Below are 51,661 nucleotides of genomic sequence, written 5' to 3' on the forward strand. Positions count from 1 at the left end.
ATCGGTCGCCGTTGTTGTGGGGATCCTCCTACCGGAGTGTCCCTGGCCTAATCCGATCGTTTGAGCGACAGTCGCGCCGACGAGGCGACACGCCGGGGGAGTGGCGTCCGGAACTCGTGTCCGAAACCTTGGTGTCGCGGAACCACTGTCCAACCGTTTCCGTACGCTCTGGGGCATGGGACACGCCCTCGGCTACGCCCGCGTCTCGACGACCGCCCAAGATCCCTCGCTGCAGACCGACGCCCTGGCCGCGGCGGGGTGCGCGCAGGTCTGGACCGACGTCGCCTCCGGCGGCCGCGACGACCGCCCCGAGCTCGCTCGGCTCCTGGAGCGGCTGCTGCCCGGCGACACCCTCGTGGTCTGGCGCCTGGACCGCCTCGGTCGGTCCCTGCCGCACCTCCTGGCCACGATTACCGAGCTCGAGGGCAGGGGAGTGGGCTTTCGTTCCCTGACCGAGTCCATCGACACGACCACCGCCGGCGGCCGGCTCGTCTTCTCGATCTTCGGTGCCCTGGCCGACTTCGAGCGCCAGCTCATCCGCGACCGCACGATGGCCGGCCTCGAAGCAGCTCGAGCCCGAGGCCGCCGCGGCGGGCGCCCGACGGTGATGACGCCAGCGCGGATCGAGGCCGCGCGGTCCCTGCTCGCCCGGCCCGGTGCCACGGTGACGTCGGTGGCCAAGGACCTCGGCGTGAGCCGGGCCACGCTCTATCGCACTGTGCTCGTGCACACGGGAGAGTCGTCGCGACCGCCAGCTGATGGCGCCGGCGGGTGAGCAGATCTGCCCGGCGGAGCGGCCAGCAGTCGACGGGCTCGAACCTAGAGCGCGTCGTGGTCGTGAGGCACAAGCAGGTGAGCAGCTTCGATCAGCGGCCATGAGTAGGTAGAGTTTCGAGATGCCGTTCGGTCGCTCCCCCCTGAAAGTCAACGAGGTTTTCGGCGTCTCAAACTCTGTCTTGAAGGACTCGTACGTCGACCGAGGCGCCCTAGACGGAAAGCTCAAGCGCTTGCTCAAAAGGCGTTCGCATCTAGCCTTGAAGGGGGCAAGTAAATCGGGCAAGTCCTGGCTTAGGCAGACGCTGATGCCCGATGCGATCGTTGTTCAGTGCCGGCTGAACAAGACCGTTTTGGACATCTACAGGGAAGCGCTTGGCGAACTCGGCATCCGCCTAGAAGTTAACTCCGTTGCCTCGTCCAGCTTCACGGGGACGGTTGAAGCGACGGCGGAGGTGGGTGTCACCCTTTTGGCAAAGGTGATGGGCAAACTCGGGTACCAGGCCACCACTGGGGATGTAACGACCACTGAGCCTGTCAGTCGGGACGTCAACGACCTTCGATTCATCGCAGACCTCATCCTTGAATCGGGCAGGCGACTAGTTATCGAGGACTTTCATTATCTCTCGCGGGACGAGAGGCAGAAGTTCGCCTTCGACTTGAAGGCGCTTTGGGACTTCGGCGTCTTTGTCGTGGTCATCGGTGTGTGGAGTGACAGCAACTACTTGCTACACCTCAACCCAGACCTGACGGCACGTATTCGCGAGGAGTCGATCGTTTGGTCGAAAGCCGACCTTGAGAAAATTTTCACCAGCGGAGGCGCTGCGCTTGGGCTCGACTTTAGCGAAGAAGTACGGGCGCGCGCTGTAGAAGATGCGTACGGTAACGCCGGTATCCTCCAACGCCTAATTGCTGACCTCCTCGACGAGGTGGGTGTCGAGGAACAAGCCCCAGGAACGATACGGGTCGACGACCTGAGCGCGCTTGAACATGCTGAACTATTCTACGCCGATGAGCTGAATAGCGTCTATCAAACCTTTGCTAATAGAGTCTCGGCCGGCATTCGAAACAGACAGAACGCCACGGGCATTTATGCCCATGCCCTAGCGGTAGCGCTCGATGCGTCTGACGATGACCTAATCCAGGGCGTGTCAATCGACAGGATCTTCGCGCAGGCGCGTGCCCGGGAGCCGCGAATTATTAAGGGGAATCTGCGGACGGCCCTGGGGCGAATCGAATCTATGCAGGTTGACGAGGCCGGCAGGGGGCTCGTACTTTCTTACGCCGAAGAGCGGGTTCGCGTCGTGGATCGGCAGGTGCTGTTGTATCGCAAGTACAGAACGGTAAAGTGGCCGTGGGAGGAGATGATTCAGGAGGCGGAGCAGTTGGGAGAGGCCTTTACGGACGCCTAGGCGCTAATCTCTTGAGGATGAAGGCAGGGTCACCGTGAGGGCAGGTAGGCCTCAATTGACTGGCTTGACCAGTGCAGACTTTTCACCGCCCTGACTTGGCGGATCTGGCGGATGGCGCGTACCGGCCGCACCTGTCTAATTGGCCGTATTGGTGCGGCCTGCTTAACAGGCTTGACTGGGCCGCCTCGTGCGCCGGTGACCCACGCGACGACGTCCCCTCGCTGATCGCGAAACAGGCCATCATTGAAGTAGCCGACATGCTGGCCTCCGAGGCCATGTACGGCATCCCCGTGCAGCCACCCGATCACAGCTCCATCGAGGCTGCGAACACAGTCGGGCCGTTCCAACCATGCAGCTACATGTCCATTCGGGCCGTAGATGGGATCCATGGCGGAAGGTTAGCCGTAATCACTCGGCTGCGGGCGAGTCTAGCCTGGTCAAGGACCTCCAGTGCTAATCGATAACCCGAGTTATTACCCCACCTTGGGGGAGCCTCGTGCTGTCCTTGGTTGGCCCCCTCAGAGCGGAGGAGGGGTTGAGGTGCGTCGAGCTCGACGGTGCTGAACATGCAGCCAGGCAGCCGCGTAGCCGGTGCGGTTCGCCACGGACTCCACGGAGTAGCCCTGCTCGAGGAGGGAGACGGCGTCCGCCTCGGTCCAGCCGTCGCGGGGGGAGTGCATGGAACGGACCGTCACCGGTGGCGAGCTTGTCCTTCGGGTGTGGATGGCCCGGCGGGGTGGGACAGCAGCACTCATGTGATCAGTGTGTCCGCTGCTGGCACCTGTGAGGCGGCGTCGATGGGTCGGTGGCCGTCACGGCCAGCCTCTGGAGGGCTAGGGCTGGCATTGGCCAGTCGACGAGGTGTGCGAGCAGTCGAGGGTCAGCCATGGCTTCGTGCCGGTCACCCGAGCGCCGACGCCGGTGACCTCGAGGGGTCCAGGAGTGTCGGGGCGTCGGCGGCGGTAGTGGTCGCTGCGCACAGCCGAGGCGATGGTCAGCGGCGCCTCGTAGGGGGGTGAAGTCTAGGCGGGCGCCTCATGGATGGTGCTAGCCGCGCTTTCCACGAGCCACGGAGGCCGATGAGCCAAGCTGAGTAATGTACATATTCGAGGGGCTAGGCGTCGAGTGGCGGCGAGGCTGCCGCGCAGACTTAGTGAGAGGTTGACGTCTTGGATACTTCTGGTTCGCACAGAATAAAGGGGTGGTGGTTCCTCCCTGATTTGCCGGAGTCGCGCATTCCTGGCGTGCTGACGTGGAGCGCGGCTAAGGGAGCGGAGTTGGAGCTCTTCGGTGGCTTGCATGGAGTTGGCCAGACGATGACGCCCGGAGAGGCGGACACGTTGAAGCCCGAGGTGGACATGGGCACGATTTACGGCGAGACTGACGCCGGTAAGCGGGTCACACTTTGGGACGCCGAGCGACGCAACTATAAGTCAGACCTTGGTGGCGCCACGCAGGAGGAGTTTTGGCACTCCCCCTGGCTATGTATCGGGTCTCACATGCTATCCGCGGACGACCGGTCTCTTCAGAACCTGCAGGTTGCCGTGGACAACCTCTACTACCTCACCGGCGACGGCCGCTTCTCTGCGCCTGTATGGGTCCAGATGGAAGGCGTGGATCATCCCGTTGAAGAGCAGTCCAACGGGACCTTCCTTACGCCATACGCTATTCCAGTGGTTGGCGGCTTAAAGGCTGACGTTGCGACTGGAAGTACACCAAGGGCGAATTACAGCATCTGCACCGATGCGTCGCGACCTTGGATTAGCCCGGCAACCGAAGCCATGCCGGAACTAAAACTCCAGTTCATGACTAAGCGCACGCGTTCAGGGCCGAGCATCACCTTAAGGGTGAACGCGTGGGCGCGCATAAGTCCCGTGGCGTCGCCAATCAGTGCTCGAGACTTTTTGTACGACATGCACCCCCTTCTGGCGCTGCTGAGCCTGGCCACCTTCGCGCGTAGCGGCGTCGAATGGATGACTGCAGTGAACGTCGACGGCGAGGAGGTGTCACTGCTATGTCACTTCGCACACCCTGGCAGCCCAGGGTCGCCCGCGGAAACGAACATCATCTTTGACTTCTCCGACGTAAGTCTTGACTCCTTCCTGCAGGCGTGGGAGAGGCTCGGTGACGGTCCCCAGGCGCGTTATGCAAGGAATATGGCGGTCGGTCAGGTTGGTCACACCCCAGTGACGGTCGAGGAGCACGTCGGGCAAGTGCTCGCCGTGGCCGAGGGATTCCATCGCTGGTGTCTTAAAGGGGGGAAGAGTGTGACGTTGAAGGATCGTTTGCTTAATCTCCACGACCGTCTTCCTGACGGCATCAGAAGGCAGCTGAACTTGGAGAAGGAGAAGCAGAAATGGGTCGACTGGGCGGTCTGGGCACGTAATAACGTCGACCACGGCGGCGCTGAAAAGCACCGGGAGGTTGCTGACTTCTACCACTTGAAGGTAATCGCTGACTCCGTGTGGATTGTCACCTATCTCGCCGCCCTACAAGATATCGGCGTCCCCACGTCGTCGGTCGAGGAGGCCCTCCGCAATCATCCCAGGTTGCGTGTTCTGGCAGAACGGTGTGCCGACCTCGCCAAGTTGCCAGAATCGTAGGCGGCTAGTGCTCGCCGAGCCCGTCGGACGTCGGTGGCCTGATGCGCCACTTGGGGCAGTTCCGTCGCATGCTCGACACCAGCGTGACTGACCTGACCTACGGGTTTTTCTTAAAGCCGCCCGGTCCCTCTATCGGAGGGGCCGAGCGGCTCTGCGTGTCGGGGTCGCCCCGACGGAGTACCTTCGCGCCCACGAGCAGCGGGTGGCCGCTGTCTGACGAAGGCGGAACGATGCCAGAAGAGGCTAATTGGGGGGATCTTCTCGGTGGTCTGAGTTCTGCAGCCGCCATCGCGACGGTAATTGCTACCGTCTTCAGTAGAAGATCGCGGGCGGGGGCGAGAGCATCCTTGCATCTAGGTATGCTGGCTCAGGCGACCAATGACGAGATGCGAGAGCGCCTCGCTCTTCACGCCGAGGTGAGCGTGGACAGGTACTTACGCATTTGCGAGTCGCGTTGGCCTTTCATCGGTAAGGTAGGAGTTCTCACCGCCTTGTCGATGATTAGCGCGAGCCAGGGAAGCACCCTGGGTGACTGGGCATTCTTCTTCCTGAGTCCAGTTCTCGTGGCCAGCTTCTTCGTTCCGAAGCATTGGATCTCGGATCGACCCAAGCCTCCTGAGCCTTCCCCTGATGAGTAGGTTCCTGCTATGAGCGGTCGCGATTTCCGCCTGGACCAGGCCCCGGTCGAGCCTGCGCCGGATGAGAAGCGTGTCGGAGTCCACTGCGGCGCCGGCCAGGCTGGCTCTCGCGGGGTCTAGTGCTTGCCGATAAGTTATATTATGACATAAGGCCTGCTCAGAGGCGGTCTCCCCAGCCCACGGCGCTTGCGCGGGGGCATGTCAGTCATCGCCCCATGCGCTTGAGCGTTCGCTCGAGGTCGTTGAGAGCTTGCGTGGCCTTCCGGGCGGGATGGACGTCGTACCGGTCCTGGTCCTCGCTGGTCCGGGCGCGCCGGAGGTCGCCGGTGGCCAGGACGTCGAGGGTGTGCGGGTGCTGGCCTTCCGGGACAGCGACACCTGGCGCCCACAGCTGGCAGCCCTGGACCGCCCGGTGGTCTGCGACGAGGCCACCGCCCGGCAGGTCGCGGACGTCCTTCTCGAGCACGTCAGCCGACGCACCGAGTACGAGGAGAAGGCTTCGGCTGGGCCTGCTGCCCCCGCTGGTGCAGTGCCCGGACAGCGCCAGCGGCCGGCGCCCTGGGAGGCTCGGCGGGTCGAAGCCGCGCTCGGGCCTGAGCGCGGTCACGGGGTCACGGGGGTCCCGGAGGCGCGGTGAGGGCAAGTGAGGTGGCTTGCTCCCGGTCGACAAGATGCCCGCTCACCACCACCGGAGGACTTCATGACCCGCACGGCCGCTCTCGCCGCTGCAGCTGTCCTGGCCTTGGCCGGGTGCGGTAGCGCCGCGGACAGCGCACCCGCGCCCGCGCCCGCTCAGACCACCCGCAGCACCGCCGCCGCGGAGGGCGACTGGAACGCCGCATGCACCCGCTTCGCCGAGTACGTGCAGGCCGGGCAGCCCGGCGAGGGGGTGCCCCGTGACGAGCGCTTCACCGCCGTCCAGGACGTGTCTGGCCTCCTGGGCGACCACCCCGACGACGCCCTGCAGAGCGGCCGCGACGGGCTCGTGTCCGCGCTCAACACCACCGACGAGGAGTGGGTGGCGGCCGCGGACACGTTCGCGCAGGCGTGTTTCGACGCTGGCTGGGACGGCTGACCCCCCGCCTCGTCGAGGTTGCTCAGCCCTCGTGAGGGCCGGGGGTGCTCACTGACGCGGTCCCCCCGGGGCGCGCCCCAGCTCCCCCGGCCGCTTCCGATAGATGCCGCTCGTCGGCGGTCGTGGTGGGGTCAGGGGTGGCCCGCAGGGTCATCGCGCAGCGACGCGTAGCGCCCTTGACGCCACCGGCGGCGCTGACACGATCCGGCGTCGGGAGAGGACGACCTGAGCCTTCCCCCCGTTGCTGCTTGGGAGGGTGCGTGGTCGTGGAGGCGGGGCGCGGGTCGTCGTGGCCGTCGTCACCGGCGCCGGGCCCGGTTGAGGCGGCGGTGGGCCTGGTCCTGGCCCAGGCCCTGCCTGCGCGGCCGCAGGCGTGGGCGGTGCTGATGGCGCACCTGCTGGGCGTCGACGGTGGCCCGCCGGTGCCCGCCGCGCAGGCGGCCGAGGCGGTGGGGCGGCCGGGGGGGTGGGTGCGGGGGTTGCTGCCGCGGGTGCGGATGGTGGCCCGGCACGCCGGGCCACCCACGTCTCTGGTCGCAGCGGTGCAGGTCCTCGAGGACGGCCCTGCGCGGACCGTCGAGGAGGTCGCTGCCGCGCTCGTCGAGGCGGGAGTGTGCACCGGCCTGGTGCATCCCGGCGGGGTGCTGCGGGCCGCGGAAGTCCTCGGCGCCGCGTGCTCCGCCCAGCTCCTCGACGGTGGCCCGGGCGGCCCGGGCGGCCCGGGCGGGCCGGGCGGCCCGGGCGGGCCGGGCGGGCCGGGTGGGTCGGGCCCGGTCGTGGTGGCGCCGGCGGGGCGGGCCGTGCTCGAGCGGTCGGTGATGGGCGCTGTGGTCGCTGCGGACCGCCGCGGCGACGTCGTCGACCTGGCAGAGGTCGCCGGACACGCCGGTGTGCCGGTGGTCGCGGTGCGCCTGGTCCTGGAGCGCCAGGCGGGTTGGCAGGCCCACGAGGCCGACGACGGGTCGTGGTGGGCGTGGCGCCGGCCGCTGGTCCGCAAGCGGGGCCTGGTGACCTCCGCGGCGGTGCGGCTGCTGGCCGTCCGGGGCTACGACTTGGTCGGTCTGCACGCGGCGGTCGTCGACGTCGTCGACCGGCTCCCGCCGGCCACCAGGCGGGACGCAGTGGTGCCGCCGGCCGGGGTGCTGGCTGCGTGGCTGGACGATCAGGATTTGCTCGAGCCCGTTGTCGGCGGGGTGCTGCGGTGCGCCCCGGGCTTGGCCTTGGCCAGTGATGTCGTGCTGCTTGAGGCGGTGACGGCGGCCGGTGGGGCGGCCGAAGCGGCGGGGCTCGCGGCGGCGCTGCGGGTAGCGGGGTACTCGGCGTCGACGTCGACGCAGCTGGCGCGGACGTGCCCGGTGCTTGTGCGCGTCGGCAGGGGGCTCTACGCGCCCCGGTAGGCGCGCACAGCAGCGCCTGTGGGTGGTGGTCGGCGCTGCTCCTGGTCAGTAGGGGTGCCCGCGCTGGGTCCAGGCCGTGCACGGCCGGCGCACGCGGTGGTGACGTGCGCGCGGTGGTTGAGGGCGCCGGTTGTGCGCGGGTGGTCAGGTGGGTCCCGTCGTCCCCCTGTGGGCGAGCCGAGCCGCGGTTAGCTCGGGTCGTCCACAGGGGGGCGAGGGGCTTAGCGCGCCTGGGTCGTGGCCACGCTGGCGGACCAGTCCGGCAGGTTGGTGCGTGGGAGCCCGAGGTCGTCCTGCACGGCGTGGCGGTACTGCGTCATGGCAGCGGTGCTGCGCGTGAGCGAGCCGGGGCTGCCCTCTTCGGCGACGGCGAGGATGGCGGCGTGGAGGTCTTGCGCGGCGGCGGCGGCCTCCGTTGAGGCGAAGAGACTGACGTCCACGTGAAGCTGGACGAGCTGCCAGGTCCAGTCGTCAGCGAGGTCGTTGCCGTAGTCCCCGCGGCTGTGGGCTGCGGCCAGCCTGTCCAGTCGTCCCGCCTCGGCGATGTAGGCGGCGTGGGCTTCGCGCTTGCGCTCGCGCGCCCAGTCTTGGTGCCGCCAAGCGCGGTCGTCGGTTCTGTGTTGTCGCTCCTTACGGTCCGCTCGGCGCTGTGTCACGACGACCCCGACGAGCGTGATGAGCGAGGCCGCGACGACAGCGCCTGCACCGATCACAGCGGTGAGCCAGGCGGGCGTCCCGCTACCGGTGACGAGGACAACCGGCAGGAGTGCGTTCACGGTGCCTCTGTGGCACCCGGTGCGGGCTGGTCGTCGGTGGACGTGCTCCGACGGCGGCGGGTCCGGCGGGGCGTCGTCGTGGTCGGCTCGGCCAGTCCGACCTTCTTGAGCTCGGCGGCGGACCAGCCAGCGGACAGGGCGGCGGCGTGCTCGGTGGCGTACTTGGCGTCGGCGGCAGCGAGGGCCTCGCGGATCGCGTCGCGTTCGGCGGCGACGCGAGCGAGGGAGCGTCCGGCGTCCATGCGTGCGTCGACGAGGGCGCGCAGCCCGGACTCGATGGCTTCAGGGTCGGTGGTGGTCGTCATGGGCCGAGGCTACCGAGGCCAGGCGCGTCACGGCAGGGGCGCGTTGGAAGCCCAGCGGAGCGAAGGGCGCGCGCTGCTACGTGAGGTGAGAAGCGGAGCAAGCTAAGGACTTAGGTTCCCTAAGTGGGCCGTCCCCTCGACAGGCTCGGTGGGCGGCGGCACACTGGCGTGTGCGTGGCCCACCGGTTGGTGGGGCGCTGCGCTGGGCAGGTGTAAGGGCGAGAGCGGACAGGGGCGACACCTCGGGAGGTGGTCGGTGATGGCAGATGACGCGTCACTGGCGCCGCACGCGGGTGCGTCCGGGGAGGGCTCGTCGCCGCCGTGGCGGTCGCTGGGGCGACGTCGCCGGGCGAACGTGGCGGGGGGCCGGCTGCACCACCACAAGGTGTCGGTGACGCCGGAGGAGGAGGCCGTGCTGGTGCGCTTGGCCGAAAGTCAGGGCGTGACGGTGGTGCGCCTTCTGGTGGAGTCGGCGATGGCGCCGCAGGGGGAGACGTCCGCGCAGCGGCGCGCGGCGATGGCCGAGCTGTTCGCCATCCGCCGGCAGCTCGCTGGCATCGCCAACAACGTCAACCAACTCGCGCGGCACGCCAACGCTGGTGACGAGTTCCCGCCGGAAGCGCGCGCGGTCCTGGCGCGGGTGAAGACGTTGGCGTTCCGCATCGATGACGTCCTGGACGGGATCGCCAAGCCGTGATGCCCAATGTCACGCGCGGCGACCGGATGGGTGGGCTGCTGTCCTACCTCGTGGGCCCGGGACGCTCCAACGAGCACACCGAGCCTCACCTGGTGGCAGGCGACGAGGCGGTGATGACGTGGCACGACGACGCCGAGCTGGACCGTGTCAGCGCGCTCGAGGTCGCGCGTCACGTCGACCGGCCCCGCTCGGTGTACGGGACCGAGGTCGCGGGCGGTTCGGTGTGGCACTGCTCGCTGTCGCTGCGTGCCGAGGAGGGCCAGCTCGACGACGGCAGGTGGGCGGACATCAGCCGCGACTTCGTCGCGCGCATGGGCTTTACCGACTCAGCGGGTGAGGAGTCCGGCAAGGCGCCGTGCCGGTGGGTCGCGATGCGCCACGGGTTGTCCACGGCGGGCAACGACCACGTGCACCTGGTGGTGTCGTTGGTGCGTGAGGACGGCACCAAGGCGTCCACCTGGAAGGACTTCCCGCGCGCGCAGACTGTCGCTGGCGAGCTCGAGCGCAAGTACGGGCTGGAAGTGCTGGAGTCCCGCGACAACGACCGCGGCACGCGCGGTGTCTCCCCCGCCGAGCAGGCGCGTGCGGAGCGCTCCGGTGCGGTAGAGCCCGAGCGTCTGACTCTGGCGCGGTCGGTGCGCGCGGTCGCGGTTGCGGCACCGGATGAGGCCGCGTTCGTCACGGCTCTGCTGGAGAAGGGCATGTGGGTGCGGGCGCGCTACGCGGCCGGCCGGGACGACGTCGTGACGGGGTACTCGGTAGCCGCCAAGCCAGCCCGTGGTGAGCGTCCGGTGTGGTTCGGCGGTGGTCACCTGGGGCGTGACCTGACGATCGTGCGGCTGCGCCAGGCGTGGCCGGACTCGCCGGAGGCGTCGCAGGCAGCGGTGACGCAGTGGCAGGCCGCCCGGCGTGGCCAGCCCGCTCAGCGGACGGCACGACCGCGGGTGAGCGTCGGGGACGAGCAGCTGGTCGCGTGCACGCGTGAGGTCGAGGCGCTGCGGGCGCACCTGGCCTCGCTCGACCCGGGCGACCGCGCCGGATGGGCGCACGCCGCGCGTGAGACGTCCGGCGCGCTGGCGGCGTGGTCGCGGCGGGTGGAGGCCACGCCGGGGCGGCTCGCTCGGTCCTCGGACGCCCTCGCCCGGTACGCCCAGACCCGGGCATACGTCGAGCACCCAGCGGCGGCACGCGCTGCGCAGCGACCGTCGCTGCGGGGCACGACGCTGCTGCTGATGACGGCCACCGACGGCGGCCGCGGCCGCGCCGCCGAGGCGGTGCTGGTGCGTCAGCTGTCGCGGACGGCCAAGGCCATCCACGACGCGCAGGTGGCCACCGGGCAGTCCCGGTCCGCGGCGCACCTGGCGGCCACGGTCAAGGCTGAGCTGCCGCCCGTCATGCGCGAGCGTCCGGTCCCGCAGTGGGCCAGCACCCTCGTCGAGGAGCGGCCGTCTACGGCTGCCGACCCCGCCGAGCCGCGACGCGTCGAGGCGGAGGCGAGGGAGCCGCAGGAGGACAAGGCGCGCGAGACGGTGGAGTGGCTGCGCACGGTCAACGGGCCCGCTGGGCCGGGGCGCCGGCCCCTCGGAGCACCCCTGCCGGAGCCGCTGCCGGAGCGTTCGCGGATACCGACCGTGCCGGGCAGGGCGAGACCAGAGCGGGGCGTGGAGCGGTGAGCGAGGGGACGCATGCGATGACCACCAGGGCAGGCGCAGGAGCACGACTGACGACGCGAGGAGGGGGAGCAGCGTGAGCGAATCCGATGGCATCGAGGAGTCCTTCGAGGGGCAGGTCCGGATCGGCCTGCTCGTCGCCGGACGGGTGGCCGAGGAGCTGGCGCGTCAGCGCGAGCGGGCAGCACGCCAGGCCGAGCAGCAGTCGATCCAGGCCGCGCGCGACCTCCAGGAGCGGATGGCGGCGGAGCGGACAACCGCACGCGCGTCGCTGGCTCCGATCGAGCGCGACGCCTGGTGGGAGCGGGCGACCCCGCGTGACATCGAAGCCGCGTGGCAGACCGCCCGGCAGTGGCAGGACGTCGAACCGGACGCCCGCCGCGCCAGCGAGACGATCCGCGAGCAGGTCCGCACCCGGTACGGCATCGACGTCGACGCCCTCGACCCCGACCGTCAGAGCGCGGTCAGCCGGGTCATGAGCGACCGCGCTCGGCAGGAACAGGAGACCGCCGAGCGGGCAGCCCAGCAGAGCGCGCAGGAACGCTCAGAGGCCGACCAGGAGCGGGTCGTGGCCACGCTGCTCGTCAACGAGGCCGCCGACGGGCGAGTGGAGGCCAACGCCACCGCGGGCAGTCAGGACGTCGCTCCGGCCCGTGGCCAGGTTGCCGGCCTAGAGCAGGAGGCCGACCGTCTCGGCCAGGAGGCCGCGGCCGCCGACAGCCGCGCCGTCGACGCCGACGCCGACGCCGACGCCGAGCGGGGAGCCGCGCTGGGCGCGGCTGCCCGGGCGGAGGGTCGCTCCGACGCCGCGCGCAAGACGGCGCCGGCCTACGACAGTGCGGAGCGGCGCGTACACACGCGTGCCGACCTGGAGTCGAAGCTCGGCTCCGGGTACGAGGAGGTGGTCGAGGCGCGGATGCTGGCCGACATGGCCAACGCGCGTCCGCCAGGTGATGTCGCCCACGAGCGTGAGCCGGTGGCGCAGGCCGCCGGTGGCCGCCGCCTGCTGTTCGGCAGAGGCCGAGGGCAGGCCTATGGCGTCGAGCGCTGAGGTTCCGGGTCGTCCGGCTCTCGGACCCTTCGTCGTGTTTTTCTAAGCCGAACTCGAGCGTTCTGTGGTCGGGCTGGTCCTCCTGTGACACCGTGAGCGCTCCTGGCGCGGTGCCCATTGGGCGTACACATGAGGTATTGATGATGGGGCGAGTGAGAGGTCCGAGAGTGCGGTGGCGACCCTCCCGTGAGCATTCGTGGCCTCTCTTCGGCGGATCCGTCGTCCTAGTCGTCGGTGGGGTGGTGCTGGCTCAACGGCAAGGCCCCTGGTGGTTTCTCCTGGTCCTTGCGATCGCCGGTGCGGTCGGCGGCGCCTTGCTGCAGCGGGCACGAGCCACCGCGAAGCTCCAAGATGATCGCTCTGCCACTCTTGCAGGCGCTACCCGTACTCTCAACGACGACGACCGGCATGAGAAAACTTGTGACATCGAGTTGCACCGTTTCGGCGTGCACCGGGCGCACGTCACTGTGAAGTACGTTCACCGTGACGTATATGAGCACCCGCTACTCGCCCTACTTCAGAGCGGTGAGCCAACGTTGGTCGTTGGGCACTCGATGGCCGGCAAGACCCGCATGGCCGCCGAGGTGCTTCGCGAACACTTTGGCGACCGTCCCATCCTGCTGCCATCCCCTCCTGATGGGCTGTCGCAACTCGCGGCCCACGGAGCTCAGCCTGAGGGCACTATCGTGTGGCTCGATGACCTCGACCGCTTTCTGGCCAGTGACGGTATCAAGGTCGAATGGCTCGACCGATTGCGCCAGCGAGACAATCTCATCGTGGCGACTATGCGCGCCAGTGAGCACGCTCGCTACCAGCCCGATGGTCAGGTCCGGCCTCCGCAGGCCGAGTTGCTCGAGCGCTTCACTGTCCTGCGCCTCGATCCTGAAGATGACCAAGAGCGCTTGTCCCTCTCGCAGCAAGTCGACGATCCACGGCTGCGCGAGGGCGTCGCTCGGTACGGGCTCGCTGAGTATGTCGGTGGCGGATACCTAGCGGTTCAGCGCTTTGAGAATGCCCGCGCGGCACCGCATCCCCAAGGGCACCCGCTTGGGGTGGCGATGGTGCAAGCAGCGGTGGACTGGCGCCGCGTCGGGCTCGACGTCATACCGGCGAACTCGTTGGCAGCGCTGGCCCCGATGTACCTTCCGGACCGATACCGCTACGACCCGGGTGAGGACACGGCCACCGCGAAGGCTTGGGCCACAGAATTCGTCGACGCCACTATGCGACTGCTAGAACCCGCGGACGACCACGGTGGAACTCGCGCTTTCGACTACATCCTCGACTACCTCGGCGCCAGTAGTTCGAGTGGCATGGTTGAGGTTCCTGAGCACACCTGGCGCGAAGCGGTCGCCACGGCGCCGGCAGACAGGCGGATGAGCCTAGCTTTCAACGCCTACGAGAGTTCCCAATTCACGTACGCCGAGAAGGCGTGGCGGCAGGTGGCCGACGACCAGGACAGGTCGACTGAGGCGCCTCAAGCCGCCTTTAATCTTGGTCTCTTTTTTACGGAGCGGGGTGAACTGGGGCGAGCAGAGGCGGCCTACCGGGAGGCGATGCATTCCGGGCACGTTGATGTGGCGCCGACGGCGGCGGTCAACCTCGGAGTGCTGCTCAAAGATCAAGCTGAACTCAAGCGGGCGGAGGCGGCCTTCCAGGAGGCTATGGACTCTGGGCACGCTAACGCGGCTGCCATGGCGGCGTTCAACCTCGGGGTGCTGTTCGAAGAGCAGGACGAGTTGGAGCGGGCGGAGGCGGCCTTTCGGGAGGCGGTGGACTCCGAGGATTCCAAGGCGGCGCCCCCGGCGGCATTTAACCTCGGGGTGCTGCTCCAGGCGCAGGGTGATCTCCAAGGGGCGGAAGCGGCCTACCGGGAGGTAATGAAATCCGGGCACGCTGATATGGGGCCTACGGCAGCAGTCAACCTCGGGGTGCTGCTTAAGAATCGGGGTGATTTGGACGAGGCGGAGGCGGCCTACCGGGAGGCGATGGAATCCGGGCACGCCGAGCAGGCCCCTACGGCGGCGTTCAACCTCGGGGTGCTGCTTAAGAATCGGGGTGATTTGGACGAGGCGGAGAGGGTCTACCGGATGGCGGCGGACTCTGGGGACGGTGACGTGGCGCCGGCAGCGGCGTTCAACCTCGGGGCGCTACTCAAGGAGCAGGGTGATCTTAAGCGGGCGGAGGCGGCCTACCGGGAGGCGATGGAGTGCGGGCACGCCGAGCAGGCGCCTCATGCGGCGGTCGCCGTCGGGATGTTGCTTGAAGAGCGGGGTGAGGTGGAGGAGGCGGAGGCCGTCTACCGGGAGGTGATGGAATCCGGGCATGCGGGCGCGGCGCCCGCGGCGGCGTTCAATCTAGGTCTGCTGCTTGAAGAGCGGGGTGAGGTGGAGGAGGCGGCGGCCGTCTACCGGGAGGCGATGGAATCCGGGCACGCTGACGCGGCGCCCCCGGCAGCATTCAACCTAGGTCTGCTGCGTGAAGAGCGGGGTGAGTTGGAGCAGGCGGAGGCGGCTTATCGGGAGGCGACGAAATCCGGGCACGCCGACGCTGCGAACAGGGCGGCGGTTCAGCTGCGGGTGCTGCGAGGCGAGTCGCCTGTGTAAGCCCCGGTGACGTTCGGAGGAGCTGGCTGTCCTCAACGACTGAAGTCGTATAGCTCCGTTGGGGGCGGCTCGAGCGGCAGGCGGCGCCAGTCCCGGTCGCTGTGGCCCTTGGCGGGGCTGCAGCCCTTGAAGGGCCCGTCGCTGGCCATCAGGACGGTCATGTGGTGGTCGCCGTGGTCGCGCAGCCACGAGGACATCCCAACGGTGGGGTCCTTGCGCAGGTGCTCCCACGCACGCCACATGGCATCGAGACGGACGACGGCCTCGGGGTGTTTCCACCAGGCCGGGCACCAAGTGCGCTCTCGGCCCTCGAAGCTGCGGGCGTAGAGCGGGGCGACCATCTCCTCCACGAAGTCCGGCAGCGAGAAGTAGTACAGCTCGGCCGGCTCGTCGGGTGAGACCACCTCGCTCGCGCCGGCCCTGGCGGCCTCGGCCAGGTCGGCCAGGACGTCGTCGGTCAGGGCCTCGTCGACGGCGTCGGCAGCTAGGTCGTCCAGGCGCCGCTGGACGGCGCGGTCGACCGCTGCGCTCATCGCGGCGCGCAGCGCCGGCAACGACAGCCCCCCGGCGCTGTCCTGCGGCGGGATCGCCGGGTCGTCGTCCTCGCCCCACCCGGACTCGCCGCTCATGCGCCCACCTGGGCCTGCGCCGGCGCCTGGGTGGCATCGGTGCTCGCCTGCGCGATCTTCCTGGCCGCGGCTGGGTCGTGCGCCTTGATCGAGGCGGTGACGGCCTCGGCGTGCGGGCCAGTCATCCAGGGCAGGGTCCGCACCAGCGTCGGGCGCGAGCCCGAGGCCAGAACGACCGCGCGCCCGCGGGAGAGTGCGGCGAGGTCGGCGACGTCCAGGACCTTCTCCCGAGTCGCCGACCGGGAGGTCGAGCGCCCGTGCCGGGAGGAAGAGGTGGAGGTGGCGGTGCGCTCGTACTCCCCGATCAGGGCGGACAGCTCGGTGAGGAACTCGACCTCGGAGACACCGCCGCCGTAGACCTTGATGTTGGCGGCCGACCACAGCTTGCGCATGCCTTCGCGGCCCCAGACGTCGACGCCCTGGGACCAGGACTGCAGGATCGTCATGATCACGATGCCCCGGGAGCCGTAGTGGCTGTAGAGGTTGGGCAGCTCGCGCCAGCGGCAGACGTTCGCGGCCTCGTCCAGGACGGCGACCATCGGGGTCGCCAGGCGCCCGCCGGGCAGGGTCTTGGCCAGGTCCTCGGCGGCCTCGGTGACCGCGACGGTCAGCGCCGTGACCAGAGGACCGGCGGAGCCGCGGCCCTCCTTGGACAGGGAGTACAGCGTCCCGGCGGTGCGCACGAACGCGGCCGGGTCGAACTGCTCGCCCCGCTCTCCCACCCAGCCGGCTGCGCTGGTGCCGCCATTGGTGCCAACACTTCTGTTAGCACCAATGGTGGTGTTGGTGGGTGGGGTGACCCAGGCCATCGCGGCGCGGTTGGTCATGAAGGAGGCGATCTGCTGGGCCGTGCCGTAGACGCCGGCGCGCTGCTTGTCGGCGGAGTTGATGACCCCGGAGACCGCGGCCGCGGACAGCGGGTAGCCCGCGGCGCGCAGCAGGCTCACGGGCTCGTCGTCTTCGGTGTCTGAGAGCCACAGGTAGACGTCGGTCAGGGGGCGGCCGGCGACGGCGGCCGCGAGCAGGAGGTTGGCGAGCAGGTCGCGGCCGGCGCCGTCGAAGTAGGCGTCGGTGCGGGCTCCGGGGTCGCGGGAGGCGGCGGCGAAGATGTCGGCCAGCTGGGAGGCCTTGACCTCGTCGGTGACGTAGGACAGAGGGTTCCACCACCACGACGGCGCCTCGTCGACGATGCCCTGGGGGTCGAAGACCCACACCCGTCCCCCGGCCAGGTCGCCGGTGGCGGCCGCGGCGAAGGCGGCGCGGGGGTCGCGGGTGGCGTCGACGAGGTCGCGCTTGTTCGAGGTGGCGATCACCGCGCCGGGGGCGTCGAGGATCGCGGGGATGGCGCGGGAGGTCGTCTTGCCGGTGCGAGGGCCCCAGATGTCGACGGCGACGTCCTCCCAGCCGGTGTAGAGCAGTGCCCCGCCGGCGACGGTGCGCGCCAGGGGCAGGCCGGGGGCGTCGGTGGCCACCCCGAGTCGCTTGGACGTCGCCGTCGCGGCGGGTGCACGCAGCCCGTCGATGTCGCGGCCACGGCCCATGTGCGCGGCTGCGGCGTCGACCCGCGCCCGCTGGGCGCGCCGCCGAGCGACCAGCAGGGCGCCCGCGGTGGCCAGGAGCAGCAGGACGACCCCGGCGGCGACGGCCAGCACCGTCGCGGTGGTGGTCCAGGCCACCTCCCCGCCGATCAGCCCGAAGACGAGGTCGAAGGGGTTGGCCGGCGGTGCCGGGGCGCCCTCAACGATCGCCGCCAGGTGCAGCACGGCCCACAGCGCCCCGAGGAGGGCGATGACGGCCGAGACGGCGCCCAGGAGCAGGACGCCGGAGTCGTCGGTGGTGCCGCTCGCGCGGCGGGAGGGGGCGCTCACGGCGTCGACCCGGTCAGGGCGTCGCTGGTGGGGACGTCCTGCGGCGGGGGTGGGCCGTCGTCGTCGGCGGCGACGTTGACGGGGGCGTCGGCGACGCCTTCGTCGACGAGGTCGCGCACGCCCTCGGCGTCGATGAGGTCGTCGACGCGCCCGGAGCGGGACACCTCGTGCCAGAGCTTGTTGGTGTCGTTGAGGGCGAGCTCGGCGGCGGTGAGGTCGACGTGGACGGGGATTCCGGTGCGGCCGCCGACCTTGACCAGGAAGTTGCCTTGCCCGGGTGGGGCGGACTCGGTCTGGGCGATGGCGTCCCAGGCGGGCGGGTCGGTCCAGGACACGAGCTTGGCCTGCTCGGTCCGCGACAGGCGCACGACCTGGTTGAGCTTGGTCATCTCCGCCTCGGGCAGCCCGGCGGCCACGACCATCCCGGCGCGCTCGACGAACCCGCGGGCTTTCATCCGGTCGTCGGCGTCCGGGAGGGCGTCCAGGTCGGACATGGTGTGGGTGATCATCGCCAGGCCGACGCCGCGCTGACGGTTCAGGCGGGTGAGGGCGTCGACCCGCTCGACCAGGCCGCGGGAGGCGCGCAACGCCCGCCAGAGCTCGTCGAGGACGACGAAGTAGTGCCGGCGGGGCTCCAGGCCCGCATCGGCCAGGACGTTGGCGTTGTTCACGGCCCCGAAGCCGTAGGACCAGCAGGCCAGCAGCGCGGCGGCGGACAGGTCGGTGTCGGCCTCGTCGATGGAGGAGACGTCGAAGACCACGGGGGCGTCGCGGCGCATCGGGGTGGTGGTGGGGGCGGAGAACATCTCCCCGAGGCGACCGCCGCCGGTCAGCCCGATCAGGGTGGACTCCAGGTGCTCGGTGATGTCCCTGTACCGGTCGATGCTGCCGCGGTCCAGCGCGACGGCGCGCACGTCCTCGGGGGCCTCGCGCAGGACCTGCAGCAGGTCCGCGAGCACGGGTACCCGGTTGTGGTCGGTGCGTTCGTCCAGGACCCGCAGGGCCCGGTCGAGGATGGTCTCCTCCCGGTCGGTGGGTGGGGCCTTGCGGGCGATGGAGACCAGGGAGGCGACCATCTGGTGGCGGCGGCCGTGGGCTTCGGCGGAGACCCGCTGGGCGGCGGTGCCGGTCAGGCGGGCGGCGGTGGCGCGGGCCTCGCCGGGGTCCAGGACGTTGAGGTAGCCGCGGCCGCGGCCGAGCTCGATGACCTGCCCGCCCAGGGCCCGGATCAGGTCGACGTAGTCGGGCTTGAGGTCGCCTAGGACCAGCGGCAGGGTCCCGTAGCCGGTCAGGCCGGCGCACCAGCGCCGCACCATCGTCGACTTGCCCAGTCCGGGCTTGCCGAGCACGAACGCGCTCGGGTTGGAGATGAGGTTGGCCCGCTGGAACCAGGAGATCGGGTCCGCGCAGACGGGGGCGTTGGTATCGATGTTGCGCCCGATCGGGACCCCGACCATCGGGGAGCCGGTGCCGGCCGACCACGGCCACAGCCCGCAGGCCTGCACCGTCGTCGAGCGCCACGTCGAGGCGGCCTGGACGTAGCCGGCCTGACCGCCGCCGCGCCCGGCCCACCCGCGCGCGGGCGGGCGGGGGGCCACCAACGGCCGCGGCGGCGCCAGCTCGGGCGGGCCCTCCGCGGCGCGGGTGGACGTCGGGGTGCTGTCGCGGGCGCGGCGGGTCAGCAGGGGCAGGGCCATCAGCGGGCCTCTCGGGTGCCGGCCATCACAGGGCCTCACGGATGGAGTCGGGGACCTTCAGGTGCGCCGGCAGGTGCAGCCCCAGCGGCAGGGCGGCGGCGAACGCGGAGTCCTGGGAGCCGTAGACCGGGCGCAGGCTCAGGCGGGCGGTCGCGGCGAGGTTGTCGACGGTGGCCTTGGCGTCCTCGAGCCGGGCGGGGTCGGTGACGGTGGCCGTCACGAGCATCCCGAAGGACAGCAGCCCGGCGCCGGCGGCCTCCTCGTCGGCGGTCGCGGTCGCGGCGCGCTGCTCGACCAGCACCCGTGAGGACGGGCGGCGGGTGCTGGTCGCGCGGACGTCGGCGTTGCGCTTGTCCTGCTCGACGATCCGCGCGGCGCGGGCGGAGTCGACCGGGCGGTACAGCAGCGTGACCCGCTTGCGGTCGATCCGGGCGTGCGGGGCGAGCAGGTGCTCGAGCACCGAGGAGCGGACCGTCCCCCGCGGGGCCACGGTCATCGACCAGGTGCACGAGACCCCGGAGTCGTGCCGGTAGGTGTCCCAGGTGCTCTGCGTGGCGGTCGGGCCGACGTCGGTCCAGGACAGCTCCGGGGTCGCCCCGACGGCGTGGGCCTCCTCGATCAGGCGCCCGGCGTGGGGGTCGAACGCCCCGCGCACGACCTCGCACAGGCCCTGGGCTGACAGCGGCCGGGCCACGCCCCCGCCGGTGGCCTCCAGGCCGCCGCTGATGCCGGGCAGGCGGGCGGCGAGGTCGTGGCCGACCTCGGCGGCCTTGCGCCGGCGCCCACCGGCGGGACCCGCGGCGGCGGTGAAGGTCAGCGCGACCCAGGCGCGCACGGTCGCGGCCCCTTCGGGGGCGGTGCGGGCGGTCTCGGCGAGGATCGCCTGGGCGACCGCGGGTGCGTCGGGATCGGCGTGCAGGGCGATCTCGCGGCGCAGCCGGGTACCGGTGTCCGGGGCGGTCTCGATGGTCACCGAGACCGCGACCAGCCCGGGCTCGTCGCCCAGGGACGCCAGCCACGCGCCCCAGTTCGCGACCCAGGAGTCGACCTGGTCGGCGTCGACACCGGCCGAGCCCTCGGGCTCGGTCGCCAGCACCAGCGAGTAGTGCCCGGTGGCCGGCACGTGCAGCAGCGCGAAGGACCGCCCGTAGGAGTCCTCGTGCTCGGACAGGGCGGAGGCGGCCAGCAGCCCGGGCAGCTGGTGGGTCCCCCACCGGGTGCGCCCCAACGGCCCGGAGCGGTAGAGGTGTCCGCCCAGACGCTGGGCGTTGGCCCAGGCCACGCGGCCGACGACGCGCTGGCCGATGCTGTGGCCGTGGCGGTCGCGGACGACGACCACGCCCAGGGCGGCCAGGGCCACCAGCGCGGTGACCACGGCAGGGACGAGCCCGCCGACGGCGTTGGCCACGATCATCGCGATGAACCCGGCGAAGACGATGGTGGTGCCGATCAGCCCGAACGAGCCGATGCCCGCGCTCAGCGGGCGCCGCCAGTTGCCGTAGGTCCGCGCGCTGCGCTCAGCGACTGCCACTGGGTCCTCCGTTGCTGCCTGCCTCGCCCGTCGCGGAGCCCGCGGCGTCGCGTCCTGCCTGCGCTGCCGCGCGGCGGCCCTTGTCGGCGACCTCCACGGCCTTGCCAGCGGCGACCAGGCCGACGCCGACCGGCCCGGCCGCGGCAGCAGCACCACTGGCAGCTGCACCACCTGCAGCGCCCGCGCCACCACCGGCCGCGCCGGCGGAGGCACCGGCGCCCGCGCCACCGGAGGCACCAGCCCCGGCACCGACCGGCACCTTCGCGCCCGCGCCAGCACCGGCCCCCGAGCCGGCTCCTGAGCTGGCCGGGGAGGGGCTCGAGCCGGCGGGGCCCTTGGTCCCGTTCGCGCCGGACCGGCCGCCGCCGCCGGTGGGACCGGCGCCGGAGGGTCCGCTGCTCTCCGAGCTCCCACCACCACCAGGCGAAGCCGATGCGCCGCCACCGCTGCTGGTGGAGCGGTTGGCGACGGCCCTGCCGGCGGCGATGGCGCCGGTCGGCAGCGCCGCGGCGGCCAGCGCGCCGGCGCCCGCGGCGCCGCCGCCAGCAGCCATCGCCCCGACCATGGGGGTCACGAAGCGCATCAGCGCGGGCAGGGCGACCAGGGCGAGGGCCATCAGCGTCAGGCCGGTGATCACGTCGATGATCCCGGTGCCGTCGTCGGCCCAGACGTCGGTGCCGGTGAGGCGGAACGCGGCCGCGTAGACGATCGCGGCGGCCGGCTTGTAGAGGATGAAGGCGATCAGCCAGGCCACGCACTTGGTGAACCACTGCCGGCCCATCGCGGTGTTCGTGAAGGCCGCTGCGGTCGGGAAGATCCCGGCGAGGATGACGAGCATCCCGCCGCGGGCAACCATCAGCACGATCTGGACCACCGACATCAGCAGTGCCGCACCGCCCAGGACGACCACGAGCAGGGAGCTGAGCACCGGGGAGACCTTCGTGGTGCCGACCAGCATCGCCGTCAGGTTGTCCCCGAAGCCCCCGGACGCCGACCGGGCGATCAGCGCCTGGGCCAGGGCGTCCGAGGCGGTCACGAGCAGCGCGATCACCGCCAGACCGGCCCCGGAGACCACCACCAGGGTGATCAGCGCCTGCGCCAGCGCCAGCAGCGGCTCACCGCGTCGCTCCCACGCCATCCGGCCCGCGCCGACCAGCACCGCCAGCACCGCCAGCGACAACGTCAGCACGTAGAGGTTGTCCTGCAGGAAGGCCACCGAGTCCGACGGAGCCGCGCCCCCCGGGGAGGTCGCTAGCTGCGGCGTGCCGACGTTGACCCACAGCGTCCCCAGCGCTGCCACAACCTGCCCGACCGCCTCGGTCACCGCATCAGCCATCTGCGAGAACACGTCCGCGGCCACGTTGCCGATCGCGTCGCTGGCCTTATCACGAACGAGGCAGCCGAGGTCGCCAGGCGTACAGGTGGTCGCGCCGCTCATCCGACTCCGGACCAGGGAGTGAAGCCGGTCAGGTCCGGCAGCGCCCCGACGCTGGGGTCACCGGTCGAGGGGATGACGAGCTTCCAGTCGCCGTCCTCCCACCGCATCGGCGTCGTCACCGAGACGAGGTCGCCCTGGGGGGTGCGGAAGGCCAGCTCGTACAGCGCACGGTCGGCGTCGACGTCGACGAAGCGGTAGCCGGCGATCTGTCCGATGCCACCAGCGCTCTCGTCGAGGCCCTGCTCGAGTGCGGCGTCCCGCTCGGGGGTGTCGGCGGTGAGCTCCTCGTAGACCTGAACCGCGCGGCCGTTGAGGGTTTGTGCCCACCAGTTGATCCCGGCGTACAGGGCGCCGGTGGGGTCGTGGGAGAAGCAGGAGCGGAACCCGTCGTCGGTGGCCACGCCCGGTCCGGCGCCGTCGGGGTCTTCAGGCACGGCGGTGGTGCCGACGAGCTCCCACTGCGCTTGCGGGGCGCTGGTCGGGATGGCCTGGTCCCCGGGCTCGAGCCCGCACACGCTCTCCCCGGCGGCCGGGACGGCCTCGGCGTCCGCGGTGGGCGGCGAGGACGGCTGCGGCGCGGGCTCCGTGGCCGAGGGCTGCGGCGCGGTTGCGGTGCTGCCCTCACCTGCCGGGGGCAGGAGCAGCAGCACCAGCGCCAGGACGACCAGGGCCGCCAGCAGCACCCCGGAGACCACGAAGCCGGGGCGCCGCCAGGGGCTGCGCCCCGGTGCGTCGGTGTCGTGGTCGGCGGCGCTGCGGTTCAGGCGGCCGAGGGAGGTGGAGGCCACGGGCTCAGGCCAGGGCCCCGACCAGGCCGCCGGCGGCGCCGACGAGCACGGTGGCGACCAGGACGAACCCGAGGCGGCCGGCGTGCTCGCCGCCCTCGCCGCGGCGGTTGGCCACGGCCATCATCCCGGCCGTGATCAGCACGCCCAAGACGCACAGCACCAGCACGATCCACCCGGCCCAGGACAGGACGATGGTCAGTCCTTCCATCCCCGGGGGTGCGGCGGGGGTGGGGTTGGGGACGACGACCAGGGCGGCGCTCAGCAGGGTCAACGGGAGTCCTCTCGGGCAGGAGCCGAGGCGGACGCCCCGGTGGTCACGGTGGGGGCGGGCACGGTGGGGGCGGTGTCGGCGGGGAGGGGGTCGGTGAGCTGGGCGATGGAGCGCAGGACCCGCCGCGCGGGAGCGGGAGGCGGGGTGGTGCCGTCAGAGGGTGCGTAGCGGGCCGCCTCGATCCAGGGCAGGTGCCACACGCGCGGGGCACCGCCGCCGACGACCCGTGTCAGGTCGCGCAGTGGCTTCGGGAGCCGCTGGGGTGCGTCGGCGACGATGACCAGGCCGAGCAGGTCGACCCCGGGAACGGCCCCGGAGGCCCAGTCGGTCAGCGCCCGCTGCGCTGCGCGAAGGCCCCGGGCGTGAGAGCGGGCGACCAGCACCACCCGCGAAGGCGTGGTCGCGTCGGCACTGGTGGGCCAGGCGTGGTCGGCGGCCCTCGAGCCGGGCAGGTATTCGGCCAGGGTGGTCTCCCCCGCGCCGCCGTGGGCGCCGAGCCACCACGCCAGCGCCGGCGCTGCTGGGGTGCGCCGCGGGAGCCGGTCGACGGCGTCGAGCTCGTCGACGCCCTGCTGTGGCCGCACCGGACCCGTGGTCGCCGTCGCCACATCGAGAGACGGGTCTTGAGTTGCGGCCAGCCACGGGTTGTGATGCGCCATCGAGAACCCCCCTCGTCGCTCTGCCGGAGTGTGCTTGGCTGCGCGCCGCAACCCCGGTCCCCCAAACGGAGCAGAGCATGACGTCCCAATTGCACCCGAGTCAAGTGCTTTACTCCTGGTTGTGTCGGAGTATGCTGCTGTGAGTCGTCTTGACGAGGCGTTCGCGGACCTGCCGGACCGGCTGTCCGTCGAGCAGCTGGCCAAGGTCCTCGGCATCGACGTCCAGACCGCCTACGGGTGGCTGCAGAAGGGACGCGTGCCGGGCTACAAGATCGGTCGGTCGTGGGTGATCCTCCGCGACGAGATCCGAGACTTCCTGGCCGCCAACAGCAACCAGCGACAGCCCGAGACCGACGGGCCCAGCTGACACACGTAGGCCGCCCACACCGGGGCCCGCGCCGACGGGGGCAGGTGAGCGGGCAGGTGGCCAGGACCAGGGCAGGCGCGCTCCTGGCCGCGGGAGTCCTGGTCCTGGGGGCCGGGTGCAGCAGCGGCCCCTCCGCTACGCCGACGATCAGCCCTGGCGGCGCGCCGCCGACGGCGGCGGCCTCGGGGCCGGGCCCGGCTGACGACGTCGTCGCGGACGACCCCGCCCCGGCGCCGTCACCGACGTGGGACGCCGCCGCCCGCGCGGCCGCGCTCGAGCACGCGGGCGCGGTGATGACCGCCTTCGCCCGCCCCGACCTGGACGAGCAGGCCTGGTGGGCCGAGCTCGCGCCGCTGCTGACCCTGTCCGCCCAGGACGCCTACTCCGCGGTCGACCCCGCCCAGGTCCCGCCCCGCCAGGTCACCGGCGAGGCGGTGCTCGTCGACGAGACGTCCGCGTGGCTGGCCCGGGTCGAGGTGCCCACCGACGTCGGCACCTACCGGCTGCTGCTGGTGCGCGAGGACGGCACCTCACCGTGGCTGGCCGAGCAAATCACGCCCCCCGCTGCGCTCTCCAAGCCCGCCGGGCAGCCCCCCACCGCGGCCACCACCGCACAGGCCGCCACCGCACAGGCCGCCACCGCACAGGCCGCCACCGCACAGGCCGCCACCGCAGAGGGCCAGGGGCCATGAAGGCCTCCGGAGTCCTCGCGCTCGTCGCCATCCCCGCGGTGCTGCTCGGTGGGTGCATGAGCGGCACCGCCGTCCTCGGCGGTGCGGCGCTCGCCCGCCAGCAGGCCGAGCAGGCCCGCTGCGCCGGGACCTCCCCCGGCGCCCTCGTCGACGTCGCCGGCGTCCCGACCAGCGCGGTCGCCGGTTACAGCGGCGAGCAGCTGGTCAACGCGGCGCACATCATGAACGCCGGCGCCCAGGCCGGGCTCTCGGTCCGTGACCAGACCATCGGCGTGATGACTGCCATGGGCGAGTCCTCCCTACGCAACATCGACTATGGCGACTGGGAGACACGCGGAGTCAGAAACGCCGACGGCTCACGCACCACCTCGCTCGGGCTGTTCCAGCAGCAAGGCAACGGCGCCTGGGGCTCCTACGCCGACCGGATGGACCCCTCCCGCTCGGCCACGAGCTTCTTCCGTGTCCTGGCCGAGGTCGAGGGCCGCGAGCAGATGGCCCCCACCCGGGTCGCCAACCGGGTCCAGCGCAACGACGACCCCGAGCACTACACCCGTTGGTGGGACCCCGCCGTCGCCGTCGTCGACGCGCTGACCACCTCCGGCGCTCTCGCTAGCAGCGGGGCCGCCGTGCTGCCGGCCGCCGACGTCACGACTCCGGCGACCGCGCCCGAGGTGCCGGCCGCGCCCGCCTCGACCAGCCGAGCCCTGTGCGAGGCCGACGCCGCGAGCATCGTCCCGGTCGCCGCCGGAGGCTGGACCCGCCCCGCCGAGGGACGCCTGTCCTCTTCCTACGGGATGCGCTTCCACCCCACCAAACACGTCTGGCGCCTGCACGGAGGCATCGACCTGGCTCCCGGCTGCGCCGAGCCCGTCCGCGCCGCCGCCAGCGGCGTCGTCGCCCGCTCCGGCCCCGCCGCCAGCTACGGCACCCTCATCGTCCTCGACCACGGTGGCGGGGTCTCCACCTACTACGCCCATGCCTACTCCCGTGACCTCCTGGTCGGCGTCGGCGAACAGGTCGCCGCCGGCCAGCAGATCGCCCGCGTCGGCTCCGCAGGTGACTCCTCGGGCTGCCACCTGCACTTCGAGGTCCGCCTCGACGGAGAGCGCACCGACCCCGCTCCCTTCCTCGCCGCCCGCAGCGTCTCGGTTGGCTGACCGCCTACCCCCGGCCCACTCACCGTCCCAGCACCAACCACCCCCGCTGGAGGAACCCGATGCCTGACCCGACCACCACTACCCCGGTCGTCGACGTGCTCGTCACCACCGACGGCACCGCCCAGATCACCGTCAACGGCGGCTCCACCCAGCTCAGCGCCGCCGACGTCGACACGGCCCGACGCCGCAGCGTCGCCCACATCGCCACGACCGTCGCGCAGCCTGCCGGCGGCCCCGTCCTAGCCAAGGTCGTCGACCCCGACGGGTCCTGGCACCTGCTCATCCACCCCGACGGCACCATCGGGAGGCCCCGCCCCCGGCGGCCGCGCAGGACGGGCCCTCCGACGTCAGTCGCGCAGCAGCCCGGCAGGAGGACGCCGCCGCCGCGCCGCAGCAGGCAACTGCGTCCAACGAGCCCAAGCACGCCCGCCCCACCGCGCGGGACCTGCTCGAGGACGCCGGCGCCACGGCCGCCCCGGCGCGGGCCCGCGAAGGCTGGCGAGGCACCCTCGTCCGCTCCCTGCACCTGCCGCTGTCCCCCGGCGCCGCCGAGCTCGCCTCCCGGGCCGACCAGACCGCCGCGCAGGCCCAGCTCGCCGGGCCGGTCACCGTCATGGTCGTCAACCCCAAGGGCGGGGTCGGCAAGACCACCTCCACCCTGCTGCTGGCCGCCGCCCTCGGCGTCGCCCGCGGCGGCGGTGTCCTGGCGTGGGACAACAACGAGACCCGCGGCACCATGGCCCTGCGCAGCCAGGACGCCGGCCACGGCGGTGACGTCCGCACCCTGCTGGCCGCCGCCCCCGAGCTGACCTCGACCGCCGGACGCGCCGGCGACCTCGACGCCCACGTCCACCACCAGCGCGGCGTGCGCTTCGACGTCTTGCCGTCGGAGGCCGACCCCACCGGCACCGGCATCGTCAACGCCGACGACTTCGCCGCCCTGCACGCCCTGCTGACTCGCTTCTACCGCGTCGTCCTGGTCGACACCGGCAACAACATCCGCGCCACCAACTGGCAGGCCGCCGCCCGCGCCACCGACCAGCTCGTCATCACCACCACCGTCCGCGAGGACTCCGGCGCCTCCGCAGCCTGGATGCTCGACGCCCTCGCCGAGAGCAAGCACGCCCACCTGCTCACCACCGCGGTGACGCTCCTGCACGACCCCAGCCCCCGCAGCCCCGAGCGGCTGCGCTCTCGCCTGGCCGACCACTTCGCCGCCGTCACCGGCGACACCGGCGGCACCCGCACCATCCGGCTGCCCTACGAGCCATCCCTCGCCGCCGGCGGCCGCATCGACCACGAGCAGCTCAGCACGGCCGGACAGCGCGCCTGGCTGCGTGCAGCCGCCGCCGTGGTGACTTCCGCTGCCGGTAGGACGCAGGACTGATCGCCGACACGCCGCAGAACATCGCGAATCTGAATCAGGGGCTGCGCTTAGGTGACTGCATGACTCGGCGCCCAAGCGGTGGTCGCCCCAGCAAGGGCGACCGCGACTCGATCATCACGCGTCCCCTCCGGCCGCTCGGTGACGTTGTCCGTGCCCGCGCCGACGAGGCGGGCCTGAGCATCAGCGACTACGTCGCGACTGTGCTCGCCAACGCACACGGCGTGCCCCAGTACGCACCCGTGGCTTCCCCACAGAACGAGGAGCTGCCTCTGCAGCGAGTCAGTTAGGGCACTGCCCTAGAGACGACGAAGGCCCCCGCGCCAACGGGGGCCTCGTCTTGAAGCAAGTGACCGGTAGCCAGCCGGTCCAAGTACGTCCCTCGGCCAGAGAGGCGTTGTTGTGCCTTGACGATAACCCCTGCCCACCGGCAGGTGCCAGACCCAACCCTCGACACGCCCAGCCCCAGTGGCCCGGGCGCCCGTGCGCGCACCCTGCGCCGGCGGCGGAGGGACCTGCGCACCCAGCTCGGACGACGGGCCTACGAACGCCACCCCGTGGTGATCGCCGCAGCGATCCCCCGCGGATCCCTACGCGCCCCCGCGCAGAAGCGCTGGCTCGCAGCGGTCGCCTCCCACCCCGACGTCGCGACCTGGCGCGCCGACCGCACCTCCAGCTGGCTGGCGGTCGCCCGCGAGGTCGCCCTGTGCGCCGACTGGACCTGGGGCACCACCCGCCCCACCTGGGACCACCTCGCCGAGCGCACCGGCCGCTCCCGGCGCACCGTCGCCCGCGTCCTGGCCTGGCTCCGCCAGACCGGCCTGCTCGGACTGGTCGCCACCGGCCGCTCCGCCGGCGCCGCAGCCATGGCCCTGGACGAAGGCGCCGACGCCGCCGTCTACGTCCTGGCCGTCCCCCACGCCCTCCGACTGCTCACCACCATCCCCTCCCCCGCCGCTGCCGACATCGCCGGCGACCAGGAGGACACCGCAGCGCCCCCCGCTCCGATGGGTGTGCATGAAGCTGGCACCCCATCCCCCGAAGGGGTCTCCGAAGGAGACCCCCGCGCGGGCGCGCGCGCGAAACCCACTCCCCCACCAACATCTCGACCGCTATCACCGTGGCCCCGCACACAACGACCGGCCACGAAGCCGGAGATGGCCGCTGCCGCTGCCACCGCCCGAACGCTGTGCCCACCACTGCGATGCACGACCGGCCCGTGGGTGGTCGCCCTGCTGCGCGAGTTCTGGCTCGCCGGGTGGACCCTGCGCGACACCCTGCGGGCCCTGGACGAACGACCCGACGGAACCCCCTGGCCGCACACCGCCGACATCCGCCACGTCCCCGGCTGGGTCCGATCCCGCCTGGCGGCCTGGCGCACCGACGCCGGCACCCCACAGCGCTCCCCCTCCCAGACCTCCGCCGCGGCCCAGCACCACACCCGGGCCCTGGCCCGCGCCCGCGCCGAACGCCGCCAGCTCGAGCAGACCCACCGCGCCAGCGCCCCCGCCGCGGCCGCCGGTGCGGCCGCCGCCCGCGCGGCGCTACGCGCCGCCCGCACCAACGGCCGCACCGACGAGGACGGGCAGCGATGATCGAGCTGCGCCGGCCTGAGGGCCCCCGCACCACGGGCCAGCGACCGCACGCCTCGACAAGGAGCTGGTGTTGCGCCGGCGCGGCCGGTCCCGCCAGGGCCGGGCGCCCGCGGCGGCTTGCGTGGTCGAATGCCGCAGCACGCCACCGGCCCGGTCAGGACAGGAACGAGGGAGATCCATGGTCCGCGGCGACGTCACCACGTACGCAGAAGCGCCCGAGGTCGAGGCGAGCCCGCTCTACGAGTCGGCGTGGGCCGCGCGCCAAGCAGGGCGGTTGGTCTTCACGTGCTCGGTCACGGTGGGCGAGACCTCAGGCGTCCGCACTTCCCGCTACAAGCACAGCCAATGGTCGACGGGCTACCTGATCGAGGCCATCGAGTCCCAGGGCTGGAGACTGGAGCACCTGGACCACGTCTGGGTTCAGACCGGTTTCGATGACGCGGGCATGGGGGGTGGCCACGCACGAAGCCAGGGCAAGGTGAACGCGCAGATGCTCTTTCGACGCACCGAGTCGGGGTCCGGACGCAACCGTCCGCTCTGAGCGCTCGGGCCGCTCAGGGGCGCGGGTCGGCCGGAGGCACCGGCTGTGCGCCCACCTGCGGGGCCTGGCCGCGCCGCGCTCTGCGGCGAGTACTACTCCACGTCTTGCGCGAGCCGGACATCACCTGGGTGCAGCTTCCGCGCCCAGGGTCAACGAGGACGACCAGCTCGAGGAAGACGACGAGGACGACGACGTCTAGCTCGGCGACTTGTGTGCGCATGGCGGCCGTCCCAGTCCGTCCGTCGCAGGTACCGCGACGGAGGACTGGCGAGGTCGTGGCGAGCCCCTCGCCCACACGTGTACGGCCCGAGTTCGCACGCGGCTCCACCCGCCCACACCGGGGACGACGGGACCCCGAGCTCACCAGGCCCGCACCCCACCGGCTGACGCCGCCCGGGCACAGCCCTCTCCCGCCAGCGCCAGGCCCTCGAGCTGTCGGGCCTACGGCCCTTCGTCGGAGCGGCCTTCGGCCGCGCAGCTCTTCTCTCCCCCTTCCCCTCCCGGCTTCCGATGCTCGCCGCCTCCGCGGCCTCGGCAAGCCAGGGCTCGCTGCGCTCGACCCCTACGGGCGCCACCTCCCCGGCTGCGCTCCCTCGTTCCTCGGTCGCTGAGCCCGCCGACGAGGCAGCGCCCTCCCGGGGCAGACCCCGGCTCGCGGCTACGCCGCGCCCTAGGGTGCCTACGCCCGCTCCACCGGCGCTCATCTCCATGCCGGGAGGGGGCGGGGGGCGGTCGCACGGGGGACCAACCCCACGGCCTCCTCCCAGCCCACCTCACCCACCAGCGAGCACCGGGAGAACACCCATGAACGTCATCCGCATCGACCAGGCCCGCGAGATCCTCGCCGCCGTCGCCTCCACCCTCGGGTTCCAGCCCACCGACGCCCTCGTCCTCGTCGGCCTCCGCGGGAACCGCCACACCCTCGGCCCCGTCATCCGCATCGACCTGCCCGCCCTCGAGGACCCCACCGCCGTCGCCCACCTGGTCACCCTCGCCACCACCCACAGCAACGCCTGCCTGCTCATCACCTACACCCCCGACAACCAGCGCCCCGCCGGCCGCCGCGCCGCCAGCACCCTCACCGCCGCCCTCGACGAAGCCCGCCACCCCGTCCTAGAGACCCTGTGGGTCACCCCCACCGCCTACGGCTCCGCCACCTGCGCCGACCCCGACTGCTGCCCGCCCACCGGGCACCCCCTCAGCGACCTCGACTCCACCCTCATCCGCGCCACCGACGTCACCAACGGCCGAGCCCTCGTCCCCACCCGCGCCGACCTCATCCCCGCCCCCGCCACCCCCGCCGCCCGGCGCCTCGCCGAGGCAGCACGCGCCGCCTGGACCGCCGAGCACCCGGCCACCAACCCCGCCCACACCCGCGACGCCCTCCAGGTCTGGACCACCGCCCTGGCCACCCCCGCCGACGTCGACCCCAGCACCTACGGGCACCTCGCGGCCGTCCTCACCGACCCCACCTGGCGAGACCTCGTCATCACCCACGCCGCCACCGACGGCACCGGCATCAACCCCGAGACCGCCACCGCCCGCACCGACGCCATCCGGGCCATGCTCGCCCTCCCCGGAGAGCCCACCCAGCGCCCCGGCGAAAACCTGCCCGCCGCCCTGGACCTGCTCATGCGCACCGCCGCCCACGCCACCGGCTCCCCCGCCGCCCACGCCTGGGCCGCCACCGCACTGCTCGCCTGGTACTCCGGCCACGGCGCCCGCGCCGCCCTCGCCGCCGAAGCCGCCCACAACGCCGACCCCGACAACACCCTCGCCGCCCTCGCCACGCAGATCCTCGCCGCCCAGATCCCCCCCGCCTGGACGCAGACCGACTGAGACACAACGCAGGTCACCCGGCGCGCGCCACGCGCCGGGTGACCTGCCCCGCTCACAGCGCGAGGACCGCCTGGGCGGCCGCCGGCGGAATCGCCTCCGGCGATGCTGCCCCCAGCGCGACGCCGTCGCGCCACGCGCCTCGTCCACAAGGCCACCGCCACCGCGCGCCCCACCGACGCACACTGCAGACCACCTACTCCCCCACCCCGGAGAACCCATGAGCGAACCCACCCCCGACGAGCTACGCCAACAGCTCCTCGACGCACCCCTCGACGGCGACGACGACGCCATCGGCCTCACCCGACGACAAGCCACCAAGATCGCCGCGATCCTCGACGCCTACACCCGCGGCAACCAGCAGCTCTACTACGACGCCGTCCTCGACGCCCGAAACCTCCTCCTCGCCCACGCCTACGCCGGCCAAGGCGCAACCGGCATCCCCACCCCCGCGGACGCCAGCACCCAGCTCGACCACTGGCCCTGGCCCACGTAGTCACAGAGACACTGAGCCACAGACGCACGGGGCAACAGAGTCTGTGAGTCACAGAGGCACAGACGTCCAGACTGCGTGACGGCGTGAAAGAGGCTTGCGGCGTGTCGCTGGCCCCTCAGAGACGCCGACTGCGTGACTCTGTGAGTCAGGAAGTCCGGGTATTCGATTCCGAATGCCACCGAGTCACAGAGTCTGGAGGTCGACGGTGTCCTACGCCGGAAGCCGCGTCGTCGCCGTCGTCAACGGCAAGGGTGGCGTCGGCAAGACGACCATCACCGCCAACGTCGGCGGCATGCTCGCCGCCGGGGGAGCCCGGGTCCTGCTCATCGACCTGGACCCCCAGGGCAACCTCGCCGAGGAGCTCGGCTACGCCGGCACCGACGCCGACGACGACGGGCTCGCCCTCGCCCAGGCGCTGGCCTTCTCCACCACCGTCACGCCCCGCCTCGGCATCCGCGACCACCTCGACGTCCTCGTCGGCGGCTCCCAGCTCGACATGGCCGCCGCCGGCCTGACCATGCGAGCCCACAAGGACCCCGCCGCCGCCAAGACCGCCCTCGCCGACGCCATCGCCGGCTACGTCGAGGACTACGACCTCGTCCTCATCGACTGCCCACCCGGGCAGGAGACCCTCCAGCAGGCAGCCCTCGCCGCAGCCCGATGGGCGCTGATCCCCGTCAAGACCGACGCCTCCTCCCGCAAGGGACTGCGCGACGTCGCCCGTCGCCTGGAGGCCGTCGTCGACATCAACCCCGACCTCGACCTGCTCGGCGTCGTCCTGTTCGGCGTCAACCGCGCCGCCCGCCGCGTCAGCGACACCGCCCGCGCCGCCATCACCGCCGACCTCGGCTCACCCGAGGTCCTGTTCGCCACCGCCATCCGCCACGCCGAAGCCGCCGCCCAGGAGACCCGCGACCGCGGCCTGCTCGCCTACGAGCTCGAGGAAGCCGTCCTCGCCGCCCCCAAGTGGTACGAGCGGCTCCGCGGCGCCACCGCCGGCCAGCCCGCCGCCGGGGGAGAGGGCCCCAGGTCCCGCAGCGCCACCGGCCTCGCCGAGGACTTCCAAGCCCTCGGCGAAGAGATCATCGCCCGCCTCTCCCACCGAGAAGCCGCCGCGACCGCCGTCGCCACCACAGGAGGGACCCGATGAGCACCGACCCCGCACCGTCCCCGCGCCGCGCCCTCGCCGGGCTCCCACCCCGCAACGGCCGCCCCACCGCCGGCGTCGCCCGCCTCATCCGCTCCAACCGCGCCGACGAGCCCGACGCCACCGAGGCCGCACCTGCCGAGTTGCTCGGCAGTAGATCAACGTCGCCTGTCGTCGACCCGCAGGCCCACGGAGGGACAGAGTCACAGAGTCCCGGAGTGCCGAAGTACCTCCAGCTGGTGCGCCGGGAGGCCCGAATGCACTCCGGGCAGGTCTCCGAGCTCGCCAACCTCACCCGCGCCCTCAACGAGGCTCGCCGCGGCGGCGGCCGCAGCGGCGTGGGGGAGCGGATCACCGACAACACCCTCGTCCGCGTCGCCGTCGACCTCCTCCTGCAGGACCCCCAGCGCCTACGCGGCACCACCGAGGACGAGCTCCGCGCCAGCGTCGGCCTGCCACCCCTCGAGCAAGCGACGCAGGACCAGCCGTGAGCACCGACCGGCCGACCCCGGCGGACCTGCGCGAGCTGGCCGCGGTCGCCGAAGTCACGGTCCTGACGCAGACCCTGATCGAGCCCCTTGAGATCGGGACCCGCGCTAGGGAAGGGAGCGGGAAGGCGACCTCATCATCGGTGCTGGGCCTACCTCGGCGATGATCATTCTGCGGGAACGGGTCACCCACTACGGCTTGATCATCGATCTACCTACCGAGCACACCGACGTGACCGTGACCGCCGCCCTGGTCGCCGGAACCAGAGTGAGAGGCTGCTGACGTGCCGGAACCTAAGACAACTGATCAGCCGACGGGGGAGCCCCGCGACGGGCTTCTGCACGTCTTCGCCCCCGACGACGTTGTGTACGGCACGCACTTAGGGGCGCAGCTGGTGGGCGACAGTCAGGCGATGCTTGCGCTGTTGCCCGAGGAGTCGGTGGACCTCATCGTCACCAGTCCACCGTTCGCTTTGCTGCGCGAGAAGAGCTACGGGAACGAGAACCAGGAGGCTTACGTTCAGTGGCTTGCCGGCTTCGGTAAGGCAGCCCTGCGGGTTCTGAAGCCGACCGGCAGCTTGGTGCTGGATCTCGGCCACGCATACCAGCGCGGGCATCCTGTGCGCAGCCTGTACAACTACCGCGTACTGATCAACTTCGTGGACGAGCTCGGCTACCACCTTGCTCAAGAGTTCTTCTGGCACAACCCGGCCAAGCTGCCCTCGCCGATCGAGTGGGTGAACAAGCGCAAAATCCGCGTGAAGGACTCAGTCAATACGGTGTGGTGGCTGTCGAAGACCGAGCACCCAAAGGCTGACGTCCGCAAGGTTCTCGGCCCGTACTCCCCGCGGATGGAGCAACTTCTCAAGGGCGCAGAAGGCTTCTATGCGCCGGGCGTCCGGCCATCGGGACATGACATCGGCAAGGCATTTCGTAAGGACAATGGCGGAGCGATCCCGCCAAATCTGCTCACACTGTCGAACACCGAAAGCAACTCCTTTTACCTGCGAACGTGCAAGCAACTCGGTCTACGCAGCCACCCGGCGCGTTTTCCCGCAGGACTTCCGCGCTTCTTCGTGCAAATGCTGACTGACCCGGGCGATCTTGTGGTTGACATCTTCTCCGGGTCGAATACGACCGGCCACGTGGCTGAGCTCGCAGATCGCCGTTGGCTGGCCATGGAGCTTGACCGAGACTTCGCGGCTCTGTCGGCACTGCGCTTCATGGACGGCGAGGACCTGCCTGCTGTCAGGGCGGTCTTGGAGACGATGAACCAGGGCGCGACCGCCCGCCTGCGGTCGCCGGGACGCGGAGGTGAACCGGCGGCCGAGCCCAGCTCCTGGGTCAGCCCGCATGATTAGACCTCGACGCTACGAAGTCACAAGTAGGTCCTGCAACGAGACGACGGTGCCCGCGTTGACCTGTCGGTCCAATTCCAGGGTGCCCACATTCATCAAGGTTTCGATGACGCGGTAGGGGTCATCCGTGAGGTCGGGGTGCAGCGCCAAAACCAAACCGCGAAGGTCCCGCCCCGGGTCCAGCGACCCGACGTTGTAGTTTGCGTTGCTCGCCGGGCCGAAGTCCGAGGGCCGGCCGAGCGGAAGGTCCTGGCGCACCGCGAACGCCACGGCGATCCTCGCGACGTCCATCAGGTTGGGCATTCGCAGCCGTGTCTGCAGCCGGCGGGCTACCGGCTCCACTGCCTGGGTGAACGCCACGTTGACCCGCTCGGTACCGCCGGCGGCTGCAGGCTGGGTCACGCGGGGGCCCCCCTCTCGATCTGGGTGTGCCGGCCGGACACTCGCCGAAGGTGGTGTTCCGCGACGAGCTGGCCGTCCTGGAGCAAGCCCAGCGCCATCTGCCGGTCCAGCTCCTCGTCGTGGACGAGGAGCATGACCTGATCACTGATTTGGGGCAGCGTGGCGAGCACGTGTCGCTTGTGCCGGCCGTCCAGACGCCCGAACGGCGAGTCGGTGATGAACGGTCCGCTCATGGGCGAGCACCTTTGCAGCGCGGCGGTAAGTGACAGCGCGACCACGTGCTCGTACCCGCTCGAGCGGTTGATCACAGGGCTGCCGTCCGCGAACAGGATGGACAGGCCGTAGCTGTCGTTGATCCGCAGGCGGTCGTAGTCGGGCTCGGCTGACAGGAGCCGGAAGATCTTCGTGGCTTCTTCCTCCACACTCTCCCGTAGCCGGTCCCGGAAGTCCGTGACGGCGGCGGTCAGCAACGCCAGGAGCTGGGACAAGAGGGCCACGCGACGGTCCTCGACGCCCGTGCTGCCAGCTCCCGCACGGTGCAGACGATCCGACAGGGCGGTGACCGCGTTCTCCTTTGCGACGGCGTCGGCGCGGGCTTCCGCGAGCCTGTTCCGGGTGTTGGTCAGACTGGCCTTGTACCCGGCTAGCTGTTCAATAATGGTACTGACAGCCTCGAGCGTGCCCGGCGGCGCGTCGGCGAGGTCGGCCTCGACGTCGTCGAGCTGCCCTTGAGCGTCGGACAGGTCGACGCGGGCCTGGTCGGCCTCGCGCTCGAGCCGGGCGATCAGGGCGGGATCGCCGCCGATGGCCCGCAGTGCCGCTCGTCGGCTCCGCAACGCCACCATCTCCGCCTGCAGCGTCGCGGGATCGTCAGTGGGCTTGTGCGGGTGCAGCAGAGCGGCTGCCGCGGTGCCCACTTCCTGCTTGCAAGTCGGGCACTGGCCGGTGCTGACAGCCAGTGCACCCTGCTGCGCCTCGATGGCGCGTCGGTACCGCTCGCTCAGGTCGTCGTCCAGACGCTCCAGCTCCGCAAGGCGTTGGGTGACCAGTGGGGAGGCCACGGCCCGCCAAATCTCAGACGCCCGGGCTGCGAGCTCGTCGTTGCGCTCGGTACTGCGCTGCTGCAGGCGTTCGACCTCGAGTCGCCGTTCGTTGCGAGTAGCCAGCAGCTTCTGGTACCGGGCACTACCAGCCAGGGATCTTTCCACTTCGTTGACATCAGTCTGGAGGGACTCGACCTGCTCGGTCAGTGCCTCAACGTTGTTCCGTGCCTGGTCCGCGTAGTCCTGGGCGATCTGGAGGTTGTTGCCGAGGTCGCGCGTGGCCTTATCCTTCTGCGCGGCCTTGGCCTGGAGGGTCCGCGCTCTCTTGAGCGTCGCTGCGACGTCGTCGCGGGCTTGTGTCAGCACCGGCACGCCGAGGATGCGCTCGATAGCGGCTTTGAGCTTGTCGCCGGCGTCGCTGCCCGGGTTGAGCAGCTGCTCGTACTCCTGCAGGAGTTCGGCGTCGAACAGGAAGAAGCGCGCGATCTGCTCGGGCAGCAGTCGCGCCATCTGCTGATCGCGCTCCTCCGGTCCGAGGACGTCGCCGTCCCTAACCAGGCTGACGCGCTCCCGCACCCCTCCGGCGCCGTCACTGACTCCGTACGCCCGCGTGAGCTTGAACGTCTGGCCGCCGTGTTCGAAGGTCAGCGTGGTCTTGAAGGGTGAGGGCTCGTTGCTTCCGTGATCGCGGTTGCCTACCGTCGTCAGGTCAATCTGCGCTGAGGCTCGGCCGAGGACGACACCGAACAGGGCGTAGCGGATGGCGTTGAGCAGGCTGGTCTTCCCGCGCCCGTTCTCGCCCCACAGCAGTTCGACCCCGGGCACACCTGCGAAGTCGTAGCGCTGTGTGCCCCGGTAGGGACCGAAGTCGTCGACGTCGAGCCTCAGAAGCCTCACTGGGTCGGTTCCTCTCCCGCGAGGGCGTGCTCGCTCAGCAGGTACTCCTCGATGACCTGGTCCACTGTCCGGGCGGCATCTGTTCGATTGTCCAGGTTGTCGCGCTCGGCCGCCAGCACGTCGGCCACCAAGGCCGCTGGTACACCCGCGAAGTCGGCTGCCCTGACCTCCTCCGCGACGGCGAAGACGTCCTCTGCGGTCGCCGGGGGCAGGAGGTCACCGGGTTCGGTGGGCTCAGTCATCGCTCTCGTCCTCGTCGTCGATCTCCAGGCCAGCTGCGGCGGCGGACAGATCCTCATCCAGGGCGACCGGGATGCCGAAGCGGATGCACAGGGCCTCCACCTGGGTCAGCACCTGCGGGTTGGCGGCGCCGTGGGCGAACTCCAGCACCCGCTGTAGCTCTCCCATGAGCAGGCGGTCGCCGCCGGGAGGTGGCGGCTCGCTGGTGTCGGCGGGCACGACGACGGCGTCGTGCAGGTAGGCCAGGTTCTTGCCGTGGTGCCGGCGCAGGATGCGGCCGCGACGCTGGATGAACTCCCTGGGATTGCGGCTGCTCGCCAGGATCAGGGCGTGGCCAACAGCGGGGAGGTCCACTCCCTCGTCCAGGCAACGCACGCTGACCAGGATGCCTCCGTTCAGCTCCAGCTCGGTGAGCGTCGCCGATCGGTCACCGGCCATCGCGCTGTGGTACTCGAGCGTCTCGAGGCCGGCTTGGGCGAGGCCGGCGCGGACTTGGCGCAGCTGACGTAGGCCGTCGCAGTAGATCAGCCAGCGCTGCCCAGGCTGCCAGTGCTCGCTCAAGACCCGCACGGCCAGCGGGACCTTGCCGCTGGCGCGCTTGAGGACGCGTGCCCGCGCGATGGCGAGCTTGCGAAGGCGGTCGCTGTTGCCCAGGTCTTCCAATGCGGCGGCCGCGCGGCCGGCCTCCCGTCTGATCTTCCTGGTCAGGTCCTCGTAGGTGGCCTGCTCCGCGGGGTCCAGGGCGACGTCATGGGGGAGGAAGTTGTAAGGCGTCAGAATCCGGTCGCGAATGGCGTCGCTGAGGGTGTAGGGCGGCGGCAGCACGCCACCGAAGTAGTTCAGCAACCGAGCGGTTCCGTCGGCGTCACCGGCTCGGCGGGGGGTGGCACTCAGCCCGAGCCGGTAGGGCGCGTCGAGAGCCAGCAGGCTCTGTGCTGTCGGGCTGCCCAGGCGGTGTGCCTCGTCGGCGACGACGAGCAGTTGGTCGCTTCGGCTGACACGGCTGAGGAAGGCGTCGGTGGCGGCGCTCTGCATCATGGCCACGACGATGCGGGGGCGGCTTCCGCCCGGTGAGGTCCACGGGCCGAGCAGCTCGTCCCGTCGCCAGGCGTCGTGGCCGTCTCCGACGAGCAGGATCTGCGGGTTCAGGTCCTCCAGGTGCTGGCTGAGCTCGGCGTTCCACTGCCGCAGCAGCAGAGCGCTCGGGACCAGCACGATCGCGGTGCCGCCTTCGGTCAAGACGGTGCGCACCGCTCGGGTGGCGGTGTAGGTCTTCCCGCTGCCGGTGGCGTGCTCGAGCAGGCCCCGGCGGTGGTGCAGCTCCCAGGCGCCCAGCGCGGCGATCTGGTGATCGTGCATCGGGCGCGCCGCCGGCGGCGTTGCGGCTCGGACCGCCGCTTCGGCGACGACTTCGTCGACCAGAACCTCCCAGTCCTTCGGGCCGGCTTCGCGCAACACCTTCGCGGCGACCTCGGGGACCGGGCGCACCCGCACTGAAGCGACCTCGTCGCGCCAGAGCCGTTCGAACCGCTCCTGCGCCTCCAGCACCCGCAGTTCGTCACGGCCTCCGTCCCAGGACGTGAACACGTCGATGCTCTCGAGGTTGCCGTCGGCGGCGAGCCCTAGGTAGGTCTCGTTCATGGACCCGCGGAAGCCCACCGCGTCCCCGGATCCGTCAGTGAAGACACCCACCTTGTCGTGGAACAGCCGTCGATCGCCAGGTCCCGTGCTGTCCGAGAGCACCGCCAGCCGGAGGTCAACGATGCCTGCGGCAATCAGACCCGCCAGGACCTGCGCCGGCTTCCTGGAACGCTGCGACGCGAGCAAGACTTGCAGCTCCTTAACCAGTGCGTCGCCGAGGTCATCGTCGCTGAGCCCTGCGTGGCCCTGGCGCAGCGCTCCCAGGTCAGCTCCGGAGAAGATCGGCGAGCAGATCAGACGCATCTTGCCGCCAGTCGTCACGAACTCCTTGAGTGCGGGCCAGGCAATCGCGAAAACCGCAGACGAGAAGTAGCCGGACACCCGGTCGTAGCGCTGGGCTTCGCGCATGCAGGGGAGGTAGAACTCGTCGGCGACGTTCTGAAGTGCCTTGTCGTAGCTCGGGGCGAACGCGTTGTCACGAAGCACGCCTACCGCCCCCTCTCCGTCCGGATCACTGCGACTCCCTGGAGTCTCGCAGCAAGATCTCGCGGGTCAGCTCGTCGCGCCGTTGTATGGCTGCGACTAGGTGGTCATGCCGGGCGGCCACGACCACCTCCTGGCGGCCAGCGCTACGGATGGTGCGCCCCTGCTCCATCAACCCGGTGATGGCCGCCTGGTGGACCGTGGACGCGCCGACCTGCACTCCCTTAGAGAAGGGGAACTGCTCGTGGGCGCTGGCGTCCCAGAGCACGAAGACGTTGAATTCACTCACGTAGCCAGCAAGGAGTAGTAGTCCCTGAGCCGGCACATCGAGCTGCCCGCGCTCGCCGGCTCGCTGACCCGGTAGCCGCATCTGAATGCGGTAGTCACCCGATTTGCGTTCCGACGGGTGGTCGGTGGCGTTGAAGAGATACACCCGGAGTTGGCGAGGAAGCGGCGGCCCGCACGTCAAGTCGAGTGGTTTGCTGCCTGTGTTGGCAGGATCGCCCCCGGCGGCGAGGACAGATGCCAGCGCGTCGGTAAACGTGCTGTGCAGCTGAGGCACCGTCAGTAGCGCGGTGCGCGTCCGGTCGCCCACGGGAGCCAGGCTAGGGCCGCAACCCGGTTCAGGGCGGGAGGCGACATCTGGCCTGCTGGTCACCGGCACCCGCCGGTTCGGCCCCTGGACCGCCTGGCGCCCCGTCGCCCGCCACCGTCATGCGCCCCCACCACGCCACCCCAACAGCCACCGACCCCGCCGCACGCTGAGACCGGGCGGCACCCCGGCGGCCCCCCGGCGCTCCTGTCGTCTCAGGTGGGGCGCTTCCACCCTGGCTGCAGCGCCGGCCACGGGATCGGCGGGCCCGTCCACGGGGGCCGCGGGGTGATGTCCGGCACCCCCAGCTGCACCGACTCCCCGCACAGCGCGCACCCCACCAGCAACGACCGGGGCGGGTCCGCCTCCCGGGCGGCCTTCCCCGCCTCGGCGGACCCCGGGTGGAGCAGGTGCTCGTGCGGCGGCGGCTCAGGCTGCGGGCTCATAGCGGTGGACCGTAGGAAGCCCCACCGACAACACCGGCCGGGCCAGGATCCCCAAAAGCGTGCCTTGATGCGGCCAGAATGGCGCCCATGGCGCAGAAGACCCAGGTGATCCTGACCGACGACCTCGACGGCTCCGAGGCCACCCAGACCATCACGTTCGCTTACCAGGGCACGTCCTACGAGATCGACCTGTCCGACGAGCACGCCGCCTCGATCGAAGAGTCCTTCGCCGAGTGGATCAGCAACGCCCGCAAGACCACCGGAGGCCGCAGCGCTGGTGTGTCCGCGCGCTCGAGCGCCGGCCGCGCCAGCTCCGGCACCAAGCGGGGCGACCTCGACGCCGTCCGCGCCTGGGCCCGCGACAACGGCCACCAGGTCTCCGACCGCGGCCGTGTCTCCAACAAGATCCTCGAGGCCTACGACGCTGCCCACTGACCCGGACGAGCAACCGGTCTAGACCGCCAGTGCAGCAACTTCCTGCGTCATTCGACGCGGGCCGATGATGACAGTGCAGGGCGGGCGACGTCTGCGGCCGCGGATGCGTCGCCGCCCGCGTTGTTTGCAGGCCGCGTGCGGCAATTGAGTGTGCAGGTCAGAATCTGATCGTGGGCGACTTCGACTACGTGCGGGCGATAATCTCTCGACACAGGGTCTCGAATTGCACCTCGGAGTCACGTGCCCTCGTGAGTTGACCGCCCCGAATGACGTCGTCAGCCTCCAGCTCGAAGATGGCCTTTCGAAGCGTCTGGGCGTGTGGCACCAGGCTGTGAAAGTTCTTCAACTCCCCAACTTTCGCCGTGGAGCTCGCGATCGCGGCCGGATCGGCCAAGGTGCCACCCATGCCGTCCGCGTGCACGGCGAGGGGATCGAGGAGTCCCTCCTTAAAAGCGTCGGGCGTCTTGTCGATCCAGGAGGAGAAGGCCATGGTCGCTTCTCCGCGATAGATGTTGAACTGCTGTGACACGTAGCCGAGGACCTTGGGCAGTCCAACCGGAACGGCAAAAGATAGGGGTGGAGCGACAGAATTGGCAGTCATCCACTGCCGTACCCACGTGTCAAGGCTGCTTCCCACGCTTGGTAGGGCTCGCAGGGAAAAAAGATCGGATGCCATGGGGACCAGCAGGTAGTCACTGCCCAAGAGGACGGCCCGATTCAGGGCGCCTACATTGGGGCCAAGATCGACGAACACGTAGTCGGCCTCGACTCGGGCCGCGGCATCTCGAATCATTCTGTAGGGGGCGCTAGTGACTCGAAAGCCCCTCTCCTGACCTGCGAGTGACTCCGTCCAGGCGCCCGGGAGAATTGACTCAAAAATAGTTAGCTGAATATCGCCAGGAAGGAGCCAAACCTTCCCGGGGCGCACCTCGGCAGCAGGAGGGGTTGTCACATCGCCCGCGCCGCTGACCAGGGGGGCGAAGGCGCCGGCGACCGTATCTGAACCGATGGCGGGTGCTGGCGGATACAGGGCGGTAAGTGCCGCATCGTCGAGGGCGATGGCGGTTAGGTTGGCCTGGGCGTCGAGGTCGACCATCAGCACGCGTTTTCCCATGCGGCCCATTTCGACCGCCACGTTGAATAGCATGGTGGTCTTGCCGACGCCACCCTTGTGGTTGAAGAACGCGATGGTGGAAGCCATGCGGGCAGTCAAGCAGGTAGCGGTGGGGTGATGTAGCAGAACGCGCAAGCCGGGTGCTGGACCTCTCAGCACCTGTGCACGGCCACCTCTGGGCTTGACCGGCCAGTCGGCGTGCCATACCTGAACAGCGCCGTGGTCCCGCCCCGGCCCGGGCGGGCGCCGGTGACCGGGCCGTCGACCAGATGAGGACGGCGATCGACCGCCTAGGAGACCTGGATCAGGAGGCCATGCGGCTCGCCTGCTGGACAGCTTCAACTTGCGAAGGTAGCCCCGTTGCTCGCCCGCTCCGAGGGCTCCATCGCAGCGTCGGTCGCTCGCCCCACTTCCTTGGAAGTGGGACGGGTGGCCGCGGGTGCCTCCGACGGCCTTGGAACTGCCCTGCGGGCGTCCCAAAAGCAGCGCCCAGAACGCCGTCCCGACTCGGCCGTTCGGTGCTGACTTCGGGGACGGTGTCCAGGCCTGCGGCGCGGTGGTGCGCGCTGGTGACCTCTCTTGGCGCGCAGGGTGCTGGTCAGGGTGGTGGGTAGGCGTAGGTGCAGTCGGGCTCGTGCTCCTCGTTGGTCGAGCCGTCGCTGGTCTCGACGCAGACGAAGCCGGCGCGCTCGTAGAGGGCCCGTGCGCGGGTGTTGCGGGCGAAGACGTGCAGGTGGAGCCCGCCAGGGTGCTCGTTCAGGGCTGCCCTGAGGAGCGTCTGTCCGACGCCTTGGCCCTGGGCGGCCGGGGTGACGTAGAGCTGCTCGAGCCAGCCGTCGTCCACGGCGGAGAACCCCAGCACCTGGCCGTCTGCTTCGGCGACGGTGACGTGCTGGTGGGGGAGGACGACGTGCTCGAACCACGCCCGGGTCTGCTCGAGCGTGTGGATGCGGGGGAGCCAGGGCATCCCTGCTGCTCGGGCGTCGGTGTGCACCGCGGCCAGGACGGTGGCGTCTGCCGCGATGGCCTTCCTCAGCAGCGGAGCTGGGAGTCGTCCGGCCGGCACTGGCGCTTCGGCGGGGTGGTCAGTGGTCATGGCGGCCGTCCCGGGTGGCGAAGGCGGTCAGTGCGTCGACGTCGCTGGCGGTGGCAGTCAGGTAGTCCTGCGCCTAAGCCCGGGCGTCGGGGTAGGTCGAGCCGGCCACGGCCGGCCTCGGCGGCGCTGGATGGAACAGGTGCGCTCGTGCGGCGGAGGCGGCGGGTGCGGGCTCATGCGCCGGGACGGTAGGGCGACCGGCCAACAACGAGCCCTTGAGTGAGACCCCGGTGACAGCAGGGGCCGATGGTCACGTCGGTCCTCGTCACGAACCTCAGGGGGGAGATTTTGACCCGGCCCAAGACGCGGAGACTCGTCAGGACTGCTGCGGAGCGTCAGGCCCCCGATGCCACGTCCGACACCATCTAGGCGTCCTAGAGTCCTTGTATCGATGTCGCAAGGCCTTCCAGGTTGTTGCACAGCACCCGTCAAGCCGCGAAGTCACGATGGGCGGGTCGAGCGGCCACGTCAGCGGTGGGTGCCATCTCGGGGCTACTGTGGCCCGCATGGACCCGACCACTCTGGAAGCGCCCGAGAGCGACGATGTCGTGATCACGCCGGGTCAGGCGTGGGCGGAGCTCCTCGGGGCGGTCAAGCGCCCCGCCGCGCCCGTCCGCAACTCCTTCGTGCAGCGCCCACGCGACGACAAGGCAGGACGCGACCAGCAACGTGGTGCGCTCCTGTCGGTCCTGGTGCGTGGCCACCAGACGCGCGCGCTCGACGGCTACCTGGCGCTCCTGGCGCTCGAGCGTCTGCTGGGCCCCGACGAGCCGTGGCACTCGAAGGTCTGGGCTCGCCTGCTGGCCACCTCAGACGTGCCAATCCCCGAGGCCTCCGTCAGCAGGACGTGGAAGCAGCTCGAGGACCACGGGCTCATCGAGCGCACCCGCCGCCGCCGCCAGGCCCTCGTGCGGCCCAGGCTCGAGGACGCCAGCGGTCCCTACATCCACCTCGGGACCAACGCCGAGGTCCAGGCCACCGGCGGGTGGCCGGTGCGCGAGGCCTACTTCCAGGTGCCGCACGACTACTGGCTGCAGGGGCATCACCGACACCTGTCGCTGGCCGGCAAGGCGATGCTCCTCGTCGCCCTCCAGGCGACGGGCAGGAGCCCGGACTTCTACCTGCCCCAGGAGAGCGCCCCCGCCTGGTACGGCCTGTCCGCCGAGACGGTCCAGCGCGGCATCGCCGAGCTCAAAGACCTCGACGTCCTCTCGGTGCGCCACGAGCGCATCCCGGCCGCGCGAGCACCGGAGGGCTACACCGTCCGGCACCACTACACGCCCACGGGCCCGTACGCCCTCAAGCGCCGGCAGGCCGCCAGCAAGGCCACCACCGCGCAGATCCGCGCCCGGCAGGCCGGGACGCAAGGCCAGGTGCCCGCGTAGAACCACAGACAACACCGGGGACAGGTAGTGCATCGGCACCTGCCGCGCCCGACTCGATCACCCGAACGGGTGAGATTTGCGGCCAAGAAGGAGGGCAGACCAGGACAAAAAGGACAGGTGCACGTCAAGTCAAATGCGAAATTGACATGACGGTGTACAATCCTTCATGCGGCTCCCCGTCGCCAGGTCGTAGTCCAGTCCGGTTCCCGCCGGTTGGGACCTGATCCGTTCAAGTACTGAGGAGGCAGATGCGCATGCTGATCGATCGCGACACGACGACAGTAAGCGATTCTGAGGCTGTGGACAAGTCGTTCCACAGACGTTCCACGGACGGGCTAGCCCCGCCGCGGGACCGCCGGCTGCGCCGGCGTCCACCCCTCCGAGGTGCGCCAAGCACCCCTTGGAGGGTCCATGCTCCACCGTCCGAAGCCCGTCCCGCCGCCTGATCGCGGCACCCGAGACGCCGTCGTCAAGGCGGTCCTGCTCAACCTGGCATGGCTCGTACCCAGGCTGATCGTGCTGTCCGGGCAGGTGATCCTCGCGCTGCTGCGCATCGTCGGCATCGCCCTGTGGGTCAGCAGTGGCGACGTCTCGGCTCTTCCCGACGTCCTCGACGTCCTGAGGGATGCCGCCGCCGCCATCGCGGACCTGTTCCGCGGCTGGGGAGGTGGTGCCGGCTGACGTGCCGCCCCTCGCGTGACATCCAGTCACGCGAGGGGCGCCCTCCACCCGGTCGTCAGGCGCCCTCGGCCTCACCGTCGTCGCCCGCTGCAAGGAAGGGCGCGACCCTGCTCAGCAGGGTCAGCGCGTCCTCCTGGGAGCCGGTAAAGAGGCAGGTGTTGCGCTCGGGCGCCTCGACGTCGTCGGAACGCACCGCCACGACCAGGTGCTCGATGCCGGCGCCGGCGACGAAGTCGGGGACGTGGCGGCGCAGCACGGCGCCCACGGCCTCCGTCAGCTCGGCGTCCAGGGTCGGGTTCTCGTGCAGCTCGGGGCGCAGGGCCTCCTCGAAGATCTTCACCAGCTCGGGCTTCATGTGCAGCCCCTTCGTCCGGTGGAAGGACGTGACGCCCTCCTCGTAGTCAGCGAAGACGGGACGCCGGGTGCCAGCAGGCAGGACGCCGAGCTCGACCAGCGCCTCGACGTGCCGGGTCATGGGGCCGGTGACCTTCCCCCGCAGCGTCTTCCCATCAGGTCCGCGCAGGACCTCGTCGTCCGCGAAGCCGCCGCCGGCGACCACCGCGGCCAGGGCCGCACGGGTTCCCGTGGCCAGCCTCGCGGTGAAGACGCGGCCGGTCTCGGGCGTCCAGCCGTCGACGGGCTCCTGCTTCACCTCGACGTCCAGGCCGTCGGGGAAGTGCTGGGCCAGCAGGGCGGCGGCCGCCGCGACCCGGGACATATCCCCCTTGGTGATGAGCTGTGCGTGCATCGTGTTTCCCTGCGTCTAGAGGGTCTGTCGAGACGCAAACGCTAGACGTGTCTCGACGAGTTCACAAGAGACGTTGAGACATGGGTAGCCCCAGGTGAGTGACTCGCGTCTCACATACCATGGTTTGTGACACACGTAGTGATGGAGTGCGCCGGGTGCGTCCCAAAAACCCGTCTCACCCGGGAAGGTGCCCGAGGCACCAAAGCAACGGACACTGTATTTGGGACACTTGTCGACCGTTCCGCGTGTCGTAGGTGGCGGAGGGTGCGCCGGTGTCGTGGGGTACGGGTGCGGGTCGCGCCTACCCTGTTGGCATGCCGATCCGTCGCCACACGAGCGTCGGGCAGAGGCGGCGAGTGGCCGTGTGGCTGGTGTCGGTGCTGGTCGCGACGGTGGCGGTCGTGCTGACGGCTCATCACCCTCCGGGTGCTGGTGTGGCCGGTGAAGGGCCCGCGGTCGTGCACGGGAGTCACGAGCACGGCGGTGCTCACGGTGGTTCGGGCGAGCAATCTGGTGCCCATCCGAACGGACACGTGGCCCGGCCGCGTCAGGGGCTGTCGGCGGCAGCAGCGGCGACGAGCCGGTCCGGCCGCGGTGCGGCGACCGACCTCTCGTGCGCGGTCACGTCGTCACTGCTGTGGTGGATGGCCCGGGCGCGTGAGTGGCGGGGTCCCCCCCGGGTGCTCGGGTGTAGGTCGGTGCATGGGCTGGTGGCTCCGTCGTTGGAGCAGCTGTGCCTTCGGAGGGTCTAGGCGGCGGTTCCGTCATCACTGGTGCCGGCCGCGGCCGCACCGGTGGCGCGCACGCCATCGGAGGACTCACACACTCATGCCCACGCGCGACCAGCACGACCGGAAGGCCGGAAAGTACGACGACCCGCCCGCCAGCTCGCCCCCGTTGGGGATCAAGAGGTTGGGGAACCAGGACTGTGTGGTGACCGCCAGGCTGCATCAGGAGCACCTGTCGGTTGGGCTCTTCCCCCAGCTCGGGCTGCGTTTCCTCAGCCGCTGGCACCGGACCTTCATCGCTGCGCCCCACGGGTGGGGGGCGGTCGCCGTCGACGAGCGGGCGCAGATCGTGGGGTTCGTGCTCGTCGCGACAGACGTCGAGCAGTACGTCAGCGAGGTGCTCTCCGCCCAGCGTTGGCGGTTGGGTGCCGCTGGAGTGGTGGCCCTTCTGCGGCGGCCCTCAGTGGCCATGGGGTTCGCCCGGACGCGCAGCAGGCGGTACGCCAAGCGGCTACTTCGCCGGCGAAGCCAACCGCACCGGGGTGGTGGGTCGCCGACCACCCCGACCACCACGGCCGTCGTCTATGCCATGGTCACCGCCCCTGCTGCTCGTGGCCGCGGTGTCGGGCGCGACCTTCTGGACGCCGCGGTGCAGGCAGCGCGGGCCGCCGGCGCCACCGAGGTGCGCCTGCTGACGCGGTCCCGCGGTCCCGCTACGTCGCCGACGGAGAACCTGGCCTCGGGCGCCGCCGGCTTCTACGAACACCTTGACTGGCACCGTGTCCGGCAGGTCGAACGCGACGGCAGCGTCCTCGTCGAGTACCGCCTTCCCCTGCGGTAGCCGGGGCCCGGTAACCCCGGCGGTTGGCTGGTTGCCAACTCGGGGCCGTGGTCTGCCAGCACCGGTCGGTCCGGTGCTCCGGTGCGGCCGGGGGTCCGGGTCGGTCACCCGCGAGTGACCGACCCGGACCCGTCGAGACCGTCAGGGCTGGTTGATGAGCTCTTCCATGGTGGTGATCTCGGCTTCCTGGGCGGCGATGATGTCGGTCGCGAGCTGCTGGGCCTGCGGGTCGGAGCCGTCCTCGAGCTCGGTGCGGGCCATCTCGACCGCGCCGGTGTGGTGCTCGATCATCATCGACAGCCACATCTGGTCGAACTCGCGGCCCGAGGCGGCTTCCAGGGAGGCCATGTCCTGCTCGGTCATCATCCCCTCCATCGACTCCGAGCCGTGGTCCATCCCCTCCATCGCGCTCATGTCGGCAGAGGGTGCCGGCTCGCCGTAGGACTCCAGCAGGGTCGCCATCTGCTCCATCTCGGGGCCCTGCGCCTGCTCGATCTGCGCAGCCAGGTCCAGCACGGCCTGGTTGTCGGTGCGGCCCTGGACCATCTGCGCCATCTCGGTCGCCTGGGCGTGGTGGGGGTACATCATCTGCAGGAACATCACGTCGGCGTCGTTGTGGTCGCCGTCTTGCGCGGACGAGGTGGTCGACTCCGACGGGCCGCTGGTGGCGCTGGGAGTGGTCCCAGCGCCCATGTCCATGCCTTCCATCGAGCCGTCGTCGCCGCAGCCGGCCAGGACCAGCGCGCTCGTCAGGGCAAGGGCGGGCATCACGGTGCGAATCTTCACGAGAGGTCTCCTCAGAGCGGCGTCTGCTGCGGGTTCGCGTGTGCACCGGCGGTGCATTCACGCGTGGTGAGCGGGGCCCGGGGCGCGTCGAGAGGTCGACGTCCCCGGTGGCCTGTCACACCCGCAGCACAGACAGCTGCGCCAGGGACAGGTGGGCCCATGGCGGGACGCCCAGCACCGCCTGCCCCCCCGCGGTGACCAGCCGGCCCAGCCAGCGGACGTCCAGGTCCAGGGCCGGCAGCCGGTGACGGCGGTGGGTCCACGACAGCGCGCCCGCCAGCAGCAGCCCGCAGACCACCGCCAGGCACAGATGGCCTAACGACGCGCCATGAGCGCCGTCGCAGTCCGGGCAGCCGTGGTGGGACTCGACGGGTGAGTCCTCGGTCGACCCGGCTGCCGGGGTGTGCCCTGTCCCGGTCGCCTCGGCCGCGGCGACGGTCGCGGCCCGCTCGGGGGCGTCGCCGTGAGCGGGTCCGGTGCCCGTCACGGCGTGCATGAGCACCACGGCCGCTGCGAGCAGGACGACGGCCGCCCTGCGCGCTGCGGTGGGCAGAGCCCGGCAGGAGGCGGCCGCGCGCAGCGGCGGGCCCAGAACAGAGCTCGAGTGGGAGGCCAGGTGGGAACTCATGGGTGGCGGCCTCCTCTCGCGGGTGCAGGTGGTCCGGGTCCCTGCGCGGTCGCAGGACTGCTGGTGCAGGGTCTGTTCAGGCGCGGGTGGTGCGCAACCGCAGGGCGTTGGTGATGACGCTGACCGAGGACAGGGCCATCGCGGCGGCGGCGATCACCGGGGACAGCAGCAGGCCGGTGAAGGGGTACAAGACACCGGCCGCGAGGGGGATGCCCGCGCCGTTGTAGGCGAACGCGAAGACGAGGTTCTGGCGGATGTTGCGGGTGGTCGCCCGCGACAGCCGGCGGGCACGGACCAGGGCGGCCAGGTCGGCCTGCAGCAGGGTGATGCCGGCGCTCTCCAGGGCGACGTCGGTACCGGTGCCCATCGCGACGCCGACGTCGGCCGCGGCCAGGGCGGGGGCGTCGTTGACGCCGTCGCCGACCATCGCCACGACGTGCCCCTGCTCGCGGAGCTCGCGGACGACGTCGTGCTTGCGCTGCGGGGTGACCTCGGCCTCGACGCGCTCGATGCCGACCTGGCGGGCGACGGCTCGTGCGGTGGCCTCGGCGTCACCGGTGAGCATGACGACGTCCACGCCGTCGGAGCGCAGCGCCTCGAGGGCCGCGTGCGTGCTGTCCCGGACGGGGTCGGCGACCGCCAGGACAGCGGCGGGCGCGCCGTCGACCGCGACGAGCACGGCGGTGGCGCCGCCGGCTCGGACCCGCTCGGCGGGCTCTTCCAGCGGGGTGGGGTCGACGTCGTGCTCGCGCAGGTGCGCGGCGCTGCCGACCAGGACGCGGTGTCCGTCGACGAGCCCGGACACCCCGCGGCCCGCCGGGGCGGTGAAGTCCTGCACCACGGGGGCCGGCCGGCTCGAGGGGCCTGCGTCACCGGTGGTGGCGGTGGCGTCGTCGGCGGTCACGACGGCGTGGGCCAGGGGGTGCTCGGAGGAGCGCTCGAGCGCGGCGGCCAGGCGCAGGACGTCGGTGGGGTCGACGTCGCCGTGCACGTGGACGCCCGTCAGCTGGGGGCGGCCCTGGGTGAGGGTGCCGGTCTTGTCGACGACCACGACGTCGACCCGCTGCAGCTGCTCCATCGCCTCGGCGTCCTTGACGAGCACGCCCGCGCTGGCGGCCCGGCCCAGACCGACCATCACCGACATCGGCGTGGCCAGCCCCAGCGCGCAGGGGCAGGCGATGATCAGCACGCTGACCGCCACGACGAGGGCGTGCGCCAGGGCCGGGTCGGGCCCGACCAGCGCCCACACGCCGAAGGCGGCCACCGCGACGGCGATGACGACGGGCACGAACACCGCGGCGACCTTGTCCACGGTCGCCTGGATCGGGGCGCGTGAGCGTTGCGCGGCGGAGACGAGGTCGACCACCCGGGCCAGGACGGTGTCGCCGCCGACGGCGCCGGCGCGCACGAGCAGCCCGCCCCCGGAGGCCAGGGTCCCTCCGATGACGGTGTCGCCCTCGACCTTGGTGACCGGCATCGACTCGCCGGTGACCATCGACTCGTCGAGGCTCGCGCGGCCCTCGACGACGGTCCCGTCGACCGGGACCTTCTCGCCGGGGCGCACCCGCACCAGGTCGCCCACGGCGACCTGGGCGAGGTCGACGTCGTGCTCGGTGCCGTCGGCCTCGACCCGGCGGGTGGTCGGCGGGGTCAGGTCCAGCAGCGCGCGGACCGCCCCGGAGGTCCGCTCACGGGCGCGCAGCTCGAGCACCTGCCCCAGCAGCACCAGTGCGGTGATCACGGCGGCGGGCTCGAAGTAGACGTCGACCGTCCCGCCCATGCCGCGGAAGGCCGCCGGGAAGATCCCCGGCGCCAGGACCGCCACGACACTGAAGGCCCACGCCACCCCGGTCCCCAGGGCGACCAGCGTGAACATGTTGAGGTTCCGGCTGCGGACCGAGGCCCACCCGCGGACGAAGAAGGGCCACCCGGCCCACAGCACCACCGGCGTGGCCAGCAGCAGCTGCACCCACACCGAGACCGCCGGCGGCACGAGGTCGTGCACGGCCGGGACGAGGTGGGAACCCATCTCGAGCACCACCACCGGCACCGTCAGGGCCACCGCGACCCACAGTCGCCGCGTCATGTCGGCCAGCTCCGGGCTCGGCCCGTCGTCGGCGCTCACCGTCACGGGCTCCAGCGCCATCCCGCAGATCGGGCACGCGCCGGGGCCCTGCTGCCGGACCTCGGGGTGCATCGGGCAGGTGTGCTCGACCGTCCCGCCGGCGCTACGGCTGGACGCCGTGCCGCCCCTGCTGGTGGCGGCGCCACGGGCGTGCTGCGTGTGAACCATGCCCATCAGAATACCCCTGGGGGGTACCTTGTTCCCGGTGGTCGGGCAGTGCAGGGGGTGGCCTCGTCGTTGGGGCTCGCGGGGCGTGCCGCGCCGGCCCCGGTGGTGCGCGATGACCGTCCGTTGTTGGACTCCTCTAAACGGGCCGTCCGCGGCCTTATCCGATGGTTTTTGGAGCACTCGGCTAGAGAGGCTTCGGCGGGTGCGTCAAAAACGCGTCCTTCAGAACCGAGTGC

Annotated in this window: 52 protein-coding genes; 24 read left to right on the forward strand and 28 right to left on the reverse strand. The window is 71.0% G+C overall.

The window, feature by feature from the left end:
* The first annotated feature begins 175 nt into the window (after positions 1 to 175).
* Complete coding sequence (locus Q0848_RS17325; protein ID WP_299039799.1) at positions 176 to 775, forward strand: recombinase family protein; 600 nt, start codon at positions 176 to 178, stop codon at positions 773 to 775.
* Positions 776 to 896: 121 nt separating this feature from the next.
* Positions 897 to 2,186, forward strand: a complete 1,290-nt coding sequence (locus Q0848_RS17330; RefSeq protein WP_299039801.1) for a hypothetical protein — start codon at positions 897 to 899, stop codon at positions 2,184 to 2,186.
* A gap of 29 nt (positions 2,187 to 2,215) precedes the next feature.
* On the opposite strand, the gene Q0848_RS17335 is transcribed toward Q0848_RS17330, so the two are convergent.
* Complete coding sequence (locus Q0848_RS17335) at positions 2,216 to 2,575, reverse strand: 4-fold beta flower protein (RefSeq protein WP_299039803.1); 360 nt, start codon at positions 2,573 to 2,575, stop codon at positions 2,216 to 2,218.
* Between the two features lie 129 nt (positions 2,576 to 2,704).
* Positions 2,705 to 2,866, reverse strand: coding sequence for a hypothetical protein (locus Q0848_RS17340; RefSeq protein ID WP_299039805.1), 162 nt, complete (start codon positions 2,864 to 2,866; stop codon positions 2,705 to 2,707).
* Between the two features lie 489 nt (positions 2,867 to 3,355).
* Between Q0848_RS17340 and Q0848_RS17345 the strand changes: the two genes are divergently transcribed.
* Positions 3,356 to 4,789, forward strand: a complete 1,434-nt coding sequence (locus Q0848_RS17345; protein ID WP_299039807.1) for a HEPN domain-containing protein — start codon at positions 3,356 to 3,358, stop codon at positions 4,787 to 4,789.
* Between the two features lie 843 nt (positions 4,790 to 5,632).
* Here the strand turns inward: Q0848_RS17345 and Q0848_RS17350 are convergent.
* Positions 5,633 to 6,034, reverse strand: a complete 402-nt coding sequence (locus tag Q0848_RS17350; RefSeq protein ID WP_299039810.1) for a hypothetical protein — start codon at positions 6,032 to 6,034, stop codon at positions 5,633 to 5,635.
* 93 nt (positions 6,035 to 6,127) lie between these two features.
* Between Q0848_RS17350 and Q0848_RS17355 the strand changes: the two genes are divergently transcribed.
* Positions 6,128 to 6,502: a hypothetical protein gene (locus tag Q0848_RS17355; protein ID WP_299039812.1), complete on the forward strand. Its 375-nt coding sequence runs from the start codon at positions 6,128 to 6,130 to the stop codon at positions 6,500 to 6,502.
* Between the two features lie 329 nt (positions 6,503 to 6,831).
* Complete coding sequence (locus Q0848_RS17360; RefSeq protein WP_299039814.1) at positions 6,832 to 7,899, forward strand: hypothetical protein; 1,068 nt, start codon at positions 6,832 to 6,834, stop codon at positions 7,897 to 7,899.
* A gap of 221 nt (positions 7,900 to 8,120) precedes the next feature.
* Here the strand turns inward: Q0848_RS17360 and Q0848_RS17365 are convergent, their stop codons facing one another.
* Entirely contained in the window at positions 8,121 to 8,675 is a 555-nt protein-coding gene (locus tag Q0848_RS17365) for a hypothetical protein (protein ID WP_299039816.1), read from the reverse strand.
* A complete protein-coding gene (locus tag Q0848_RS17370) occupies positions 8,672 to 8,980 on the reverse strand; it encodes a hypothetical protein (protein WP_299039818.1) in 309 nt (102 codons plus the stop codon). Before Q0848_RS17370 ends, Q0848_RS17365 begins: the two co-directional genes overlap by 4 nt.
* A gap of 259 nt (positions 8,981 to 9,239) precedes the next feature.
* Here Q0848_RS17370 and Q0848_RS17375 point away from each other — a divergent pair, with 259 nt between their 5' ends.
* The 3 genes from Q0848_RS17375 (at position 9,240) to Q0848_RS17385 (ending at position 12,398) form a co-directional block, all read left to right on the forward strand.
* A complete protein-coding gene (locus Q0848_RS17375) occupies positions 9,240 to 9,677 on the forward strand; it encodes a MobC family plasmid mobilization relaxosome protein (protein ID WP_299039820.1) in 438 nt (145 codons plus the stop codon).
* Positions 9,677 to 11,350: a relaxase/mobilization nuclease domain-containing protein gene (locus tag Q0848_RS17380; protein WP_299039822.1), complete on the forward strand. Its 1,674-nt coding sequence runs from the start codon at positions 9,677 to 9,679 to the stop codon at positions 11,348 to 11,350. The genes Q0848_RS17375 and Q0848_RS17380 overlap by 1 nt, the downstream gene beginning before the upstream one ends.
* A gap of 145 nt (positions 11,351 to 11,495) precedes the next feature.
* Entirely contained in the window at positions 11,496 to 12,398 is a 903-nt protein-coding gene (locus tag Q0848_RS17385; protein ID WP_299039824.1) for a hypothetical protein, read from the forward strand.
* 224 nt (positions 12,399 to 12,622) lie between these two features.
* Here the strand turns inward: Q0848_RS17385 and Q0848_RS17390 are convergent, their stop codons facing one another.
* Positions 12,623 to 12,898, reverse strand: a complete 276-nt coding sequence (locus tag Q0848_RS17390) for a hypothetical protein (protein WP_299039826.1) — start codon at positions 12,896 to 12,898, stop codon at positions 12,623 to 12,625.
* A 54-nt stretch (positions 12,899 to 12,952) separates the two neighbouring features.
* Between Q0848_RS17390 and Q0848_RS17395 the strand changes: the two genes are divergently transcribed.
* On the forward strand, positions 12,953 to 15,004 hold the full coding sequence (locus Q0848_RS17395) for a tetratricopeptide repeat protein (protein WP_299039828.1): 2,052 nt from the start codon (positions 12,953 to 12,955) through the stop codon (positions 15,002 to 15,004).
* A gap of 32 nt (positions 15,005 to 15,036) precedes the next feature.
* Here Q0848_RS17395 and Q0848_RS17400 read toward each other — a convergent pair whose 3' ends face one another.
* The 8 genes from Q0848_RS17400 to Q0848_RS17435 are packed head-to-tail and all read right to left on the reverse strand — an operon-like array spanning position 15,037 to position 23,810.
* Positions 15,037 to 15,633 (reverse strand): DUF4913 domain-containing protein, encoded by a 597-nt coding sequence (locus Q0848_RS17400; protein ID WP_299039830.1) that lies wholly within the window; start codon positions 15,631 to 15,633, stop codon positions 15,037 to 15,039.
* Entirely contained in the window at positions 15,630 to 17,501 is a 1,872-nt protein-coding gene (locus Q0848_RS17405) for a type IV secretory system conjugative DNA transfer family protein (RefSeq protein WP_299039831.1), read from the reverse strand. The genes Q0848_RS17400 and Q0848_RS17405 overlap by 4 nt, the downstream gene beginning before the upstream one ends.
* Positions 17,498 to 19,198 (reverse strand): hypothetical protein, encoded by a 1,701-nt coding sequence (locus tag Q0848_RS17410; RefSeq protein ID WP_299039833.1) that lies wholly within the window; start codon positions 19,196 to 19,198, stop codon positions 17,498 to 17,500. The genes Q0848_RS17405 and Q0848_RS17410 overlap by 4 nt, the downstream gene beginning before the upstream one ends.
* Positions 19,199 to 19,223: 25 nt before the next feature.
* A complete protein-coding gene (locus tag Q0848_RS17415) occupies positions 19,224 to 20,729 on the reverse strand; it encodes an SCO6880 family protein (protein WP_299039835.1) in 1,506 nt (501 codons plus the stop codon).
* Positions 20,716 to 22,167, reverse strand: coding sequence for a hypothetical protein (locus Q0848_RS17420; protein ID WP_299039837.1), 1,452 nt, complete (start codon positions 22,165 to 22,167; stop codon positions 20,716 to 20,718). The genes Q0848_RS17415 and Q0848_RS17420 overlap by 14 nt, the downstream gene beginning before the upstream one ends.
* Positions 22,164 to 22,955 carry a hypothetical protein gene (locus Q0848_RS17425; protein ID WP_299039839.1) on the reverse strand — a complete coding sequence of 264 codons (792 nt, stop codon included), beginning with the start codon at positions 22,953 to 22,955 and terminating at the stop codon, positions 22,164 to 22,166. Before Q0848_RS17425 ends, Q0848_RS17420 begins: the two co-directional genes overlap by 4 nt.
* Positions 22,956 to 22,959: 4 nt before the next feature.
* Positions 22,960 to 23,226 carry a hypothetical protein gene (locus tag Q0848_RS17430; RefSeq protein WP_299039842.1) on the reverse strand — a complete coding sequence of 89 codons (267 nt, stop codon included), beginning with the start codon at positions 23,224 to 23,226 and terminating at the stop codon, positions 22,960 to 22,962.
* The gene (locus Q0848_RS17435) at positions 23,223 to 23,810 is read right to left on the reverse strand and encodes a DUF6668 family protein (protein WP_299039844.1); all 588 of its coding nucleotides are present in this window, start codon (positions 23,808 to 23,810) and stop codon (positions 23,223 to 23,225) included. Before Q0848_RS17435 ends, Q0848_RS17430 begins: the two co-directional genes overlap by 4 nt.
* 214 nt (positions 23,811 to 24,024) lie before the next feature.
* Between Q0848_RS17435 and Q0848_RS17440 the strand changes: the two genes are divergently transcribed.
* From Q0848_RS17440 to Q0848_RS17450, 3 genes are read left to right on the forward strand one after another with little or no spacing between them, the layout of a single operon-like run.
* On the forward strand, positions 24,025 to 24,252 hold the full coding sequence (locus Q0848_RS17440; RefSeq protein WP_299039846.1) for a helix-turn-helix domain-containing protein: 228 nt from the start codon (positions 24,025 to 24,027) through the stop codon (positions 24,250 to 24,252).
* Between the two features lie 56 nt (positions 24,253 to 24,308).
* On the forward strand, positions 24,309 to 24,944 hold the full coding sequence (locus Q0848_RS17445) for a hypothetical protein (RefSeq protein ID WP_299039848.1): 636 nt from the start codon (positions 24,309 to 24,311) through the stop codon (positions 24,942 to 24,944).
* On the forward strand, positions 24,941 to 26,101 hold the full coding sequence (locus Q0848_RS17450; protein ID WP_299039851.1) for a M23 family metallopeptidase: 1,161 nt from the start codon (positions 24,941 to 24,943) through the stop codon (positions 26,099 to 26,101). The genes Q0848_RS17445 and Q0848_RS17450 overlap by 4 nt, the downstream gene beginning before the upstream one ends.
* A 19-nt stretch (positions 26,102 to 26,120) precedes the next feature.
* Here the strand turns inward: Q0848_RS17450 and Q0848_RS17455 are convergent, their stop codons facing one another.
* Positions 26,121 to 26,303, reverse strand: a complete 183-nt coding sequence (locus tag Q0848_RS17455; protein ID WP_299039852.1) for a hypothetical protein — start codon at positions 26,301 to 26,303, stop codon at positions 26,121 to 26,123.
* Between the two features lie 411 nt (positions 26,304 to 26,714).
* Here Q0848_RS17455 and Q0848_RS17460 point away from each other — a divergent pair, with 411 nt between their 5' ends.
* From Q0848_RS17460 to Q0848_RS17470, 3 genes are all read left to right on the forward strand, one after another.
* A complete protein-coding gene (locus Q0848_RS17460; RefSeq protein ID WP_299039854.1) occupies positions 26,715 to 27,488 on the forward strand; it encodes a hypothetical protein in 774 nt (257 codons plus the stop codon).
* 557 nt (positions 27,489 to 28,045) lie between these two features.
* Positions 28,046 to 29,080, forward strand: a complete 1,035-nt coding sequence (locus Q0848_RS17465) for a hypothetical protein (RefSeq protein ID WP_299039856.1) — start codon at positions 28,046 to 28,048, stop codon at positions 29,078 to 29,080.
* 178 nt (positions 29,081 to 29,258) lie between these two features.
* Entirely contained in the window at positions 29,259 to 29,621 is a 363-nt protein-coding gene (locus Q0848_RS17470) for a hypothetical protein (protein ID WP_299039858.1), read from the forward strand.
* A gap of 13 nt (positions 29,622 to 29,634) precedes the next feature.
* Here the strand turns inward: Q0848_RS17470 and Q0848_RS17475 are convergent, their stop codons facing one another.
* Entirely contained in the window at positions 29,635 to 29,841 is a 207-nt protein-coding gene (locus Q0848_RS17475) for a hypothetical protein (protein WP_299039861.1), read from the reverse strand.
* A gap of 584 nt (positions 29,842 to 30,425) precedes the next feature.
* Here Q0848_RS17475 and Q0848_RS17480 point away from each other — a divergent pair.
* The 5 genes from Q0848_RS17480 (at position 30,426) to Q0848_RS17500 (ending at position 34,949) form a co-directional block, all read left to right on the forward strand.
* Positions 30,426 to 31,460, forward strand: coding sequence for a DUF4192 domain-containing protein (locus Q0848_RS17480; protein WP_299039864.1), 1,035 nt, complete (start codon positions 30,426 to 30,428; stop codon positions 31,458 to 31,460).
* A gap of 217 nt (positions 31,461 to 31,677) precedes the next feature.
* Positions 31,678 to 31,953, forward strand: a complete 276-nt coding sequence (locus tag Q0848_RS17485; RefSeq protein ID WP_299039866.1) for a hypothetical protein — start codon at positions 31,678 to 31,680, stop codon at positions 31,951 to 31,953.
* A gap of 205 nt (positions 31,954 to 32,158) precedes the next feature.
* On the forward strand, positions 32,159 to 33,103 hold the full coding sequence (locus Q0848_RS17490) for a ParA family protein (RefSeq protein ID WP_299039868.1): 945 nt from the start codon (positions 32,159 to 32,161) through the stop codon (positions 33,101 to 33,103).
* Positions 33,100 to 33,591, forward strand: coding sequence for a hypothetical protein (locus Q0848_RS17495; RefSeq protein ID WP_299039871.1), 492 nt, complete (start codon positions 33,100 to 33,102; stop codon positions 33,589 to 33,591). The genes Q0848_RS17490 and Q0848_RS17495 overlap by 4 nt, the downstream gene beginning before the upstream one ends.
* 410 nt (positions 33,592 to 34,001) lie before the next feature.
* Positions 34,002 to 34,949, forward strand: a complete 948-nt coding sequence (locus tag Q0848_RS17500; RefSeq protein WP_366146671.1) for a site-specific DNA-methyltransferase — start codon at positions 34,002 to 34,004, stop codon at positions 34,947 to 34,949.
* 9 nt (positions 34,950 to 34,958) lie between these two features.
* Here the strand turns inward: Q0848_RS17500 and Q0848_RS17505 are convergent, their stop codons facing one another.
* The 6 genes from Q0848_RS17505 to Q0848_RS17530 all read right to left on the reverse strand — a co-directional run bounded on the left by Q0848_RS17505 (position 34,959) and on the right by Q0848_RS17530 (position 40,690).
* Positions 34,959 to 35,348, reverse strand: a complete 390-nt coding sequence (locus tag Q0848_RS17505; RefSeq protein ID WP_299039874.1) for a hypothetical protein — start codon at positions 35,346 to 35,348, stop codon at positions 34,959 to 34,961.
* Entirely contained in the window at positions 35,345 to 37,288 is a 1,944-nt protein-coding gene (locus Q0848_RS17510; protein ID WP_299039876.1) for an AAA family ATPase, read from the reverse strand. Before Q0848_RS17510 ends, Q0848_RS17505 begins: the two co-directional genes overlap by 4 nt.
* Positions 37,285 to 37,530, reverse strand: a complete 246-nt coding sequence (locus Q0848_RS17515; RefSeq protein ID WP_299039878.1) for a hypothetical protein — start codon at positions 37,528 to 37,530, stop codon at positions 37,285 to 37,287. The genes Q0848_RS17510 and Q0848_RS17515 overlap by 4 nt, the downstream gene beginning before the upstream one ends.
* Positions 37,523 to 39,655, reverse strand: coding sequence for a DEAD/DEAH box helicase family protein (locus Q0848_RS17520; RefSeq protein ID WP_299039880.1), 2,133 nt, complete (start codon positions 39,653 to 39,655; stop codon positions 37,523 to 37,525). The genes Q0848_RS17515 and Q0848_RS17520 overlap by 8 nt, the downstream gene beginning before the upstream one ends.
* A gap of 25 nt (positions 39,656 to 39,680) precedes the next feature.
* On the reverse strand, positions 39,681 to 40,247 hold the full coding sequence (locus Q0848_RS17525; RefSeq protein ID WP_299039882.1) for a hypothetical protein: 567 nt from the start codon (positions 40,245 to 40,247) through the stop codon (positions 39,681 to 39,683).
* 212 nt (positions 40,248 to 40,459) lie between these two features.
* Positions 40,460 to 40,690 (reverse strand): hypothetical protein, encoded by a 231-nt coding sequence (locus Q0848_RS17530; RefSeq protein ID WP_299039883.1) that lies wholly within the window; start codon positions 40,688 to 40,690, stop codon positions 40,460 to 40,462.
* A gap of 87 nt (positions 40,691 to 40,777) precedes the next feature.
* Between Q0848_RS17530 and Q0848_RS17535 the strand changes: the two genes are divergently transcribed.
* The gene (locus Q0848_RS17535; RefSeq protein WP_299039884.1) at positions 40,778 to 41,125 is read left to right on the forward strand and encodes an Lsr2 family protein; all 348 of its coding nucleotides are present in this window, start codon (positions 40,778 to 40,780) and stop codon (positions 41,123 to 41,125) included.
* Between the two features lie 184 nt (positions 41,126 to 41,309).
* On the opposite strand, the gene Q0848_RS17540 is transcribed toward Q0848_RS17535, so the two are convergent.
* On the reverse strand, positions 41,310 to 42,326 hold the full coding sequence (locus Q0848_RS17540) for a ParA family protein (RefSeq protein WP_299039886.1): 1,017 nt from the start codon (positions 42,324 to 42,326) through the stop codon (positions 41,310 to 41,312).
* 511 nt (positions 42,327 to 42,837) lie between these two features.
* Positions 42,838 to 43,335 carry a GNAT family N-acetyltransferase gene (locus Q0848_RS17545; RefSeq protein WP_366146670.1) on the reverse strand — a complete coding sequence of 166 codons (498 nt, stop codon included), beginning with the start codon at positions 43,333 to 43,335 and terminating at the stop codon, positions 42,838 to 42,840.
* 506 nt (positions 43,336 to 43,841) lie between these two features.
* Between Q0848_RS17545 and Q0848_RS17550 the strand changes: the two genes are divergently transcribed.
* Together Q0848_RS17550 and Q0848_RS17555 are read left to right on the forward strand one after the other, a co-directional pair.
* Positions 43,842 to 44,720 carry a hypothetical protein gene (locus Q0848_RS17550; RefSeq protein ID WP_299039890.1) on the forward strand — a complete coding sequence of 293 codons (879 nt, stop codon included), beginning with the start codon at positions 43,842 to 43,844 and terminating at the stop codon, positions 44,718 to 44,720.
* A 411-nt stretch (positions 44,721 to 45,131) separates the two neighbouring features.
* Positions 45,132 to 45,401 carry a hypothetical protein gene (locus tag Q0848_RS17555; RefSeq protein WP_299039892.1) on the forward strand — a complete coding sequence of 90 codons (270 nt, stop codon included), beginning with the start codon at positions 45,132 to 45,134 and terminating at the stop codon, positions 45,399 to 45,401.
* Positions 45,402 to 45,456: 55 nt separating this feature from the next.
* Here the strand turns inward: Q0848_RS17555 and Q0848_RS17560 are convergent, their stop codons facing one another.
* Positions 45,457 to 46,149 carry a hypothetical protein gene (locus tag Q0848_RS17560; RefSeq protein ID WP_299039894.1) on the reverse strand — a complete coding sequence of 231 codons (693 nt, stop codon included), beginning with the start codon at positions 46,147 to 46,149 and terminating at the stop codon, positions 45,457 to 45,459.
* Positions 46,150 to 46,977: 828 nt separating this feature from the next.
* Here Q0848_RS17560 and Q0848_RS17565 point away from each other — a divergent pair.
* Positions 46,978 to 47,718, forward strand: coding sequence for a GNAT family N-acetyltransferase (locus Q0848_RS17565; RefSeq protein ID WP_299039895.1), 741 nt, complete (start codon positions 46,978 to 46,980; stop codon positions 47,716 to 47,718).
* A gap of 141 nt (positions 47,719 to 47,859) precedes the next feature.
* Here Q0848_RS17565 and Q0848_RS17570 read toward each other — a convergent pair whose 3' ends face one another.
* The 3 genes from Q0848_RS17570 to Q0848_RS17580 all read right to left on the reverse strand — a co-directional run bounded on the left by Q0848_RS17570 (position 47,860) and on the right by Q0848_RS17580 (position 51,425).
* Positions 47,860 to 48,504, reverse strand: coding sequence for a DUF305 domain-containing protein (locus Q0848_RS17570; protein ID WP_299039897.1), 645 nt, complete (start codon positions 48,502 to 48,504; stop codon positions 47,860 to 47,862).
* 115 nt (positions 48,505 to 48,619) lie between these two features.
* On the reverse strand, positions 48,620 to 49,132 hold the full coding sequence (locus Q0848_RS17575; RefSeq protein ID WP_299039899.1) for a hypothetical protein: 513 nt from the start codon (positions 49,130 to 49,132) through the stop codon (positions 48,620 to 48,622).
* A 76-nt stretch (positions 49,133 to 49,208) separates the two neighbouring features.
* Positions 49,209 to 51,425: a copper-translocating P-type ATPase gene (locus Q0848_RS17580; protein WP_299039901.1), complete on the reverse strand. Its 2,217-nt coding sequence runs from the start codon at positions 51,423 to 51,425 to the stop codon at positions 49,209 to 49,211.
* Positions 51,426 to 51,661 lie beyond the last annotated feature (236 nt).

The sequence above is a fragment of the uncultured Pseudokineococcus sp. genome, from assembly GCF_947495735.1.
Taxonomy (GTDB): Bacteria; Actinomycetota; Actinomycetes; order Actinomycetales; family Quadrisphaeraceae; genus Pseudokineococcus.

Bases quoted from the DNA above. Each gene is read 5' to 3' on its own strand.
- Q0848_RS17480 (WP_299039864.1), top strand. From the start codon at position 30,426: ATGAACGTCATCCGCATCGACCAGGCCCGCGAGATCCTCGCCGCCGTC.
- Q0848_RS17410 (WP_299039833.1), bottom strand. From the start codon at position 19,198: ATGGCCCTGCCCCTGCTGACCCGCCGCGCCCGCGACAGCACCCCGACG.
- Q0848_RS17485 (WP_299039866.1), top strand. From the start codon at position 31,678: ATGAGCGAACCCACCCCCGACGAGCTACGCCAACAGCTCCTCGACGCA.
- Q0848_RS17455 (WP_299039852.1), bottom strand. From the start codon at position 26,303: ATGTGGGCGACGCTGCGGCGTCGGGCCGTGTCGACGTCGGCGGCGCTG.
- Q0848_RS17330 (WP_299039801.1), top strand. From the start codon at position 897: ATGCCGTTCGGTCGCTCCCCCCTGAAAGTCAACGAGGTTTTCGGCGTC.
- Q0848_RS17370 (WP_299039818.1), bottom strand. From the start codon at position 8,980: ATGACGACCACCACCGACCCTGAAGCCATCGAGTCCGGGCTGCGCGCC.
- Q0848_RS17325 (WP_299039799.1), top strand. From the start codon at position 176: ATGGGACACGCCCTCGGCTACGCCCGCGTCTCGACGACCGCCCAAGAT.
- Q0848_RS17340 (WP_299039805.1), bottom strand. From the start codon at position 2,866: ATGCACTCCCCCCGCGACGGCTGGACCGAGGCGGACGCCGTCTCCCTC.
- Q0848_RS17450 (WP_299039851.1), top strand. From the start codon at position 24,941: ATGAAGGCCTCCGGAGTCCTCGCGCTCGTCGCCATCCCCGCGGTGCTG.
- Q0848_RS17535 (WP_299039884.1), top strand. From the start codon at position 40,778: ATGGCGCAGAAGACCCAGGTGATCCTGACCGACGACCTCGACGGCTCC.
- Q0848_RS17420 (WP_299039837.1), bottom strand. From the start codon at position 22,167: ATGAGCGGCGCGACCACCTGTACGCCTGGCGACCTCGGCTGCCTCGTT.
- Q0848_RS17515 (WP_299039878.1), bottom strand. From the start codon at position 37,530: ATGACTGAGCCCACCGAACCCGGTGACCTCCTGCCCCCGGCGACCGCA.
- Q0848_RS17575 (WP_299039899.1), bottom strand. From the start codon at position 49,132: ATGAGTTCCCACCTGGCCTCCCACTCGAGCTCTGTTCTGGGCCCGCCG.
- Q0848_RS17540 (WP_299039886.1), bottom strand. From the start codon at position 42,326: ATGGCTTCCACCATCGCGTTCTTCAACCACAAGGGTGGCGTCGGCAAG.
- Q0848_RS17500 (WP_366146671.1), top strand. From the start codon at position 34,002: ATGCTTGCGCTGTTGCCCGAGGAGTCGGTGGACCTCATCGTCACCAGT.
- Q0848_RS17495 (WP_299039871.1), top strand. From the start codon at position 33,100: ATGAGCACCGACCCCGCACCGTCCCCGCGCCGCGCCCTCGCCGGGCTC.
- Q0848_RS17580 (WP_299039901.1), bottom strand. From the start codon at position 51,425: ATGGTTCACACGCAGCACGCCCGTGGCGCCGCCACCAGCAGGGGCGGC.
- Q0848_RS17475 (WP_299039861.1), bottom strand. From the start codon at position 29,841: ATGCGCACACAAGTCGCCGAGCTAGACGTCGTCGTCCTCGTCGTCTTC.
- Q0848_RS17400 (WP_299039830.1), bottom strand. From the start codon at position 15,633: ATGAGCGGCGAGTCCGGGTGGGGCGAGGACGACGACCCGGCGATCCCG.
- Q0848_RS17555 (WP_299039892.1), top strand. From the start codon at position 45,132: ATGCTCCACCGTCCGAAGCCCGTCCCGCCGCCTGATCGCGGCACCCGA.
- Q0848_RS17335 (WP_299039803.1), bottom strand. From the start codon at position 2,575: ATGGATCCCATCTACGGCCCGAATGGACATGTAGCTGCATGGTTGGAA.
- Q0848_RS17375 (WP_299039820.1), top strand. From the start codon at position 9,240: ATGGCAGATGACGCGTCACTGGCGCCGCACGCGGGTGCGTCCGGGGAG.
- Q0848_RS17470 (WP_299039858.1), top strand. From the start codon at position 29,259: ATGGTCCGCGGCGACGTCACCACGTACGCAGAAGCGCCCGAGGTCGAG.
- Q0848_RS17545 (WP_366146670.1), bottom strand. From the start codon at position 43,335: ATGACCACTGACCACCCCGCCGAAGCGCCAGTGCCGGCCGGACGACTC.
- Q0848_RS17380 (WP_299039822.1), top strand. From the start codon at position 9,677: ATGCCCAATGTCACGCGCGGCGACCGGATGGGTGGGCTGCTGTCCTAC.
- Q0848_RS17565 (WP_299039895.1), top strand. From the start codon at position 46,978: ATGCCCACGCGCGACCAGCACGACCGGAAGGCCGGAAAGTACGACGAC.
- Q0848_RS17560 (WP_299039894.1), bottom strand. From the start codon at position 46,149: ATGCACGCACAGCTCATCACCAAGGGGGATATGTCCCGGGTCGCGGCG.
- Q0848_RS17355 (WP_299039812.1), top strand. From the start codon at position 6,128: ATGACCCGCACGGCCGCTCTCGCCGCTGCAGCTGTCCTGGCCTTGGCC.
- Q0848_RS17395 (WP_299039828.1), top strand. From the start codon at position 12,953: ATGGCCGGCAAGACCCGCATGGCCGCCGAGGTGCTTCGCGAACACTTT.
- Q0848_RS17530 (WP_299039883.1), bottom strand. From the start codon at position 40,690: ATGAGCCCGCAGCCTGAGCCGCCGCCGCACGAGCACCTGCTCCACCCG.
- Q0848_RS17460 (WP_299039854.1), top strand. From the start codon at position 26,715: ATGGTCGTCAACCCCAAGGGCGGGGTCGGCAAGACCACCTCCACCCTG.
- Q0848_RS17550 (WP_299039890.1), top strand. From the start codon at position 43,842: ATGGACCCGACCACTCTGGAAGCGCCCGAGAGCGACGATGTCGTGATC.